This window comes from Methylobacterium sp. AC315 (assembly GCF_979253755.1).
In genome coordinates this window covers 1-54,705 of the sequence record NZ_CEEDEA010000020.1, presented here as the reverse complement: position 1 = coordinate 54,705, position 54,705 = coordinate 1, and the positions used below count along the sequence as shown (strand labels likewise).

The following is a 54,705-nucleotide window of genomic DNA, read 5'->3' as shown; positions in this document are numbered from 1 at the left end:
GTGCCGACACTGAGGGTGAAGCTGCCGAGCAGGGTTGCAGCAGCGAGAGCGAAGGTCGTCTTCCTCATCATGATCTCCTGAGTTCGGCGGGTACGTCGGCTCAGAGCCAGGAAGGCTGGGGAACCGCACGTCCCGGCACGACGCCGAAGCATGGCGTCAGAAGTCCTCTACGATCGTGATCGCGCCAGAGTTTCACCGCTCGAACCGGTAAAGCGATGAATTTCTATCGTATGATCAGATACGATTGGGTCTGCGTCGGGGGCTTCATGATGAGAGGCGCTCAAGCTTACCCACAAGCCTGATCACGTAAGAGTATTAAATTCGATGACAGCCGAAACCGTTGAGCGGCTACATTCGTATGACCGTGAATGTGACCAATCATAGAGGTTGATGGTGAAGCAAAATTTGAAGCAATCGATGACCCGTATTTCCGTGCCGATCCTCGCGATCGCCATCTCAGCGGGCCTTCTCTGTCCGGCTGATGCCGCTGTAAGGAAAGTGAAGATACCGAACCAGTACGACGGCTCGTGGACGATTATTGCCGCGACGGCCCAGGGGCCATGCTCAGCCAGCACGAGCTATCAGGTACAGATCAGGGACAGCGACGCGTCGATCCCCGGCGACGAGATCGACATCGCTGGCGGTGTATCTGCCGGAGGCACGGTGAAGGCCACGATCACCAAGGGGGCGAACAAGGTGCCGATTGCTGGGAGCCTCAGCACGAGGGGCAGCGGCAGCGGTAGCGGTACGTGGCGCACGTCTGGTGGGCTGATCGAGTGTAGCGGCAGTTGGAGCGCCAAGCGGGCTGGATAGAGCCGATCACGCCAGGAGGCTCTCGATTAGCTCCTGATGCATGCGGCTGAGGACGATGGTCCGTTCGATCTCGCTCAGGACGTGCTCGGCATAGGTACGCGCAGGCGAGCCTTGGGCGAGACCTGACAGGATGCGCATCTGCTGCTCGCGCCGCTCTTCCGCCTCGGCAACCTGCCGCCCTGCTTGAAAGAGCGGATCATGCGGCAGCGCATCGGAGCGGGAGAGCATAGCAGTCACAAAAGCATCCATAGCGCTGCCCCGCCGCCCATCGTCTCAGGGCTGGCGGGGCGTCGTGCCGTTCCTCACGGCGATGGGTCCGGGTACGCAACGCGGCCCAAGGTTCACAGTGGTCGAGGACGGTTATCGGATACAGAACGGCTACGCTTGAAGGGGTCCCAGATCGGGATGCCAGGCGGTCCAGCCCGAGATTCGACGGACTGGCACTTGTCATAGTTCTACATCCTAGCTGTTCCACCGGGAGCGGCAGCATGGCGCTTGATCGGCAGATTGCCGTGGCGTTCGGGGGACAGGGGCGGTAGCAGACCATCAGCGCGTTGCGTCGAGGCATGCTTCCGGTGCCAATTCGCGCAGTGAGTTATGCCGCTGACCTCAATCGTTCCAGTCAGGAAGACGAGCGCCCCGGCGCCTACCATGGCGCCGACGAAGCCGAGCCAGAGCGCTTCGTGGAAAGCTTCCTTCCGCGCTGAGGCTCGCTCCCACTGCGCAGGTACGAACGCCTGTTCGGCGACAAGGATCAGGCAGGACCAAAGCATGGCAGTTCGCTAAATGCTCGGCGCGGGGGCCTGTTCCGCAGGTTTGCACGTAGCGGTAAACCGTCTGTGTGCCGTCCGACCTATCGCCCGTGAATGGCGCCACGTGGATTAGATCAGCGTCGAACCCTACCGGCCATGCAGGCTTCCCGGCCGATCCTACCTGAATCGAATACTATCGCCGCTACCATCCGAGCCGCATTGAAGATGCTATCCATCCTCAATGCGGCTATCGGTCGATTCACCTGCCGATTGTCAGATCGCATGCGGCGCGCGACATGGCAATTTCTATCAAGCGGAACGTATTTTCGTCAGCTTGCTCGTATACCGCTCGTTCCGGGGCTGCGGCTTATGCATACCCGGATCGCTTCCGCCGCCTTCAAACTATCTGTTGTAAGCAAATTTAGTACGTTAACTGCACCGTCTGAAAACTCCACTAGTGCGATCCCCTTTGCGCCCTCAACTACCTGAGTTTCATCGGCAGCAATATGATGCTCGTCAATTTGACCGTCACAAGATTCAATCGTGTTCGCAACATATTTTTCGGCCCTTTCGCGCTTGTCAGCCTGCTTCCCCTCACGCTGGGCCTGACCTTCGGGTGTCAAGCTCCACAGATGCTTGGTTTTTCCAATTCCCGTCAGTCCTCGCCCGCCCCTTTCAGTTCTTAGTGGCTCGTTCAACCATTGCGCGACAGTTCCTATTGAAACGTTCTCGCGTTCGAGCACTAAACAAGCCTGGGCGTAATGCGTACAAAGGGAACGTACCTTTCTAGAACCTAAGCGCTCCATTACAGCCCTAACTGTCGAATGATAAGGGTTTTCACTCTTGCTTCTCTTGACGTGTCGATCCTGAAGGAAAGAAGCGTATATTTGTTCGTGATGAAAAATTGTTAGGTGAAGTGAATAGATCGCCTCGATTAAATTCTTAACACAATCGTTCTTCTCACTTGGCTGACTTGTTTGCATCCTCAGCAAATTCGAGCCCAACCGCTCAGCCTCTTGCACTAGATGCTCAAACCGCACGCGATCCACGCCTGTGCCTTCGTCAAATTCTTCTGACATAGTAAGAGTCCTATCCAGCAGACCGCGTGACCTGACCTTTCTTAGGTTTAGGTGCTGATGCGGTACTATGATGGGGTTGGTCTGCTTGAAGCGGCATCTGCCGGGAAGCGTTAACCTTGATCTAGCTTCCATCGCAGGCTACGTCAACAGGCGATTTTGTTAGCCATTTGCGAAATGAGGAATTTTGGGTGGGTGCGTGTGAACGGAAGGATCCGAGAGATTGGATTGCCATCTTTCGTCGGGCCAACGACGTGCTTCGAGAGGAGACCGGCGTTCCCGACCTCTCGGCGAGTTGGGTGCAGATCTTCTTGTTCGTGGCCGAGCAAGGCGGACAGCCATTATCAGCGATCGAACGTGCGGTCGGGATGCGCACCACGAGTGCACAACGTGCCGTTCAGGCGCTCAGTTTTGAAGATAGAAACGGACGAGACGGGCTTGGGCTGATCGAAGACGTGGTAGACCCCCGTCATGGATCGCGAAAGCTCTACTTCCTTAGCCAAGACGGCCAGAGAGTGATGACAAGTGTTCTGAACATATTAACTGGCGAAAAAAATGGAATGTACCCGGCGGAAACGGGAGGTGAATTTCTGCATAGGCTGGCTTTAGAACAGGCAGAAAGGCCGCCGCTGATTGATTTGAAAGCTTTTACTCCGCAAGAAGTAGCCACAGGCAAAAGGTCTTTGGCTAGAAAAAAAGTAGTCCTTGGACCGCACGTCGTCGCCTTCCCGCTTGCACCTGCGGCCTCTATGATCGATGATATGAGAACATGGGTCAAAGAAGTAGGAGGTGAATTGTACTCTTTGACGAACGTGGGGAAGCCTAACGGAATGGTTATCGTCGATTTGCCCAACAAGCAGACCGAAATATTTTTCCGACTGCGGTGGCTCAGATAGTCAATTGCGTGCCTCTGATTCGACGAAGGCAAGCAGCCGTCAGGCTCTTTGGTTCAACGGTTGAACGATCGGACTTTCTAAGCTTCTGCCGCCCCGCCTCGGTTACCCTATCTGGTCCAGATCGGGCTTGTTCACCCTCTCTACCATCGCGTCCCTCTGTCCCTAAAACCTCCTTGGGTTCGGCCCTCGTTTTCCCTCTGTCCGACTGCCCAAATCGGCCTGTTCCGCAATCATCTGGTTCCGGGACGGGGCGGATCAGTGCGGGCTTGACGGTAGGCGGATCCGTGAGAATCTGGAGAGGATGAAGCGGGTCGCCTTTTACGTTCGGGTCTCGACCGCCGATGGCCAAACGACGGAGAACCAGACCCGCGTGCTGCACGAGGTCGCCGCTCGGTCGGGCTGGAACGTCACGGCGATCTTCAGCGACGATGGCATCTCCGGGTCTAAGGGCCGGGATCGCAGGCCAGGGCTGGACGCGCTACTCAAGGCGGTAACCCGGTGCGAGGTCGATCTCGTCGCGGCCTGGAGCGTCGATCGACTCGGCCGGTCCCTGCCGGACCTACTCAACCTACTGGGCGAGCTTCAGGGACGCGGCGTCGATCTCTTCCTGCACCAGCAGGCTCTGGACACGAGCACGCCGGGCGGGCGGATGATGTTCCAGATGCTCGGGGTGTTCGCTGAGTTCGAGCGGTCGCTGATCCGCTCGCGCGTCATGGCCGGACTCGAACGAACTAAGGCCAAGGGCACGAGGCTCGGTCGGCCGCCGTTGGATCCGGACAAGGCCGAGGCGATCCGCGCGCTGCTGGTGGCTGGGATCGGGATCCGGGAGACGGCGCGCCGGACCAGCGTCGGAGCCTCGACCGTGCAGCGCATGCACGCGGCAATGATCGCCTCCCAGGATCGGGAGACGATCACCGCCGCGGCGTGATGACAGTCAGGAGATCAGCCCTGGATCGTTGCCGACCTTCAGCCCACCAGGATCAGTTCCACCAGTAGTTCGACCGGGTGGATCCGTTCGCCAGGGTTCCGCAACGGCTCAGGCTCTTGAGGATGTCCTTGATCTCGGCCCTGCGCTTCCGAGGCGAGTTGCCGTAGGCAGCCTCTTCCCAAAGCCTGTTCTGGATCTCGCCCACGTCGAGACCGGCCCGGTTGAGAGCCGCAGCCAGCCGGAAGAAGGCAGCGTGCCCGGAGCCGCGCGGGGTCATCCGCCAGTCCTGGACCGCCTTCTCGATCAGGGTCGCGCGACGGTCGGCACCGAGATGCGCGTCCCGAGCCGCCATGGCATCGCGCACGGCCTGGAGCTTGGCGCTGACCTGACGCTTCTCGGTGACCGGCTTGGGCACCTGCGCGGAGACGATCGCAGGCACCGGCAGAGCCACAACGTTCTCCGGCCGGACCGGCTCGGGCTCCGGGCGAAGGTCGAGGATGCAGTGCTCGATCCAGTCGTGCAGGTCGAGCGGGCCGCGCGCCGGGTTGCCCTCGCCGTAGTCGATGAAGAACGAGTCCTTCGGATCCTGAGCCTGGACGGGCAGGTAGAACAGCGCGGCACCGTTGAACTTGCCCTCGTCGAAGCCGTGGCAGAGCCGGGCCTTGGCCCCCGAGCGCTTGGCCTGCTTCTCGATCTGGCGCTTGCCCCAATACCCGGCGTTGTTCAGCACCTTCTCGATCTGCCCCATGATCAGCGCCATCACGTCGAGCGAGTAGGCGTAGCTCGTCGGCACGAACGCGCGCCAGCGCGGCGCCGCCGCCGTGGACGAGGCCGTGTTCCAGACCACGATGCGCAGGTACGGGAACAGGTCGGCGAAGGCGGCGTGGGTCAGGTCGCCGCCGTCGTTGTCGAGCCAGATGCCGCGCAGGTGGGTGATGTTGTCCAGCCCGCGGCCCTTGTCGGCCGCCTTCGACGGATCGAAGTGGGCCGGGGAGAACAGGCCCGACTCGTCCTTGAGCACCCGCCGGGTGTGCAGGTCGCGCAGTTCCGTGACGAAGCCGTCGTCGTCGTAGTGGACGAAGTGCTCGAACGGCATCGAGTCGTACTTCGACAGGTAGGCAGTACCGCACGTCATGGCCGAAGCCGCAGGCAACGACGTGACGTAATCCCCTCCCTTAGAAGGGATATCGTCACGCACGAACTCACGCATCTCACCCCGGACCTGCTCGGCAAGGAGCGGGTAGCTCGCACAGATGAACGAGGTCCCGTTGATCAGGTCGAGTTGCGCGAGGTGCCTGCTTTTCTGCTCGGCCCGGTGCGCCCTGTTCTTGGCCGCGTTGTCGGCGTGCTGGCGCGGGCGCCCGGCCTTACCCTTGCTCGGCAGCGCGCCGAGGCCCGGCAGCGGCAACACCGCGGCGCCGGGGAACAGGTCAGCCAACCACTCGGCCGTGTCCCGATCCATGACCACGACCTTCTTGGGCGTGGCATCGTCCGGGTTGCGGATCGAGCAGCGCATCACCGCCTGATAGACCGCCGTCCGGTAGCCACCGGTGCGCAACTCTTCGCCCGAGACCCCCTGGCCGGTCATGAAGTGGAAGTGCGCGGGCGGCGGGTTGAGGGCCGAGAGCACCGCGACGTTGTGGTAGCCCTGGTACGAGTTCAGCCCGTGCGGGGTGTTGGGCAAGCGCTCGGCCTTCGGCAGACCAAAGAAGCCGTCGTCCAGGTCCTTGTTGCCCATCCACACGAAGGGCTCGGCCCCGATCAGGGAGGCGATGGCCTGCCGGATCTTCTCCAGGATCCGCGTCTCCACGCCCGACGCATCCTTCACAGCACGGTCCCGGAAGCGCTTCGACCACGCCTCGTGGCTGGCGTAGTAGATGGTGATGCGATCCCCGTTCTCGTGCTTGGTGTAGCGCAGGTCCTTGCGCAGGGCCTCACTCACCGGCTGCATCTCGACGCCCTGGGCCGACCACAACCGGAACAGGGTCGTCTCCATCATGCAGGCCGAGGCGATCGTGGCCGAGGCGAAGCCCTGCACGATCGAGGGCTTGAGCAACGAGTACGTGATGAGGGAGGCGGTGGTCTTCTGACCGCGGCGCAGGCGCTCGAACTCAGTCTGCTTGGCGTAGACCGTCCAGTCCTCGGACGCGATCCGGTGAGCGAGCGGTCCGAGGACGGCGTAGACCGCGTCGCCGTTCTGGTTGCGGGCGATCTTATCGAGGCTCATCAGGCGACCTCCTCGATCATGGCCCGACCCGCGATGAACGGGTCGAGGCGACCGTAGACCGGCCCCTCAGGCAGGAAGTCCAGGTGAGGCAGGATCAGGTGCCCCGTATCCGGCAGCGGCAGATCCTCGAACACGTCCACCTGCGGGACCTCGTCCATGATGAGGTGCCAGTCGGCCTTCCGATGCAGGTAGGGGACCCGCATCAGCGCGGCGTGGCTGATGAGCAGGACCTCACCCTGGCTCGGTTCGGCATCCTGGAAGTGGGCCACGATCGCCCCAACCGCCGAGGCGCCGCGGAGCACCGTGCCGCTGTGGATAGCGCGGCAGGGATAGGCCGGGTTGAGCGACAGAAGCTCGTCGGAGAGCGTCTTGTCGATGAGGTGCATCGTCGGCTGGACGATGAGGGCCTTGCGGCCACGCCGGGCAAGGCGGTCGGCATGCCGGGCCAACGCCCGCGTCTTACCCGCGCCCGCCAGCGCGTCGAAGTAATAGATGGTCACGTGCAATCCCTTAAATGAAAACCCGCGAGGGGTGGCGGCACCTCGCGGGTCATGGGATTGCGAACGCCTGCGACAGCGCGCCGAACAGAGTATTGCTCGGTCTATGTATTTATCGTCGCAGGCTTACGCCGTCCCCCGCCAGGGGCCTGAACGCCAAACGCGCTCTGGGAGTACTTATCCCAGGCCGACCGGTCCGGAGTCAATTTAATCGACCTCCCGACCTGCTCTACGACGCCTGCCCGACAAACAAAGGCCGCCGCGCAGAGACGAAGCTTGACGGGCGCCAGCACAGTGCTACCCAAGCAGGGGGGAAGCGAGATCATTGGTGCAGAAGAGGAATTGGCCGCTGGCGGCTCATCCCTCCGTCTCCGCCATTTAGCCCTAAGTTATTGTAAAATCAGGGTTTTTCTCGCTTCGTCCGACCAGCTTTGGTGACACAGTGTCACCGTAGCCTTGAGGGGATGAGGCCAGCGGTGCGGCGCGCCGACCATCTGCAATGCCGCCGTGGGCGCTGGTCTGTGCGACTCAGGGTGCCCGCCCACCTCGTCGCCCTGGTCGGACAAACCCACCTCGTCCGGTCTCTCGACACGAGCAATGAGGCTGTTGCGCGAGAGCGACGCTGGATCGCCCTGGCACTGCTCTGGGAATGGATCGGCGAGCAGACCGTTTCGGACGGTTGGGAGCCCGCCTGGGCGGCTGGTCTGACCGCTTCAGGACGGCCCCGTGACGACGGGCGAGAGTGCCCCGACCCTACTCCTCATCTTCTTCCCAAAAGGCGATCCAGAGAGGGTAGCCAGGGTCATGCTCCCCCAGTGGGCTCATCGCGCCAAACCACGATCCTTACGACGATGGAGCGATGGTTGAAGGAGATCGAAGCCTATACCGGCTCAGAGGACGACGCTCGGGTTGAAGGTTGCATCATTCAGCGGCAACAAAAAGCGAACGGCGAACGAGTTGCCATCGATGCGCACGACGGTCGCGTAGCGCTTGCCGACGACAACGAGTGCACCCGTACCGAACGAGACCGGGGCAGTCGGTTGAATCTTGGCACCAGTTCGCGACAGATCGAGGATCGACGCATCGCAGGTGGGTCCGTCTAATAACCGAACCGCGACGGCGCGATGGTGCGGTATCAGGCGTGGGTCCTTACGCTGCTCGAATGTCTGGTCGCCCTGCTCATCAAGCCATGCGATCCGTGCCGCTACGCGTTTCCTGCGGCTGTCGCTCAGGTCAAGGCGCAACTTGAAGCCTGTGGCGGCCACCGTCTCGATTCGACCTGACAGAGCGCCGATGCCGTCGAGATAACAAATCGCCTCTGCACCAGCACGGCCGGTCGCAGTGGTCGTGACCAGGGCCTCGTTCGGCAACGTAATGCTGACAAGACACGGCCGTTCCTCTCCCGCAGCAATCAAGATCCGACCTGCTACAGGCATGGTAGAAGCGCTCGGTTGGACTCCGTCTACGGCTGCTTCCTCATCCATCATCAAGCGTCCCGGTCAAGCGCCGTCGCATTTGCGAGGTCATGGGCGGACGCGTTCATCGAACAGGTGCGGCGGGAACGGTTCGAGGAACTGGACGGCGATGCCGGTCTCGATGAGGCGCATGACGGTCGCGAAACGCCGACCGACACGAACACGAGCACCGACGAACGGTTGCTGGGCCGCGTCCAAGTTGATGGCTGCCCCGGACAGCGAGATGTCGAGGATCGTACCAACCAGAACCATCTGCTCCCCGAGTCGTACCTCGACGCTGCGGTGGAGCGGCACGATCCGGGGTGCTCGATGCAACTGAGAAGCCAGTTTGCGCTCGGCTTCATGCCACTTCAGGCGTGTGGCGATCTTCTCGCGTCGGCCCTCCTTGATCATGAAGGTCGCGCTGAAGCTGGAGATTGAGGTAGCGGTGATCCTACCGACGAGGATGCCGACGTTGTCGAGGGCGCAAATCACGATCTCGCCGGGTGTGGCTTTGGCCTGCACCCGGACTTCGCCCTGCAACGGCAAGTGCATCAGCACCGTGCAAGACAACTCATCGCCGTTAGCGAGGAGGACCCGCCCGTTAATCGGCTCACATTCTGGCGGTGGTTGTGTATCTGCCGAAGGAGCGCGGGCTTTCCATTCGGGTCGTACCTTCCTCATGGTCATGCTGGGCATCGCTGAGCGCCATGTCATCCGATCTTGGGGCTGCGCAGCGACACGTAGCGTGCGCGGTATCTGCGTTCGCAACCCAAGGTATAATCTGAAGTCAAAAAATTAATTGGAGGTAAATTACAAAGCGGACGCTTAATTTGAATTCAATATTCCATAGATGATCTATGTTAATATCGACTATAGTACATAGTAGATCCGTACTGGTATACGAGGTGGCTCGCTTCTGCTTCGTCGGCATCGGTGACGCCGAACTCGATCTGGAGGGATAATGGATGTCCTGAAAAGCGACTCACGAATCCGCTCGGACGAAGTGATATTGGCGCTGACGACCAGTGGGGGGACTATGTCAACATGACGGGCTGGTTCGTGGGCGTGCGCGAAACCGAGGGTCACGAAGTATTGCTACAATCTTTGCGGTGTGCGATGGCCTCGACAGCCGAAGAGGCAATAGAAGGCACGTTACCGACCTTTCAGGCAGTCGCGAAGCGTCAGGATTTAGCTACGAGATGCTTGGCCACTTGAGTTTCGATGACGTGATCAATAGCGTCGATAGCGGCGCGGAGTTGCTCTGGCACGAGCCCTGATGAATAAACGGCAAGAGCGAGCGTCGGTTTGGCATGCCCCATAAGCTCAGCGATAACGCTACTATTGACTGCTGTGGTGTGGGTGGAGGCCCGTTCGAGGTAGGTCGCGAAGCACCGTCTGAAGCTATGAAAATCGACCTGCTTGCTTGGTCCAAGCACCTTCTGGCGGAAGGTCGCAAATCGCTTCACTACGATCCAGCTTCGCTTCCCGTCTGGGCCTGCGGGTGTCAGGCCGGAAAACACCCAGCCATCGGATGAGCTTGCCAATCGACGCTCCATGACGGGCCAAGCCAACGCATGCACTGGCATGATGCGTCGGGCATTCTCTGTTTTCCCATGCGAGATGCGGAACGCCCGTTCCTCAACCATCACATCGGAAACTCTTAGCTGGCAAAGCTCGCTGATGCGGCAGCCAGTCAGCAAGCCCATCCTCATGAGGTCGAACAGCACCGTTCCGTACCGTTGGCCCATGATCGCGGCCGGGTCGGCAGCGAGCAACACGGTAAGCTCATCAGCGCTGTAGGCGCGCTTTGCTGGTTCCTGTTTAGAGCTATTCGCGAAGCTACCTTGGCCCTGCCACGGATTGTCGCTGACAAAGCCACGCTTGATGAGCCACTGCCACATCGATGAGAGCGACGCGATCTTTCGATTGACCGTGGCCTGAGACGCCCCACTCCGCAGGAGCACGCCGCTCACGAACTCACCTGCGACGCGTCGATCCACCCGGTGGACGACATAATTTGACGGCTGAGTTTGTGCAAACTCCCGGACGGCAAGAGTGTGCTGCATCCGAGACTGCTTGGTCTGGACCCCTTCGATCTCCTTCAACCATCGCTCCATCGTCGTAAGGATCGTGGTTTGGCGCGATGAGCCCACTGGGGGAGCATGACCCTGGCTACCCTCTCTGGATCGCCTTTTGGGAAGAAGATGAGGAGTAGGGTCGGGGCACTCTCGCCCGTCGTCACGGGGCCGTCCTGAAGCGGTCAGACCAGCCGCCCAGGCGGGCTCCCAACCGTCCGAAACGGTCTGCTCGCCGATCCATTCCCAGAGCAGTGCCAGGGCGATCCAGCGTCGCTCTCGCGCAACAGCCTCATTGCTCGTGTCGAGAGACCGGACGAGGTGGGTTTGTCCGACCAGGGCGACGAGGTGGGCGGGCACCCTGAGTCGCACAGACCAGCGCCCACGGCGGCATTGCAGATGGTCGGCGCGCCGCACCGCTGGCCTCATCCCCTCAAGGCTACGGTGACACTGTGTCACCAAAGCTGGTCGGACGAAGCGAGAAAAACCCTGATTTTACAATAACTTAGGGCTAAATGGCGGAGACGGAGGGAATGTCCCCGGAGCGCCGTTAGATCACAGAAAACAATGACTTAGTGGATGCCCTCAATACCTTTTGTGTACCACCTCCGTGGACACCCGTCTACAACAAGCGCCGGCGGTAATTCAGGCCGGTGTGGCCGGTCTTCACGACACCCGGATTGATCCATCCTGCTCCCAGATTGCGAATAGTGGAGGCGCGCTTGGCAACGTGGGCAGAGGCAGCCGGGGCCAGTCAAGGCGGACGATAAGGCCGCCTCCAACCGGTCGGTCCGGGCGAGCGCCCGCTCGTGGGCAGCCGTCAGCGCCTCGAACTGCGCAAGCAGCCATGGGATCGGGTCATCGCGCACGAGCGACAGCCAGCCGGCTATGTATACGGCATGGTTCGGGTGTGGCTCGGGGGCGAGGCCAAGTCCGGCGAGGACGAAGGCGCCGCCGAGTTCGGCCACCGGTTCCTCTGCGGCGTAGACGCGGGGGCGAAGCGGGTAGTGACGTGCCGATCGAGGCGGTGGGGCGCCCCAGTCCAATGCACGAGTTCGTGGGTGAGCGTGCCGCAGTAACGCGCGGCCGAGCGGAAGGCCGCGCGCTCAGGCAGGCGGATCTCGTCGTGGGTGGGAAGGTAGCAGGCCAGGGCACCCGTGCGGATCACCGCGCTGGTGGCGGCGACGAACCGATCGAAGACTGGGATGGGGCCGATCGGTATGGCGGGGAGCGCGGGCGGCTCGGGAGCGCCGTCGACCTGGGCGGCGTTGAACACGGTGGAGGCGCGCGCGACGAAGCGGGGCGCATCCGCCTCGTCTGTGCTCGTCTCTCCAACAGCATCGAGGGGCAGGTCGCGGTAGGACAGCGGCCACAACGCACACGATCCAGCGAAGATCTCGCTTGCTTGTTGTTCCCTCAGGACCTTGCACGAGATGAGCACGTTGCGTGTGCCATGTAGGGGCGGGACTATCGCTGTTTGTGGCGGCGCGATGGAGCGGAATCGTGCGATTTAACCATGTCGCCAACCGGGTGAACCCGGATCATTTCCAGACTGTCATGGACATGTTCGTCGGGCAGCTAGGTTTTGTGGAGCTGCGGCGGACCGAACGGGCTGTGTGGTTGCGCCAGCCCGGAGCCAACGTCGACCTGCAGCTCAGCCGTAGCGACACTGGGCACCGAGATGATGACCGGGAGCGCTCGCAGATCTCGTTCCTCAGCGAAACCCCGGAAACCAAACTCAATCGATTGGCTCAGTGGTTTACCGCGAGAGGGTTGCCAGCTCACGTCGGTGCCTATTCCGATCGCGAGTTCTACCTCGACGTGCCGGCGGCGTTCGTCGATTTTGTCGTTGAGGCGATGCTGCCCGAACTCGCCGCATACGACGTCGTGGTGTGACCCTCAACTGATCTTCAGAAGATCCGCTTGCTGGAGGTCTGAGCGAACCAGAATGACCGAAGGTGGCCGATAGCAGAATGACCGCTCCGGGGAGGGCCAGCCGGAAAAGCGGACGGACCTGCACCAACCTATCACGCTCACGCGAATAGCTATCGGCCCTTCTCGAAAGCGGCCACTGGCCAGCCGCCCAATAACATCGGCTTTGGTTGGAAAGCAGACTTTAGCCCCCCATCTCGAAGCGGGTGGGCCGCCCCACCCGCAGAGGATGCTTGCGGTCAGACATGCCAGCGACAGATCCGCTGAAGAGCAGGACTGCGCGCTATGTTAGCAAGAGGTCAAGCAACATGAGGGTTCGGCAATCATCCAGCGAGGCAACTTATTGAGCTACAGGATCGGGCGCGGTGGTACAGGACGGCAGAGGGCAAGCAAATCAACGATTTGTTTGGTCCCGGCATTTGGTGGAGTGGGTTTGACCTGAAGCGGCCGGGCTCGGCGGACCATGCTTTACAGATAGCTTAATAGGGGGTGAGCCCAGGCAAGGTCTTAAGGCCGCGGACAAAGTTGTAGGCGTCAACGAAGTTAGCCAGGTGAACGCAGAGTTGTGCGTGGTTGTCGTAGTGGTAGCGCTTGACCGTCGCGTCCTTGATCGAGCGGTTCATTCGCTCGACCTGACTGTTGGTCCAGGAGTGACGCGGCTTGGTTACCCTGAGTTCGCGCGGCTTCCAGGAAGTTAATCCCGACGGCGTTCGATGTCGACGGCCGGACGAAGCCTGCCTCGCTCGTGAACCGCGTCAACCGTCCGGTCAGCGCTCGCTTCAAGCCTGCCGCGTGACAAGTCGGGGGCAGAGCAGGAGCAGACGTACCATCGCCGCCTGCCGACGTGTCTCCGTCTTCTCGAAGATGCGGCGCAGATGGACGCGTGCAGTATGCAACGTGATCCCGCGGTGGCTCGCGCTCGCCACCAGATCGTTCCCGGCCAGCATTTCTAGGGCGAATGCAGCCTCGGCGGGCGTGAGACCGAATTGCACCTGCAGCATGTCTTTCCCGGGCAGCCGGATGGTAGCGGGATCGATCAGGCGCAGGAGCACGGCTGGCTCGGCAGTCTCATAGGGTGTCGGGGCCAGCGCGCTCGCAGCGATCAGCAATGTCCTGTCCTCGCTCACGAGACGGATCGAACCGCTGCCCGTCACCGCGCAACCCGAGACCATCCTGCGAAGGGCCGCGGTATCGTTCGGCGCCCCGGCGCGGAGATGACCATCCACAAGCCGCAACGGAACACCGAGAACCATGGCGCGGGCGGCGCAATTTAGGAACAGCACGCGGCCGCAGGTGGCGAGGACCGCTACTCCTTCCTCGAAATGCTCGACGAAAGCCTGAAGCGCGGCGGCGACGCCCGTCGGATCGACCCTGGAGCGTTGCGGTCCATCAGCGCCGTCCGACCGGTTTGAGCCGCCTCCCCTCGTGTCGCGGAGGGGTGCCGGCGGGACGCCCGGCATCAACGGGGTCGGGTCTGCGGCAGCCAACATGAGCGATCCCTCGTCCGGTTCAGGTGAAACGACCTCTTGAGAGCGGACACAGTGCAATCCGTCGGAGGCGGAAGGGTGTGAGGTTCGTCACTCCCGCACCACGCGGAAGAACAGGACGACTGCGACGGCGAGGACCATCGATCGCAGCGCGCCTGCTGTTGCCGGATCCTGATGTCAGGTCGCGGCGCGATCGCTGAGACCGCAACGCGCCCCTTCGGCCGGCGGTGACATCACCCGCCCGCCGCGGGATTCAATTTTTATTGACGTTCGACACGGCCGGCTGCGCCGGGCGAGCAGGTATGGGGGTCTTGTACCGCTTTCATATCTAGCTATATTGTACTGCTGCGATTTAGCGATATCTCTGATTTGCGATCGGTCATCGGCATGCCGTGGATACAGTCCAGTATGATTGGTTCGGGGCGAAACGACAGATCTCCATGCACTACGCCGTCGGTTTTCGGGCTCTTCGGCAGACCTGCGCCTCGTCCGCCCCGAACCGGGGAAGGAGCCTGACGCGTGCCGTCCGACAAAGCCGCCGCGGCGTTCGATAAGCGACGCGTGCTGACCCAGCACGAGCTATTTCGGGACGCGCCGCAAACCGTCACCGAGCGCCTCGCCGTGCGCGCGCAGCCCCTCACGTTTCGCTGCGGGCAGCGCATCTTTTGCCGGGGCGATGAGAGTCATGGACTGCTCGCCGTCGTGAGCGGTCACGTTCGAATTTCGACACCGTGCCCGGAGGGCCGGTCCGAGCTAATCATGAATCTGATCGGCCCGAACGAGGTTTTCGGCGAGATTGCTCTACTCGACGACGGGCCGCGGACGGCCGACGCGGTCGCGGCGACGCGCTGCTACCTTCTGTTGTTGGAGCGACGCGATCTCCTTCCCCTCGTCAACGACTTCCCGATGCTGGCCATCCGGCTCCTTGCGATCTTGAGCGGACGGCTGCGGAGGACCAGCCAGCAATTGTCGGATCATGCCTTCGTCTGCGCCGAGCAGCGCTTGGCGAAAACGCTGCTCACGCTGGCCGGCGACCCCGACCGTAACGGCGGTCGCGTGCTGACCACGCAACGCGAACTTGGCCACATGGTCGGTCTTTCCCGAGAGGGGATCAACCGGTATCTTTCAGCGTGGCAACGCAAAGGATATGTCATGTTGGCGCCGGGTGCCTGCACGGTCTTTGATCGTAAAGCCTTGCAAAAAATTGCATCCGGTTTTCTAGAAATCTTTTAATATCGAACTGGCGGCTTAATATCAGTTTGGATGTCCGAATTTTATCCGTCCGGCCCAAATAAACATGGTTTTTTATATTTTAGTTTTTTAATATTTACTGCGATATCACAACTTCTGTGATTTTTCTCTGTGAGGCATCGCACACCCGCGACTTAGAGGATCCGCTAGCGTGTGCTTTACACGTGCTGTGGAGTCCCGCGATGGTGCGCTATCTATTGGAACTGTTGGAGATGCGGCAGCGGATCCTGAGCAGTCGCCGCGTGTTAGTTCATTTCACGGACCGCGAACTCGAGGATGTTGGCTTGATGCGGGGCGACGTAGCGTGTCCAGCTAGCGATGAACCGTGGTGCAGCCGCCCGGACAAGCGCCGATCCAGTCACAGTGCCGGGACGCAGCCCACCGATTGAGAATAACTAATAATAAGTTAGCGGCCGCGATGCGTTCGCCATCCGCTTACTGATGTGGTTTGATTAAATATGATTCAACTATGGTCTCAATTATCAGCACTTGACGCCTGACTTTATATATTGTATCCGTTTACGCTGCGTTTCATATAATATTGACAATATAAACGACATCGTTATTGAAATTATCTGAATATAATGATTTAGGTCTTGGGCGTGTGCGGTTTAAAGACTTGACGCCTAACGGCGAACACGTTCCGGCAATGATGGACCGCGACATGCAGTGATCGGTGCTGGCCCGATCAGGGCAGCCAACCGGCGCGATCGGCGCTCGCGAAACAGCGGCTTCCGTTGGGGACGCCCGCCACGGCGCGGGATCCGGCTCACATGTCGTAGTCGCGTCGGTTGATCGACGTACGCCGGGGTAAAAAATCTTTCTGAAACGCACGCCACGATGGCGGATGCATCCGCCCGGTGCGGGATCGACGGCATCCTGCGCCGATCAGCCCTTGGATACCTGATGCGCACGCGCCGGGCTGGCGTCTGCGGGCGCTTCCCGCCTGCCCCAAAGGCCCGGGCCGAAGGCGCTCGACAATGGCGTGGAAGAGAGAGTCCGGAGTGCGGATCGACAGATCTGCAGAACGAAGCGCAACCCGAAGCTACGGAGCGGCCCGCCGCTCGGCGCCCCCTCACCGGCTGGCGACCGAGCAAGGTCGAGATCGTTCTCGGGAGGAGGAGGCACCGAATGCACCGAGCATTCAAAAAATACGTTGTTCGAATCACGACCACCGATATAGGTTCCAGCGTGCTGCCGCGAACGTGACCATTGTTATGCACAACTCGAAATACAGCGATACAATCTAAGCGATGAAATCGGCGTGCGTTGAATTTGGATCGGCGCAGATGGCATCGTCGGAACGTGACGTATTTTATCGGTTTTTGTCGCATTCGGATTGATGACTCTTTATGCGGCCATCAGTTAAATGGAACGCCAACGCATGCCCGTGATCTCGGATCTAGCCTGGCTGTCGCGAGGGCAAGACATTGTCGCCTCTCCCTGCGATTAGCGTCACTCCGGTCGGCAAGGAGAAGATCCAGCGCCGGCTGGCCGCGATCCTCACGGCAGACATCGTTGGCTACAGCACCCTGATGGGGAGCGCTGAAGAGGACACCCACCGCCGCGTATGCACGGAGATCCGCAGGCTTTGCCGCGATATCGCGCGATCGGGTGGCCAAGTCTTCGGCATCGCGGGCGACGGAGTGATTGCGGAGTTTTCCAGCGCCGTTGAGGCCGTGACCTGCGCGTTGCGCTTTCAAACCAACTGCCAGCGCCGAACGGCCGCGGTTTCGGCCGAGCGGCGACTCCTGTTTAGGGTCGGTATCCATGCCGGTGAAATCATGGTCAAGGGAGACCAGATCGGGGGAACTGCAGTAAACATTGCAGCACGTCTGGAGCCACTTGCGGATCCCGGCGGAATTTTGATCTCGGCGACCGTCTACGATCAGGTCAGCCAACGCTTACCGTCGGCCTTCGCGTGCGTCGGCGTGCGTCGGCTGAAAAACATCCGCGAGCCCGTCATGCTGTATGCCGCTCGCGCCAAGACCGTCCCGACAGGAGCGGATGTGCAGACGCCGCCACCGCGATGGAACCGGTCGTCCGGCGACGATCGTCGCGATTACAGGCCCGTGCTGGCTGTGCTTCCGTTTCGGGCGCTCCACAGGAGCAGATTGGACACGTACTTTGCGGAAGGCATGATCGACGACATCATCCGCGCGCTGAGCGGACTCAAGGATCTCCTGGTCATCTCGCGGAGCTCCACCGCGGGGTTCAAGCTCGTCCCGGTCGATCTGCGCCGCGCTTTTCATGAACTCGATGCGGACTATGTTTTGCACGGCAGCCTGCGACACCACGGGGATGCCTTGCGCCTCACGGTGGAACTGGCAAACCACGGCGGCGTGATCTGGGCAGATCGTTTTGACGGGACGCTCGGCAGTGTCTTCGAAATGCAGGACGCGATCGCGTTGCGGGTCGCGTCGATCGTCGCGCCACACTTGCGATCCCACGAACTTGCGCGCGCACACCGCAAGCGACCCGACAGCCTCACGGCCTATGACCTGACGCTCCAGGCACTCAGTCTCATTCACAGACTGGAGCGAACGTCTTTCATCGAGGCCAGGAGATTGCTCGAACAGGCGTCAGTCTGCGATGCAGCCTACGCGCCGGCCTATTCCCACCTGGCATCGCTCGGCATGCGCTGGATCGGCCAGGGCTGGTCCGAGGACGAGGATGCCGACCGCCTGGCCGCCTCCCATGCGGCGCAGATGGCGATCGAGCGCGATCCAAGCGATGCGGTCGGCCTGGCAATTTACGGACATCTACGGTCCTACCTATTGCGGGACTATGATAGTGCAAATGAGTATTTGAAGCGTGCCCTGGCAGCCGGTCCCAGTTGCGCTTGGGCCTGGGCCTATAGTGGCCTCACTCTCGGCTACATCGGCGAAACTTCCCGCGCCATCGAACACGGAGAACATGCCGTTCGATTATCGCCATTGGGCATCGATGCTTTTTGGTTAGAACACTATTTATCACAGGCTTACTATTTGGCCGGCCGCCATGAAGAGTCGATCGCCTGGGCTCACGCATCTGCAGCCAAGGGCGCAAACAACGCCTCCAATCTTAGGTGCCTGATCGCAGGCCTCGTCGCAGCAGGCCGTCGCGCGGAAGCCGGCATGGTCGCCCGTCAGCTCCTCGAGTTGATTCCTGAATACCGAGTTGCGCTCTTTCGCAGCCGAACTCCATTGCGTGGCCAGGTCCGCGAGCTGTTTGCAAATCAACTGATCGAGGCTGGAATTCCTGATTGAGCGTGTAGCAAAGGAGATGAAGATGCCCGCAAGCTTTGACGGCAATCAAGGGAACGACGGCAACAGCGGCAGCGCCGGGGGCCACGGCAACGCCTCGGGCAATGCCGCGGGCTGGTTCTTCCCCGACCGGGTCGCTCTGCCGTTCGTCTTCGCGCCTGCGGCCCCGCCGCCGGGGGGAGCCGTGGTGCCTGCCGGCGAGACCATCGGGGCGCTCGCCGTTATTGCGCAACCGAAGTTCCCCGATCGCAATTGGTCGGCGGACTGGTACGCGTGGCAGTGCCTAGCGGAGTTCTCCGCCACGAACTGGCGTGCCATGACCCCCGCATGGCCGTCCGGTATACCGCAGCTTCCGCCGGCCACCGCACAACCTCCGGCGTTTCCCGCCGTTACGCCCGTGGACTGGCTCGGCGGCAACAGCGCATTGAACGTGACCGGGGAGATACACGATCTCGTCATCGCGGCCGAGGAGGAACGGGCCGACGCGTTAGGCGAAATTCTGTCCCAGTCGGACGAATTCATCAGCTTTTTTTTGAACGCACTGTCATCCCGACCCGGATCGTATCCGAATACGAACAAGGTTCTGACGATCGCAAGCTTAATTGGCACGTTCGTGGCGATGTATTTCAAGGGCCGCTATGCGCGGCCGCGCCCCTCGCACCTGTGCCCTGCACTGATGCCTCCGGTTCAGGTCCCGGGCCACGCGTCTTTCCCGAGCGGCCACGCGACCCAGGCGCATCTCATGGCGCTGTGCATGCGCGACGTGCTCGCGGGCTCGCAGATGTACGACACCGCCGCGGTGGTTCTTTGGACCTTGGCGAACAGAATAGCGAGAAACAGGGAGATCGCCGGCCTTCACTATAAAAGCGACACGGATGGGGGCGTCGCGCTCGCGATCAGCACCTTACCGCTGCTGCAACAGTCTGCGATCGCGCCAGGCGCCAGCAAGTATCAGATCGCAGTCGATGCTGCGCGGGAGGAGTGGGCATGAAAGATCCATCGTCCGCTTCTGGCGGCGTCGATGAGCGTGTGCTCGATGATCTGTGGCGGCGATTCACGGGCTTCGACGCGCCCGCCCAGCCGATCACGCCGGCTGATATCGGTGCCACTCAGCTTCGTCGATTCGGCCTGCCCCCACGACCTGGGCCTGCGGCGCCTGGTATTTTGCACCGCGTGTGGGAGCGCGGGTTCGGAAAAACCTTGGCCCTCAGAACATTCGCTTTCGACCCGGTGGTCCGTCGGAGGATCGAGACGACCCCGTATCGGATCAGCGCACAGCGCGCCAACCGCGTGAGTGCGACGGCGAGCCCGTTCGACACCAGCCGGAACTGGGCGGGCGCCTATCTAACGGCCAACGGCGGCCGACAGTTCGCCCAGATCTGGGGGGCCTGGAAAACGCCTGAAACGCTGCGCTTCCCGGCCCCGCCGAACGCGGGGACGCCCGGCCTGCCCTATGCGTGCTCCCACTGGATCGGGCTCGACGGGCAGCGCCGGTATCTTGACGCGTCGCTGCCACAGGTCGGCACCGTCTCCCTGTTGCACGCGGATGGAACGGTGACGGTCGAAGCGTGGACGCAATGGTGGACGCGAGACGCCGTGCACAACGCACCGACGTATCTCCCACTTCCCCTCGCCCCAGGCGACGAAGTGCTCTGCGTGCTGACGGCGATCGATGCGCGGCGCGTGGTTGCCGTCGTCGTCAATCTCTCGACTTCGCCGCCAATCGGCATCGCCGTCCAATACGGCCCTCAGACCGTCGACATCGGCGGCCAGACGATAAGTCCCAAAATCACAGGCGCCACCGCGGAATGGATCGTCGAGCGACCGAGTATCGTCGGAAATTCAGACATATACAACTTTCCAAACTACGACAGCGCCGAGTTTGACCTGTGCGTCGCTGTTGGAAGCCCAGCCGCCGATTTCCCGACCCTGTCATCTGCGGTTCCGCAGGTCCTGCACGGGACTCGCTACATCAGGATGCTCGAACGCGAGCCCGACCCGGCCCGCATCGCGGTCCTGTCGCTTGCCAAGCGACGCAGCCCGACCGCGCTAACCGTGACGTACGGAGGTATGCGCTGACGCGCAGCCCTCCTGATCGATCAACTGCGATGGGCTGATCGGCGCCACGGGCGTGTCGGGGGTCGTCCCCGAGTCGGGCCACCCGCGCGACCAGCCCGTGGCGGCGCCCCTAAGGTGAGCCCGCATGAATCGCCCCGCGCTCGACAGGGACCGGCGCCCAACAGCAAGGTCTGGATAGAACAGGTGCCATGCGTGGATCATCCGCGGCCAGATCTGCAGATCCACGGCGAAGTCGGCGGCGCCGGCAACGCGGGCCAACCGCAGGGCGTCTTTGAGAAGCGTCTCGGCAGAACCGACTAGTATAAGAATCGACGGCAAGCCGGCCACATCGGCGTTGAATTGATCCTGTGTGCCTTGAGGCAGCATTAGCTCGCAGCACAGGGGCGGTCAGATAAGTGGACCGGCACACTCCCTGGATCATCGCCCCGGGAAGCGATGTTCAAACGGCACGGACTTCGACACATGACCGGCCCCCGAGATACGGGGCTTACCGTGCCCAGCGCCCGAGACGCCGTTTCCACCGCTCGCCAGGTGCGAGGTTCGGCTCTGGCTTAATGTTGAGGGAGCGAAGCGCTGGTGAGGGAGCCGCCGCAGCGTAATCTTCCACTGGCAGCGGCACAGCGGCTACCGAGAGCGGGTAAGCAGGTGCAGCGTCAGCCAGATCTTCGAATGACGCGCACGAGGCGGGGGCGGTCTTGCGAGGCCGGCCGCGCGGACGCTTCATGCGGATCTCATCAGCGACCGGCATCAGCTCGACCTCGATCTCGACCGCCTCGGATACGATGAGGCTAGGCAGGACGCGACGCTGCTCTGGGACCGATGCTGGCGGTTCGGAAGAGACGATCGTACTGAACCACGGCGAGGTGACTGCTGGCGGGGCCGAGCGCCGAGGGATGACGGTCCCATGTCGACGATCAGTAGACTTGATCTCGACGGTGAACGAGCGCCGTGAATCTCTGCGCATATGGGTCCGAAACTGTCATGCCGATCCAAGTCGGCTGTAGCGGCCAGGCTGACCATACGACGCTTAACGAAGCGATACGGTCGCATATGGAGGCGGCGGCGGATGAGATAGCTCGTTGAGTGCAGCTTGGATTGGAGCGTGGGCAGCATTCGCTCGCCGCCCACATCCTGGATCTGCCTACAGTCTGGATCGATAGGCTGTCGGCGCCGAACACTCTTACTCGGCCGCGACGGCCGATGAAGCCTTCTTGCGGCCCTTGGTGGGCTTCGCTGCCGGCTCCGCAGCCTTCTTCGATCGGCCAGCCTTCTTCGGCGTCTCGGTGATGGTCTCGTCGATCTGGGCAGTCTTTGCCGCCGCCTTCCGCCGCTGCTGACCCAGCCCGAGACTCTTGGCGAGCGCCGAGCGCTGCGCTGAATAGCTCGCGGCCGTCGATGGATAATCCCTCGGCAGACCGAAGCGCTCGCGGTATTGCTCGATCGTCATGCCGTTGCCGCTGAGGTGCCGCTTCAGCGTCTTGTATGGCTTGCCGTCAAGGAAGCTTACCAGCGCGTCGTCTCTTACGGACTTGCGGATCTGTGCAGGCGTAGGCTTCTCGACTGCGGACGTCTCCGGGGCGCCACCCTGGCCGAGCCCGGACAGAGCGGAGTAGACCCCGGAAAGCAGGGCCGGCAGTTCGGCGACCGGAACGCTGTTGTTCGACACGTATGCCGCCACGATATCGGCGCTCAGTTCGATATGGTTATTCTGCGGGGTGGGTGTGTTCTCGGACATTTCGTGATCCTTTCATGCTTAGCAACACGAACAATCCGAACCGCCCCGAAAGTCAAGAGATTGGAGCGCAGCGCCTTATCGAAAACCAGCCTTATTCAGGCATTTTCTCAATTGGCCTCCGGAAGATCCATTTTCCATTCCATTGGCTCGTTCGCTCTGCTGCGTCGGATGCTGAGCTTCTTTTAACCTTGGCGATTTGCAGTGCGCGGCAGGCGCCACAGCTAGCGGCAGCGTCAGATCATTCATCGGCGACGCTGCTCCAACTTCACGCCGGTCGGGTTCTCCGCGGACATCAGGATCAACATCCGGCTGACCTTCAACGGCTCGCGCAAAAACTTCGCCTGATCTGCGCTTTTCTTGAGAAAGCCTGTTGACGGCGAAATCATTCGCAAGTATTACATAGTCATCGGCAGCGAGGATCTCAGCAAATGACCAAGACCTTCGAGATCATCGACACCAAGCTCAACAAGATCTTCCTCACCAAGATCAGCCAGCACGAGACTCACAAACGGGTGGATCTGCTGAACTCCTGCGGGATCGTCCGGTACAAGGCCCGGGCGATCTGATCGGAGGGCCTTCGGGCCCTTCTCCGGGGGAGGGTAGCCAAGTTGATGTTAGTTGGGCAGCGACGAACGCGCACGGCATTCAGATGTGACTGGGTCTGAGACCGTCGCTCGAGCCACGCCATCTCAGCTCGATTAGCAAACCACCCATCTCCGATCGATTGAAGCGCATCCTCACGCCCGCGGCTTCGGAGATATCTCGGGCAATGGCGATACCGAAGCCCGTACCCGGGCGGCTTTCGTCCCAGCGTTGGCCGCGACCGATGCCGGAGATCGCGGCTTCGCTCATGCCAGGGCCGTCGTCCTCGATGGTGAGCTGCAGGCCCCCACCATCTACTGCCCCAGCCACTCGGACGCGGCGGTGCGCCCATTTGCGAGCGTTGTCGAGCAGGTTGCCCAGCACCTCCATCAGCTCGCCCTCTTCGCCCGGATAGGCGAGCCCGTCCGGCACGGCGATGTCCCAGGCAAGCGAATCGCCCTCCGGCAGCCGGCGCATGGTCGCAATCAGGCGCTCGGCCACCGGGGCGACCCGGCAAGTCCGGCGCCGCAGGTCGCCGGCTGCAGCGATCCGCGCTCGGGCGAGCGCGCGCTCGACCTGGCCCGCCATCGCCCGGGCCTGCTCGGCGATCTCCTCCGACAAGCCGGCATTGGTCGGCCCGTTCCGGCGCGCCAAGGCGTCCAGCACGGCAAGCGGCGTCTTGAGGCCGTGGGCCATGTCGGCGGCCGCGGCCCGGGCTCGGATCAGGGCACGCTCCTGAGCGTCGAGCAGCTGGTTGAGGTCGGCTACCAGCGGCAGAACCTCGTCGGGAAAATGATCCGGCAACCGCGTCCGGGTCCCGGCATGGACCGCGCCGAGATCCTGCTGCAGCACGCGGAACGGCGCCAGCGCCCGGTGCACGAACAGCCACAGGGCGAGGGTGAGCACCCCAAACAGGGCCGCCAGCCCAGGGACCAGCAGGCGCAGGAATGTGGCCCGGCTCGCCGCTAGGTCGCGACGGTCCTCCGCCACGACCACCCGCAAGCCGGTCTCGGCACCGCGCGGGCCAATCTCCAGGGGGCGGACGATGGCGATCAGCCGGCCGCCATCTGGCCCGGTGGCCTCCACGGTCGCTGGGGCGTCGCCGGTAGTGTGTCCCAGGTCCAGGCGCTTGTCCCAGAGCGAGCGCGAGCGCAGGACCTGGCTCCCAGCCTCAACCTGCCAGTACAGTCCGCCATAAGGCGTGGCGAAGCGCGGGTCCGGCGGCTCCCGGGAGACGATCGGGCTCCCATCCGCGGCGAGGTTGACCCGGCCGGCGATGAGCTTGGCGGTCCGGTCGAGCTCGTCGGCGGTGCGAACGTCGAGCACCCGGTCGAGGATCACCGTTAGGCCGACGCCGGCGAGCAGCAGGGCAAGCCCGATGAGCGCCGCCGCCGCCAGCCCCAGCCGCAGTTGCAGGGAGTCGCGCCTCACGGTGCATCCGGGATGCGGTAGCCCTGGCCGCGACGGGTCTCGATTACCCCGGACCCGAGCTTGCGACGCAGGCGGGTCAGAAGCGCTTCAAGGGCGTTGGTCTCGCGCTCGGTGCCGACGCCGTGAAGGTGGTCCAGGAGTTCGCCTGCCGGCACGACCTGCCCCTGCCGGTGCAGCAGGAAGGCCAGGAGCCGGTATTCGAGGGCGGTCAGTTCGGTCGGTCGGCCCGCGACGCTCACCGCTCGGGTGCGGGTGTCGAGTTCTACGTCTCCGGCCCGGAGCACCGGCGAGGCGTGGCCGGCCGTGCGCCGGAGGATCGCTCGTAGGCGTGCGTTCAGCTCCTCCATGCGGAACGGCTTGACCAGATAGTCGTCGGCGCCGGCATCGATGCCCTCGACCCGTTCGCGCCAGCCATCCCGGGCCGTGAGGATCAGCACGGGCAGCGCCACCTCGGCCGCCCGCAGCCGCCGCAGCACGCCGAGCCCGTCGAGGCGCGGCAGGCCGAGATCGAGCACCATCGCATCGTAGGGCTCGGTCTCGGCGCGGAACCACGCCGCCTCGCCGTCCGCGACCACGTCGACGACGTAGCCGGCATGCTCGAGCCCGTGCTTCACGTCCGCGGCGATGCGCGGTTCGTCCTCGACCACTAGGACGCGCACGGCCTGCTCCCGCGCTCAATCATCGTCGTTTTCGTCCAGGATCTTGAGCGAGCCAGCATCGACCTTTACGGAGCGGCGCTTTCCGTCGGTGCCGAGAATGCGCAGCTTGTACAGCCACTGCCCATCGTCGCGCTTGAGATCGACCGCCACCACGTCTCCCGGCACCGCCTCGCGGGCGGCGCGCAGGATCTCGTCGAGCGGGCGGATCTCGCCCTTCTCCAGGGCGCGACGGGCGCGATCGGCATCCTCGGAGGCGTGCGCCGGCCAAGCCACGCAAGCGAACAGCATGAGCGCGGCGCGTCGGGACGGGAGCTGCATCATACGGGCTCGGGCTCGGCCATGACGGGGAGAGGTGGGGTCCGGTCGCCCGAAATCATCCCGTGCCGCACAGGCATAGCTCCGGTTGCCTGACGGCAGGCTGACAAGGGCCGTCAGGGTTGCGAGGCGGCTCTCAAGCAGAAGGGGACCAGACCTCTTCCGGAGACGACCCATGTCCCTGATCCTCGGTGCCCTCCTCGCCTGCGCCGCCGGCCTCGCCGGTACCATCCTGTGCCCCGATGAGACCGGCCGCCGCTCGCGGCTGCCTTTGCTGGCGGCGTTACTCGCAGGCGGGCTCGCATGGCATGCCCCCGCCCAAGCAGGCGAGACTCTACGCGGCCCAGCCAGGGTGCTCGACGGCGAGACCGTTGTGGTCGGCGTCAGCCGCATCAGCCTCTACGGCATCGTAGCGCCGGATGCTGACCAAACCTGCTCAGACACGCAGGATCGGCCCTATGCATGCGGTCGAACGGCGGCCCGAGCGCTCAAAGACCATATCGGCGGCGCTATCATCGCCTGTGAACCACGCAGCGGTACGGCCGGGGGTGCGGTCGAAGCGATTTGCCGGGTCGGTGACGAGGATCTTGGCGCCTGGATGGTCGGGCGTGGCTACGCCGTGCCAGATCGGACCCATGGGCTGGACTACACGAAGGCCGCCGAGCGGGCGTGGGGGCAGCATCTGGGTCTGTGGTCCGGGGTGTTCCAGGACCCAGCTGAGAGGCGGATCCGACCGGCCGATGTTGTCCCTGCTACATAGCCCGCGTCGCCTGACGTGGTGCACTGCGGGTGGTCCTGTTGCGCCGCAGCACTACAATTGCCCGGCGCCCGTCTCAACAGCTGGCGCCATCAGAGCCTCGGGCACCGCGGTGACACCTTTGTCCGAGGCTGAAAGCCCGCCCGATTCAGCATCGTGGCGGGCTTTCCTATACCGGTATTTGGGGTATGGTCCGCGCGATTTCCGACTCCCCCGAGTTCGAGGTCACAACCTTCGCCCGCCCGGTTCGCCGGCGCGGGCTTTTTCATGGCCTATGCTCTCCCATAGGCGTTGACGGCAGTGAGCGGCTCGACCTCGGCAACGGCACCATGCGGATGCCGGATGGGTCGATCCGGTCGATCGTCCCGGAAGCCCTGCCGGCGGCGTCGGCAGTGTCGGCGCTCGGGGCGCATCGGGCAGCACGTCGATGCGTTCGGCAACCATGTCGACCGGCTGGGCGACATGGTTTTCCACGGCCAGATCAGCCTCGCGGTCACCGGCGGCGGGCGACGGCGCTTAGGGTGCGGGGCCGCAGCGGCATGACGGACGATCTTGGGATCTCTGAGCCCGGGACCAAGGACGACATGGCCGACTGGCTCTGACCGTGGGTAGCCTCGGGCCGCGCAGACCGGATGGCGGGTGATCGAGGGTGGGAGGAGCATGCCCGGGCCTGCACACCCAAAGCGCCTTGTCGCCCTTCCAGACCCGACGTAGCGTCTGACTGGCGAAGCCTTCGGGTCTGGGCGCCAATGGAGCGATCGGCGATGGCAGCCCACTCGGCGTTGATCGGGAAGGCCGGCGAGATGATGGTGGCGGCCGAACTGATGCGCCGTGGCGTCGAGGTCGCCCAGCCCCATTCCGATGTAGGCGTCGACCTGCTGGCCTATCGCCTGGAGCCGGCCTCGACCGTGCCGAGTCGCATCGTTCCGGTCCAGGTCAAATCAGCCTCGAACGTTGCCTTCAACTTCCACAAGAGCTGGCTCAGGAAGTCGACCAACCTTGTGCTCGTGTGGCGGCTCGAAGCCACGCCCAAGTTCTACGTCTTCGACTCGTTGGCGAGGATTGAGGAGGCGCTCGGCGCCACGTTCAGCGCGTCCAAGTCCTGGGCCGAGAACGGGGCTACGCGGTAACGAACCCCGGCGCTGCGGTCTTGGAGCGGATGACCCTATATCGTAATCGGTGGGATCGCATAATCGGGCAGTTGTGAGCGCGGCTGGAAGTCCGATCACCCGCGTGCCGCCCGCCAGCCGGCCGCCTTCGCCTCGTCCTCGCTGCAGAACATCCTCTCACCGGAGCCGGCGTTGATCACGGTGCGCTCGTAGTCCCGGGTCCCGGGCAGGTGATAGATCTTATCGCCCTTCCGCGAGATGTTGCCCTTGATCGCGCAGGTGACCGGCGCTGGCGCCGGCGCGGCTGCCGGGGGCTTCTCCATCTCCGGCCTGGTCTCGACGCCACCCGCACGCTTGGCGCGCCGCCAGTCCGACGGTGGGTCGAAGGTGCCAGCCCAGAGCCCGCGCTTCGCAGCTCTCGCAGTCGTCTCGGCCAGGACGTAATCGCGGGAATACCGCTGGTAGGCTGTGGCGAGGCCCTGCTGGACCATCCAGGCGTTCAGATCCTCCGTGCCCTTCCTGCACACCGCAACGGTGCGCCCGTAGCGGTCCGTGTCGCGCGGCTCGCAGGAGATGGGAGCCTCGCCGATCCGGTCGGCCAGCGCCAGCGCCGCCCGCTGGCCGCAGCGATAGTCCTTGCCCGCCGCGTCCTGGCAGAGTTGAGCGCTCTCCGGCGCGTCAATGCCGAACAAGCGAATACGGGTTCCGTGGATCACCACGGTGTCGCCGTCCGTGACGGAGGCGCGACCGGTGATGGGCTCGGCAGCCAGAGCGGGGCCGCTCAGCAGCAGGAGAGCGAGGAGGGTGTGGCGCATCCCGAAGCGATAGCCGATCCGCGGCTTCCGGCAACCGGTTCGAGAGCGCGATGCCGAGCCAAGGACGGACGATCGAATGGCGGTGCGGATACTATGCTTCCGCAACGGGTTGCTCGTTATCGGCTGAATCGGAGAACCGTTTTGAAGCAGCTCCTTCTTGGCGCATGCGCCCTAGCCTTGTCATCTTTCGTACTCTCACAGACGACAGCGCCGGCTGATGCGCGCTCACGTCACATGAAGTCGGCCAAGCGGACGGGCATCCCCATCACGAACAACACCGGCGGGCGTGGCTCGTCGAGCTCGGCCGCTGGTGGCAATGCAGGTCAGCCTTCTCGCGGGTCACGTTCGACGGGTGGCAGCGGCGGTGGTGCCGGCAACGGTGGCGGCGGTTAAACGGCACAGGCTGCGCAGTTTAGCCACCGCAGGCTTTCATCGTGGTGGCCCGCCACATGGTACGTGAACGCCAGCGTCGAACTCCGCGGTGACACCTTTGTCCGAGGCTGAGAGCCCGCCCGATCTGTCATCGCAGCGGGCTCTCCTGCGCCTGCAATGCTGATACGGTCGACTCGTTGCCTGGCGTAACGCACCGGGGGACTCCTTGACCTTCGCCCGCCCGGTTCGCCGGCGCGGGCTTTTTCGTGCCGTGCCGTTCGATCAGTGCCGGGCCTTTGGGCGATCGCCGACGAAGTACCTTGTGCCCACGGCCTCGATCATCGTGAGGAAAGCGGCGTGCGCTTCTGCTTCGGTCGCAAACGTGGTCTCCCACCGAACGCAGCCGGAGAGATGGACCACCTCCATGCGCCACCGGCCTGTCTCCCCTTCGAACCGGTAGATCTCGACCTCGACCGTCTCGCCGTCGCGGGCGAACGCGCCCAACAGCGAGGAATGCTCGAATTCGCGATCGTCATCGTCCATGCGGCCCGATCCTGTTCCCTGACCCGCCGCTAACGCAGGGTATCGTCGTGGGACAACAACATATTGGCTGGCGACAAGAGCTGGTAACCACCCGGCGCCATCCTGTCTCACGAGCCGCGTTGCGTATCGGCTCACTTAGGTGAGGCAATCGAGACCCATGCCGCCACATAGCAAGCCGCTAGCTCCCACCGCTAGAGGCGAAAAAGCTGGCCGGCTTGCAGCGAGCGAGATGATCAAGACGCTGAGCCCGGAGACAGGCAGCGTCGAGGGCGTCGTGCGCCGGCTTGAGCAGGTCGGGGTCATCGTGGCCCAGGGGCATCAGGAAGCCGGCATGCTAACTTCCGAAGTCCGGGCGTGGCACATCGGCTTCGAAGCGGGGATGCGCCTCGAACTCGGAGAGCACATGCGCCGCTTTTGATCGGCCGAGTTCCGCCCCGCCCCATGAGCAGATCGGGGCAGGGCCGAGCGTAAAGGCCCATGGCCCGGTGACGTGGAAAGGAGCGGGGTTCAGCTGAGGACCTGAATCACTCAGCAGTCGGCGGCGGAGACGCAGGGCCGTAGCGTTCCGCCAATTCAGCTCGCCCAGCGTCGGTGATTTGATACTCGATGCTGCCTAGGGCCATGTCGGTTCGTCCGGTCGCGTCGATCAGCTGGAGCACCTCCAGCCGCCGCAGGTAGGCGGTCACTTTGTAGAAGCGCGGCCCGTCTGCGGACAGTAGGCGGAGCTGGTACAAGCTCATGGGCGGAAGCTTGTGCATCGGCCCCTGAATGCCTGCGAATTGCCAGCCGACGGCACGGCTGGCGAACAAGCTGAACTGCCCCCTTGGAGCGTCGTTCCCAGACCGCACTCGGTTAGGGTCGAGAGAGCGGACCTATCCGCGGGACTCGGCTCAATTCAGGTTGCCGGCAATGGCGCTGAACTTGGCGCCAAGCCGCGAACCCACGAGCCTGAGCGAGCCGATGATGACGACGGCGATCAGGGCGGCGATCATGCCGTACTCGATAGCGGTGGCGCCGGTCTCGTCGCGGGCGAACCGCTGCAGCAGCCGAGGCATCACGGGGATCCTGCGCCGGTCAGGGCTCACAACCCCGTGATACCGATGGCGCGTTTACGGCTTGTGAAGAACTGCTACCAGGTCCCCACCAATCCCCTGTTGAGTGCGTTTCGCCATCATCGACGATGAAGGCGACGTCTTTTCGTGTCTGGGGCGCTCGAAGCGCCTGACAGGGCTGGCGTTCTCCGACGCGATCCACAGTCCTCCACCGGGACGCTGCCAGCCCAGGGCGTGGCCTGCTGAACCGCGCGGCCGGATCTGGCATGTTCCACCTTCGTTCCAGAATGGAGGCGATGGCGTTGGGGTCTCTGCGGGATGTTCTGCCCGGGCGGGTCTACGTGGACTGCTCGTCCTGCAAGCGGTCCGGTCGGTACTCGGTCGCCAGCCTCCGCGAGCGGTTCGGGCCGGACATGTCGACGCTCGACATCCTGCGCACCCTGACGGCCTCGTGCCGCTACCAGCGGCCGCCCGGCTCGCCGCCGGCCCGGAAGTACGAGCACCTGTGCCTGGCCGCGATCACGCTTCCGCCGCCGGCCAGACCCACGACGCCGGTCTCGCCGGGCGTGCCGTTCACGATCGAGGTGTGGAAGGAGACGGGCGGCTGCGTCGAGGCGCAGCTCGCGGTGATCTACCCCATCGCCATGGCACGAGTCGCGTTCGAGGCCGCTTGCGAGCTGTGGCCGAAGCACGAGGTCACGCTTCGGGATCGGTGCCGGATCGTAGCGCGGCGGGAACGGCCGGAGGAGACCGTCGCGGTCCCCGCCATTACCGCGGGTTCGGCGGCCACACGCTGACGATGGTGCCGCCGCCGTCCCGACGGAAGGACTGGCATTCGACGTGGATAGCCTTGGAGTCCGCCTGGCTCAACTCGTCCCTGTCTGCAGGCGCGGTCTTATGGCAGCACATCGCCAGGCGCCCGGCTTCGGCCGCGGGGACCTTGAGGGAGGATGAGGCTGCCTTGCCAATCAGGTCGAAGAAATCGTTTGGGGGGTAGGCCGTCTCGACGTTCAGGCTGATGTGGCCAGGCCCGACGCCAATGCGGTCGCGACAGCTCAACATGAAGCTCTCAGCAAGGGGGTGCCGCAGGAACACATTGTCCCCGCTGGGCGACCGACGCACGAAGGTTGCACCGGTCGCCTCGACCATCTCGGCGGTCTGCACGTCGCATGGATCGGCGAGCGCAGCGGTCGGAAGGCAGCCGCAAAGGATAGCCAGGATCAGAGTGCGATGCATAAAGTCGTCGTGCGGTCCGCTTCGATGAGGTGCGTCTATGCAAAGTAGCCACCGGAATGGCGGTGTTGAGGGCAGCTGACCCCCTCGCCTTACCCAAGGTTGCAGGTATCATGCCTCAGCTGATCCATTCCGAGACGCTCATCATGAAGCCTGCCGACGCGGATCTCGGCGTGACGATCGATTTCGCCAAAGGCACCGCCAGCCCGCGCCGCGTGTTCGGCGGTCTTGTGACGATCCTCGAAGGGCTGGAGGGGCTTGACCGCGTCGTCATCTCGGCACTCGACCCACGCATCGTGCCGCTGATGGTGCTGGAGGACGTCGAGGCGGCCTCAATCACCGCTTGGGTGCGCACACGGCTGCGCCAGTCCGACGACGAGGTTCTGAAGTCCGGCGACCGGAAGAAGGCGGTTGGCTCGATACTGGTCAAAGGTAAGCATCGAACCCTGGAATACCTCGACGCCAAGCACGCGGTGAACGAGGGCCAGCGGCTCGTACAGCTCAGAGACGACCTCCAGGCGCTGGCCGAATCGTCCCCGATCCGGCATCTGCCGCAGCCGGCGCAAATTGAGTTGCACGACCTCGTGAGGCCGCTCGATCAGATCCAGGCCGGCAAGGCGGCACTATCTCCGGGCGACCGGTTGCTACTGACGACGGATGCCGGTGTCTACGAGGCCAACGTCGCGGAGACCAAGCGCCCGAGCGAATTCGTCACCGAAGCCGAAGGCAGCATGTCGAGCGGTGTCCTGCCGATGCAGTTGCTGGTCAGGCGGCCGGACTACCTCGGCGAGGCTAAGTGGGAGTTCAAGCACGGGCGGGACACCGTGACGGCTGCGATCCTCGACGAGGTGTGGCTGCAACGGTTTCGGGCGGGTGCGGTACCAATCGTGCCAGGCTCTGCACTCGCCTGCATGGTCCGCTATGCCTACGCCTACGATAAGGGCGGTCGGTTGACGTCGGTCCAGCACGATGTGGTCGAGGTCCAGCGTGTCATTCCGCCGACGCACGGGCCCGACGAGTCGATTGATTTCGTCTTGCCCTGAGACGCCCCGTATCCCGCCTATCAGCCGCTGACTTCTGCAGCGGGTGTCACGAGCGGAGGCGTCTGCTGGTGCTGCACAACGCGCCAGACCTCGTGCTCCAGCCGTCGGTAGGTCGAGGTGCAGCGCGCCTCGTACGTCTCGCCGTCGCGGCTCGCCTTGGCACGGTAGGCGATCACGATGAGGCCTTCCTGCGGACGGCTGATCCGCTCATCCGAGATCTCGATCTCAGCCCACCGCGGTGTGGACGCGACCGCCTCGATGGCCTGGGTCCCGCTGAGGACGAATGGCGGCTGTGGCAGGACCATGAGGCATTCCTCGTCCACGAGCTCACGGTAGTGCTCGGCGTCGCAGGTCCACAGGCTCTTCTCGAACGACCACACGCGATCATCGTCCACAGCGCTCTCCCTGATTCTTCGGATTGTAGAGGAAAGCGGACCGCCGACACGTTCGTTCCGCCTGCGACCTGGAGCAGACGCGCTGGACACCCGCCCGGACCTACGCGGCAAAGCTGAACGATGTCGACCGCCTCCTACCTCTCCCGTTGCACGCTCGCCGCCGAGCTCATGATCAGCGAGCGGCGTTGACGAGCTCGTTCGCAGCGGTCTCGCGCTGCCCGGGAAGACGTGATGCTTTTCGCGGGCAGGTAGCTGCAGCCCTCCTTCGCCAGGACGGCGGTAGTGATCGAATCCGGCTGGAAAGGGCCTGAGAAATGGTGACGGACTGATCGGGACTACCCTCCGGACCCATCAAAACCCAGGCCGGACCGATCTCGTGTAAGTTCTGCCTTGCCGCAAACCCAAGGTAGGCCACGATGGATGACGATCAGGACCGGGTCGTTGACCCAAACGGACCGCCGCCTTGGATTCACCTGCTCTCGCCGCAGCAACGCGACTGGCGGGCAAGGCAGCACATGATGGGCCGCAATCCCGACTCATACATTCTGGAACAGTTGGATGATGCCGGCGCTTGGCCGCCGAGAACCAAGCATCGCACCCGTCGCAAGCCTGCGGCCCCTGGCCGTTCTGTTGGATGAAGATGACGCTGGCGGCTTCAAGGGCGGTCACTTCAGGAAGGCGACGACGACACCCGCAAAAAGCTCGGCTGCTAAAACCATGAGCTGAGGATGCTCATAGCCGATGCCATTGAGGATATTCACGGCTCCCGCCGACAGGACCGCGACACCCAGGATTATCGCGACCCGGATGACTTCACTTCAGATAGCCCTTCGCCTTCAGGTGTTCGGTGAGGAGCGTCAGTTCATGCTCTCAGGATCCGACACTCTCACGCGCCAGCCTCATTGCTCTCAGGCGCGCTGTCCGCTCCTCAACGACCTGACGCTTCTCCTCGATTTCAACCCAGACCTCCGTGGAGTTCGTCTCGCGCGTCTCAGCCTTCAGGTGCAGACTTATGTGATCGTTGGAGCGTATAATCGGGAAGTGAGACATTGACCCTCCGCGATGATTGAGAGTGGTTGAGATGCAAGCACTGTGTGTCAGAGCTTCTTCAGCTCGCCCGTGGACCCATCCCGTTCCAAACGTGCAGCCTTCAGCCGAGCCGTGTTCTGATCCGCATCGCTGATACCCGGCGCGACGGAGGTTTTGTCGTCAGGATGATCTTGTATCTTGGCGAACGCGGCGTCGGCCTGCTTCCGCTCTTTGCTATGATTTTCAGGCAAACTGGATTCCTTAGTTTGCGCCCTCAGGATCCTCGCGGTGCCGCACGTAGCCCTGACCGGTGAGCCAAACTGTGAGCGCGTAGCGATCAGTCTACCACAGGCGCAGCAGGTACCCACCTGCCAGCACGACGACGATGAGGGTCACGGCCGAGATCCCGATTTTCTTTGCCGCCTCGGACCCCTGAAAAACGCCGCGCCGGCGGTTCCGGGGCCGAAAGGCTACGATCTTCGGATCCGACAGGTGCTGGGTCAGGCTGTCGGGCAGCCTGCGCTTCGATCGTCCCATGCGCATGTTCGCTTTCCTACGGCCGCCGTATCGCATGGAGAACTTGCGTCAGGTGCCCCACGACGTCGTCACCCTTCGTCGCAGCCGGGCCAACCTGGGGAGCTACCTCAGCTGGCTCGGCACGCTTGGCCACTTCCATTAGCACGTGCTCCACGGAAGGCGGCCACGGGGCGCCGTTGTCTTGGAGCATTCTGGCGGCCCGGACGAGCATGATGAACTGCTCTGGCGGGATCGTCGTGCCCGCCTCGTTCTGTTCGAGAATGCGGTTAGCGATTGCCGTCGCGAGCCTGGCGACCTCGACCAGCTTGTCGGGCTCAGCGTGGGAGCCCGTCACTTCAGGTAGCCCTTCGCTTTCAGATGCTCGGAAAATGAGGCCATCAAAGCGTGTCCCATATCCAAGCCGCCCCCATCATGGCTCCTCCCCCGCACAGCAGGACGATCACGAGGTAACGATGAAAACGGTCGGAGAGGTCAGCGGGCATGACGGGGGCCTACTAGAGCGTCACCCTTGATGGCCGGAGACTGAGGGCCGCCACTAGGTCCAAAACTAAACAGTTCGCCAATTCAGTTTTCGCGTGATCTTCAGGCCACAGCATCCTGCGCCAGCGCCACGGCCAGTTGGTCCGCAGGCCTTCCGCAGTCGCACACCCGGCCCTTCGCCGTTCTCCTCGATGAAGATGACGCCGGCGGTTTCGAGGGCTGCTTGGAGCCTTGCCCCCGTGTCGACGCGGCCGCCGATCGGTCCGTCTTCCGCTTCCAGGCGCTTTACGGCTGGGATCGACACGCCAGACTCGCGAGCGAGATCCTCCTGTGACCATGCCAGGAGAGCACGGGCTGCCTTCGCCTGACGGGTCGATATGGGCATTTGATACTTTCGGTATTCACGCCGCCCGGCATCATCGTTTAATACGAATAGCATCAGAACTGGCCAGCGACAGCAACGCGGCCGAGGCCTGACGCCTGCGTAAAAGCGCGGCCCCACGCACATCCCGAAGCCTTCAGCCCCGGGGATCTCCGGTTATGGCAACGCCCCCGCTCGCCCCAAAATCGGCCGCACGCCGGTTCACCGCCGCCCTCTAGACCACCCCCCGCCCCGTCATCGAACCCGACGAGGTTATTCCTGGCACTGTTGAGGCCTGGGAGGCGATCGCCCCTGTCCGCCCGGACACCGCCCACGTCCGCGCTCTGCGCTACCTCGACTTGGCTGGCTAGCTGATCTCCGCCGCCCTCATCATCGCCGGCGGCGTGTTCGCCTATGGCTATTTGCCGATCGCGTGAAGGAGGCTGTGATGACGTACGGACACAGCACCGCCGCCGACGCGGCGATCAAGGCAATGAGCGAAGGCCTGGAATGCTTTTTTCAGGATCAAGGCATCGCATCGGATCCGGTCCTCTCGGTCGAAACGGATCGAGGGTGTCTCGACCACCTGTTTCTGCGCCGTAGCGCCTGGGCGGCCTACAGCATCACCGGCACGTGCGTCGGCATCTTTGACGCCGCCCGCGAGGCTTCTGCTGCTCTGGGAGGCCGCTCATGACCAAGTCGACCACCAGGAAGACGCCCGCCGCCTCGCGCCCCTCTCTCTGGGCCCGGGCGGCTGATGTAGGTGCCTCGGCCGCCCGGGTTCTGGGACGGAAAGCCGAGGAGCCGGCTGCGCCTCAACCCATGCCGTTGGCCAAGACGTAGGCTGACGCGGTGGAGCTGAGCGGACTCAACATCTCCCAGCTCAGCAATCTCTTCGACGTGTTCAAGGCGATCCACCACCAGTGGCTCGCGGTAGGCTGTCAGCCGTTCGCAGAGAGCCATGACCCAATCGTCGGCGTGCGTCCGAATGCAGCTGGCGATCTTGCTGAGCAGGAAGCCTCGCGTGCGGCCCTGATCCGTGACCGCATCGCCGATGAGGCGCGTCTGCGAAGGCCGCAGGACGACTGGCAGCGCGACGAAGCCCTAAGCCTGCGCATCAAGGACGAGATCTTATGCGAGGGGGCGATCCGGGATCGCGATCTCCTCATGGAAGCCGTGAAGGCCTGGGGCTGATCATGAGCAATGTCGTTCCATTTCCCACCAGCCGTCGGGTGATGGCCAAAGCCATTCCGCGGGAGGAGTTCGAGCAGCTCGCGCTCGATGTCGTAGAGCGGATCGTCGCGCTGTTAGATGATCAAGATCGAGGGCCTGCCGCCCAAGCCGGCGACTGGGTTTTCCAGCCCAAAAATCTCCACAGCATGCAAATCCAGGCCGGTTATGTTGGAATTGAAATGGAGCGATAAGCCGGACACCGACGACGTTTAGACGTTTCAATCCGGCTGAAGGCGGCAAAATGCTCTACGATTGATGTTAGGCAAGGGATGAACATGACGGACTCGGTGCGCAACAACGTCGACCAAAGCCGTTTCGAGCTGGGGGCCGGCGATGCAGTTGTGTTCGCAGATTATCGGCGCGAAGCAGGCTGCCTCATCATCAGCTACGTCTACTCACCACCTGCCTTGCGAGGCACCGGAGCTGCTGGACGGCTCATGGAAGGCGTGGTGGCACAGGCCCGGGCAAGCGGCGAGCGGATTGTACCTCTGTGCGGCTACGCCAGGACTTGGCTGCACAGGCACCACGCGCACCGCGATCTGATCGCGTGAGGTAGCCAACACAGGCTATTCAGATCAATTGAGATCGTCGGCCTTGGCATAGCAAGGTGCGTGGCCGCTCCTTTGAGTCCAGGGACTTCTTAGAAGCGGCAGGTTTATTAGGCGGCGGCACCACCGGCCACGTAGCTGCGCCAGCCGCCGAACTGGGTGATGTCGTCCGCACCTGCGACGCCAGCCGCCTCGACGAGAAAGCCCTTTGGCGCCGTCCCGTCGGCGAGCCGCAGGGTGCCGATGCCAAGGGGCGTCGGGATGGCAGCCACGAAGTCGCCGAAGGCGGCGGGCGGCAGCGCCCAGACCTCCGTCTCGATGTGGCTGCCTTCGCCCGCGGCCACCCGGAGTAGACCCGGGCGCTGCGGCGGCCCGCCCGGCAGGGCGTAGAGGCGGTAATCCGGCCGGGTCGTCACCGCGCGCAGGTAGCGGGCGCCGCGCTCAGTCAGCTCGCGGTTCAGGGGCAGGCCGGAGAGATGCGCGCCGACGACCGCCAGCTCGATCTCGCGCGGGCCGGCCCGGACCGGGCCCGGCTCCACCGCTGGAACAGCCATCGTGCTGGCGCCGATCCGCTCAGCGGAGGCCGCATGCAGGCGCGCGCCGAGAGCGGCGAGGAGGCCGTCCGACCCGCGCGGCGCGAGCAGAGTGATCCCTGCAGGAAAGCCGTCTTCCCGTTTCCGCCCCGGGACCGCAAGGGCGCACCAGTCGAGCAGATTGACGAAGTTGGTGTAGGTCCCGAGCTCGCTGTTCGGGCCGATCGGGTCGGCCACCAAGGCCGCGCAGGTCTGTGGGCGCGGATAGGTCGGCACCGCCAGCACGTCGACGTGCTCCCAGACGGCATCCGCATCCCGGCGCAGATCTGCCAGGCGGTAGAGGCCCGCGAAAGCGTCCGCGGCGCTGTAGCGTTCGGCGGCGCCGATCACCGCCCGCGTGGTCGGGTGCAGGATCCCAGGGCGCGTCTCCATCACCGGGCGGATCGCCGCGTAACGCTCTGCGACCCACGGTCCGTCGTAGAGCAGCGCCGCCACGGCGAACATCGGGCTCAGGTCGACCGGCGCCGCCGCACCGGCAAGTGTTTCAAGGTCGGCGACGGAAGCAGCGAAGGCCGCCTCCGATAGGCCGTCGCCACCGAAGCGCAGGCTTGCCGCGTCCGGGAGCCCGAGGCGCAGGCCCGGCGGGAGCCCCACGGGGACGGGAGCTACGGGCAGCGCCCGCGACCAGGGATCAAGCCCGTCGGGACCCAACATGACGCGGAAGGCCGTATCGGCGTCGGCGACGGTACCAGCGAAGACCGAGAGCGTGTCGAGGCTGCGGCAGGCTGGGAGCATCCCGCGGCTCGAGATCGCGCCGAGGGACGGCTTCAGCCCTACGACGTTGTTGAGCGCAGCCGGCACCCGACCAGAACCCGCCGTGTCGGTCCCAAGGGCGAACGACACGATCCCATGGGCGACCGCCACCGCCGAGCCACTGCTGGAGCCTCCGGGCACATAGGCTGGGTCGATGGCATTGCGCGGGGCAGGATGGGGCGTGCGCAGGCCGACGAGCCCGGTGGCGAACTGGTCGAGGTTAGTCTTGCCGATCAGGATCGCCCCGGCAGCGCGGAGCCGTACAACAGCGTGCGCGGTCTCGGTGGGGGTGTAGGCGAAATCCGGGCAGGCCGCGGTGGTCGGCAGGCCAGCCACGTCGATGTTGTCCTTCACGGCGAAGGGCACGCCCCAGAGCGGCATTACCGCGAGGTCGAAGGGTGGGAGCGCGGCCGCTTCGGCTTGAGCCTCCGCCTCTGGTACCAGCGCGAGGAAGATACCGGGATCATCGACTGTCACGAATCGCCGGTAGCACTCGGCTACGACTTCGCGCGGGTCGAGGCCCGCCGCATAAGCTGCGTGCAGAAGCGGAATCATCGGGAAGGGGGGCACTGAGGCTCTCCTCGTCTTTGGCCGGCTCGCAGGTTCAGGATTCGTCACCAGATCCGAGATACCAGTCGAGGATCTCGGTCCCCTGCATGAAGACCGCGTCGCTGCGCGCGACCAGGGCGTCCAGCAGCCGTTCCAGCAGGCCGATGCGGTGTGGAACGCCGGTGATGTAGGGATGGATCGCGAAGCTCATCACCTTGGCGCCGCCGAGCGGACCGGGACCTGCGGCCTCGGCTGCGAGGCGGTCGAAATTGGCGACCGCCCGCTCGACGAACTCGTCGGCCCGGTGGTGCTGGATGGCCAGCAGCGGAATGTCGTTCAACTCGACGGAGTACGGCAGCGCTACGAGAGACCCGGTGCGTGTCGCCACCCGGCAGGGGCGATCGTCGACCACGAAATCGCCGACGTATTCGATACCTGCCTCGTGCAGATGATCGGGCGTGTCGAGGGTCTCGGTGAGGCCCGGGCCGAGCCAGCCACGCGGCGGACGCCCGGTGACCTCTGCGATCGCCGCGACCGTGCGCGCGATCATCTTGGGCTGGTCCTCGACCCGGTGGGTCGGGACCTGATGGAAGCCGTGAGCCATGAACTCCCAGCCGGCCGCGTGGGCCGCCTCGGCGATGCGTGGATAGGCGGCGCAGACCGAGCCGTTGATAGACAAGGTCGGGCAGATGCCCCGGCTGGTGAACGCCTCGAGGAAGCGCCAGAAGCCGACCCGCATGCCGTACTCGTGCCACGCCCAGTTCGGCAGATCGGGCAGCAGACTCGCGGCGGTCGGCGGCACCAGGATCTGGCGCGGCATTGGGTGGTCGATCAGCCAGTGCTCAACATTGACCACCGGCCAGACGGCGACGTGTTGGCCCCCGGGCAGCGCCAGGCGCGGCCGGTCGACGGCGGCGCGGTAGGCGAGGCGGTTCTCGGGCCTGCGAAGGTCGTCGAACGTGATGTCCATCAGGCAGCCGCCCGCGGCGCGTGGTGACTATGAAGCTGCGCGGCCAGCATTCGGCGCAGGTCGTTGAAGGCCGGGCTCGACACATCGCGCCGCCGCTTCAGGTCGATCGCGTGCACCGCCTCGATCCGGCCGGGACCGGGCGACATCATCACGATGCGGTCGGCCAGGAAGATGGCCTCCTCGATGGCATGAGTGACGAACAGGATCGTCAGCCCGGTGCGAGACCAGAGATCGAGCAGCTCGTCCTGCAACCGCTCGCGGGTCATGGCATCCAGCGCCCCGAAGGGCTCGTCCATCAGCACGACCTCGGCCTCGTTGGCGAGCACCCGGGCGATGGCGACCCGCTGCTTCATCCCACCCGAGAGCTGGTGCGGATAGGCGTCGGCGAAGGCCTGGAGACCGACGAGCGAGATGTACCGCTCAGCGGCGTCGCGCACCTCGGCTGCGGGCCGCCCGCGCGCCTTCGGGCCGAAGCCGATGTTGTCGCGCACGGTGAGCCACGGAAACAGGCCATAATCCTGGAAGACCATGCCGCGGCTCGGCCCCGGCCCCGCGATCGGCTTGCTCCACATTAGGGCATGCCCGGAACTCGGCGCCTCGAAGCCGGCGGCGACCCGCAGCAGCGTCGACTTCCCACAGCCCGAGGCACCGAGCAGGCAGACGAACTCGCCCCGAGCGACGGTGAGGTTCGCCTCGCGAAGGGCCTCGGTCCGGCGGCCGCCCGCCGTGTAAGTCTTCGATACCGCGCGCAGGTCGAGGATCGGGATCGAGGGATCAGCCATGGTTGGGGCTCCAGGCGAGCAGCCGACGGCCGAGCTGCATGACCAGCCAATCGGAGACGAACCCCGCGACCCCGATCACCGCCATGCCGCAGATTACGATCTCGGTGCGCGACAGCTGGCGCGCCTCCATGATGATCGCGCCGAGGCCGGTCTGAACGCCGGTCATCTCGCCGACCACGATTACCACCCACGCGAAGCCCAGGCCCAGCCGGAGACCGGTGAAGATCGACGGCAGGGCGGCCGGCAGAACGACCCGGGCGAACTGCGCCGGCCCGGTGCAGCCCAGCATTGCGGCCGCCTCGAACAGGCGCGGCTCCACCGAGCGCACCCCGAACACAGTGTTGACCAGGATCGGGTAGAACGCTCCGAGGAAGACGAGAAAGAAGGCGGAGCGCGGACCAAGGCCAAACAGGATCATCGCCAGCGGCAGCCACGCGGTGACCGGGACGGGCCGCAGGACCTGCAGGACTGGATCGAGGAGCGCCCGGACAAGCGGGACGCGCCCGATCAGCAGGCCGAGCGGTAGGGCTGCGGCGGCGGCCAGCGCGAAGCCGCCGTAGACGCGGCCGAGCGACGCCGCGAGGTGCGTCCACAGTGTGCCGCTGAAGGCGTCGTCGTTGACGCCGCCGATCGCGAGATCCTGCATCTCCGCCCAGACATCGGCGGGCGGCGGGATAAGGCTATAGGGCCGGCCTGCGGTGGCCACCTGCCAGACGGCGACGAGCAAAGCCGGCACCACGCTGGCCAGTCCCAACCGGCGCAGGCGTGCGAGCCCGGCCCCGGTCCTAGCCGCGGGCCTGGATGTCGATCCGACCGGCGACGCCGGCAGGGCGCCGGCCTCGATCCCGGTGCTCACGCTCGCCCCATCGCGTCAACGAAGCGGGTGTCGATGAAGCCGGGCTCCGGCAGGCGCTTGATCTGCTTGAGCGCCAACATGTGCTGGGCGTAGGCCCCAGCCTGTCTCACCTCGTCCGGCCCAAGGCGCCAAGTCAGCTCCACGTTCGGGGCCGAGAGTTCCAGCGCCTCGCGCTTTTGCCCGAGCTTGGCCACCGCCATGGCGATCATCGCGTTGCGGTCGCCGGCGGCGAAATCCGTGGCCTTGCGGTGAATCTCCAGCATGGTCCGGACGAGGTCCGGACGTTCGGCCAACGTGTCTCGGTGTGCGCCGAACACCATGTTCAGCGCCCCCATTTCGGTGCCGTAAGGATACTCGACGAGCTGGCCGATGCCCGAGGCGAGACTGACGCCCGGCCCTGGCTCTGCGCCGACATAGGCGTCGATATCGCCGCGGGCCAGCGCGATGTGCATCTCCGAGAAGGAGATCCGGACGGGCGTGATGTCCTTTACGGACAGTCCCTCCATGCGCATCCGCTCGAGGACGAAGACCTCCTGGGTGCTACCGGGCCAGATCGCGACCCGCTTGCCCCGCAGGTCCTTGATGGCGCGGATGTCCGAATCCTTCTTGGCGATCACCGCCATCCCGCGATTGCAGGTGGAGGCGATCACCACGAGCGGCTCGCCCGCGGCCGCCCCCAGCGTCGCGGCTGCGATGCCGAAGGTGCCGAAATCCACCGACTTGGTGACGACGGCGTTCTTGCATTCCGTCGGGCTCTCGAAGGGCACCACCTCCACCGTCACGCCCGCGGGAGTGAAGCGCTCGTAGAAACTCGGCGCGATCGAGTGGATCAGCTTCAGCGATCCCATTCGGATCGTGACGGGCGTGCCCTGGGCGCGCGCGCCAGACAGGGGGCCAAGGGCGAGGCCGGCCCCGAGACCGGCCAGAAGGGTGCGGCGGCGGATCATCGAATGGCTCCTTCAGAGTCCCGATGGTGCAAACGCTAGGAGTCTAACCTGTTGCAAGGAAGTGCTATTTGATGATCGTGCCGTTGCTTCGCAGGCAACGGCACGCATGATGAAGGCATGAAGCACCTGCGCACGGTCACCTATGTCGCCGAAGTCGCCCGGGCCGGCTCGATCCGGCGCGCGGCGGAACGTCTGAATCTCACGCCCTCGGCCCTGACGCGGCAGATCCAGGACCTGGAATACGAGCTCGGCACGCCGATCTTCGAGCGCCTGCCACAGGGAATGCGGCTCAACGCGGCCGGCGAGCTCTTCGTCCGCCACATCCGCGACCAGGCCGCGGATCTTGAGCGGGTGCGCTCACAGATCGCCGACCTGTCGGGGGTGCGGCGAGGGCACGTGGCCCTGGCCTGCAGCCAGGCCTTCGTTACGCAGGTGGTACCGGAAGAAGTGGAGGCCTATCGTGCGCGCTTCCCGCAGGTCGGCTTCACGGTGCAAGTCCGCGACCACGCGCAGGGGGTGAGCGCCCTGGCAGCCTTTGAGGCGGATCTTGCCCTGATCCTGCAGCCGCCGCCCTCGGCAGAGCTTCATCCACTCTATTCCGGCCAGCAGACGCTCTGCGCGTTGATGCGCAAGGGCCACGCGCTGGCGGCGGAGACCGGGCCTGTGCGGCTGCGCGACTGCCTGACCCATGCCCTGGCGCTGCCCGACCACTCGCTGGCCATCCGCCACCACATGGAGCACGCGCTGGCCCGACGCGGCGTCGAGCTACGGCCGGCTGTCGAATCAGGGTCGCTGGAATTCTTACGCAATCTTACGCTGCGAGAGAACGTGATCAGCCTGCAGATCCCCAGTGGCATCCCCCAGGATCCGCGCCTGCACAGTCGTCCTATCGACACACGCGATTTGACGCCGATGACATTGATTCTTGCGCAACTGCGCGGGCGATCACTTTCCGTAGCCGCGGCAAAGTTCGCCGATCAGCTCGTCCTTCGACTCAACCGAGAAGCAGCTTGACGTATTTTTTTAGCGGAAATTGTCAGCTGCGCTCGATGAAGTAACGTCTTCTCTCAGGCTGAACACGCTGGGTGCCGTGCCTCAGACGAATGGTTCAGGGGATTGGCCACGGCGGCGACGATGCCGGCGGCCCACTCGGTTCAGACGATGAATCAGGCGCGCCGGTTATGCTCGGCGATATAGGGTTTAATCGCAGCCTGCAGGTCGACGAGGCTGGCAAGTGAACCGCGCCGCAACCGGAGAGGTGATCGCCGATAAGATGCTCCCGACAGCATTCAGGCCGAAGGCGCAGGTCAGTGTGAAGTGGAAGGTCAAGTGCGGATGGTGGGCGAGCTAGACGCACAACTTTGTGCGCGTGCGCGCCGCCACACGTCGTCGCGCGAGCCGGTGGTCGCATCGAGTGTGTCCGCGGGTCGGGTCCATGTACACCGACGACGCGGGAATTTCATCGAGCCTGTCAGAGGTGTACCTGTCTTTAACGGCCCACGCCCTGCATTCGAAGCGCCATGCCGGACTTGAAAAGCCTCGATGTCTATTACTGGGCCGCCACCCTCGGCAGCTTCAGCCGCGCGGCCGAGCGATTGAACATGACGCAGCCTGGGGTCTCACAGCGGATCGCCGCGCTGGAACGGGAGTTCGGCCTGCCGTTGTTCGAGCGCGGCGCCCGAGCCGTCGTTCTCACGCCGAAGGGCCGTGAACTCCTGAGCTATGCCGAGCGCTTTCTGCGCCTGCGCACCGAAATGATGGGAGCCGTCGCCAATCCCGCGGCGACGACTGGTGTGCTGCGACTCGGCGCGTCGGAGACCCTGGTCCACACATGGCTCATGCGGTTCATCGAGGCGATGAGCCGGACCTATCCCGGAGTGGCCTTGGACCTCTCGGTCGATGTCTCGCCGAACATGCGTGATGCACTCGTGCGCCACGAACTCGATCTCGCCTTCCTCGTAGGGCCCATCACGGCGCCGGACCTGATCAACCTTCCTCTCTGCCGGTTCTCGATAGCCTGGATCGCCGCGCCTGGCCTTGATTTCGGTAATGGCGAGATCGGCTTGGCAGAACTCGTCAGGCACCCCGTAATCACCTATCCACGCAATACCAATCCCTATGCCCAGCTACGCGAACTGCTGGCGCGCTCGAATCTGCCGCCGCCGCGGCTCTACAGTAGCGCCTCGCTCTCGACGATCGTACGCATGGCGGTGGAGGGTATCGGCGTCGGAGTGATCCCTGCCGAGACCGTGCGCGCCGAGTTGGCGGACGGGCGTCTGCGCGTCGTTGAGACGACAGTGTGTCTTCCGGACATCAATTTTACCGCGACCTACGAGAACGTACCGGATAACCGGCTCGCTGCGGCGGCCGCCAAGATCGCCCGCAGCATCGCCGTTGAATGGTGTCGCAGCGCATAAGCCAGCCTTATGGATTTCTATGAGAAAAGATAATTAGACGCCCGATGCCCATCAGATAGGCTTGCCGTATTCGAAGGCAGAGCAGGTCGGTGATGACCTCCACGGTGACTCAGTCCGCAAACGATCCGACGGTTCGGGCGATGTGGACCGGCCTCGAGGGCCGGCTCGCCTGCCGCGATGGGACGATCCCCGGTAGCACTGCGGGCGTTGCCGACGGCTACGTCCAGGGAAATCTTGCAGTCTTCCCCGAGAGGCTAGCCGATGATTTCCGCCTCTTCGCCGAGCGCAACCCGAAATCCTGCCCTGTGATCGGCGAGTCGCGGCCGGGTCACCGCACGATCCCAGAACTCGGCCTCGACCTCGACCTTGCCACCGACGTGCCCGGCTACCGCGTCTGGCGCGACGGCGCGGTGGTCGAGGAAAGGACAGACGTCGCCGATCTCTGGCGCGACGACCTCGTGGCCTTCGTCATCGGATGCTCGTTTTCGTTTGAAGCAGCCCTCGTCGAGGGCGGACTTCCCCTGCGCCATGTCGAGATGGGCGTGCGCGTTCCCATGTACCGGACAAGCATTCCTTGTGCGCCGGCCGGGCCGTTCGCCGGGCCGATGGTCGTGTCCATGCGCCCGCTCACCCCCGCACAGGCGATCCGCGCAGTCGAGATCACCGCGCGCTATCCCCGGGTGCACGGCGCGCCTGTCCACCTCGCCCGGCCCGACTTAATTGGCATCAGTGACCTCGGCGCTCCCGATTACGGTGACCCGGTGCAGATCGGTGCGGACGAGATCCCGGTGTTCTGGGCTTGCGGCGTTACCCCCCAGTCGGTGATCGCCGCGGCCCGCCCGAATTTTGCGATCACCCACGCGCCCGGCTGCATGCTCATTACGGACCGGCTCAACGCTGAATTCGCGATGGCGTGAATCCCGCATTCGGGCTCTCGTCCCCTCGGAGAACTCCCCATGCTGCGTCGTCGCGAAATTCTGGCTGGTGGCGCCCTGGCACTCGCGGGGCTCGGGTCCCACCGCGCGGTGGCTGCCGACGAAGTTGTCGTAGGTGTGCTCTACGCCCTATCCGGCGCCAGCGCACAGAACGGCGTCGATGCTCGGCGTGCCTTCGAGACGGCGCTCGACGTGATCAACGAGAGTCACGACCTCGACCTTCCGGCCGCCAGCGGTATCGGCCTCGAAGGTCTTGGCGGCGCCAAGATCCGCCTCGTCATCGCCGACCACCAGGGCGACCCCCAGAAGGGCCGTGCCGAGGCGGAACGCCTGATCACACAAGACAAGGTCATCGCGATCGTCGGCGCCTACCAGTCCAGCGTCTCGGCCACGGTGAGCGCCGTATGCGAGCGCTACGGCGTACCCTTCGTCTGCGCCGACTCGTCCTCGCCGAGCTTGAGTCGCCGGAACCTCAAATACTTCTTCCGTCCGGCCGCCAACGACGAGATGTTCTCCGCGGCGATGTTCGATTTCATGGACAGCCTGCGTAAGCAGGGCAAGACGATCGACTCGGTCGCGCTGTTCTACGAGGACACGATCTACGGCATCGACTCGTCCAATGTGCAGCGCAAGCTCGCGAGCGAGCGCGGCTACAAGGTCGCCGCGGACGTGAAGTACAAGAGCAACTCGCCTTCGCTGACCGCCGAAGTGCAGGCGCTCAAGTCCGCCGGCGCCGACGTGCTGCTGCCGACCTGCTACACCAACGACGCCATCCTGCTCACGAAGACGATGAGCGAACTGGGCTACAAGCCGAAAGCGATCATCGCCCAAGCAGCGGGCTTCTCAGAGAAATCAGTGTTCGATGCGGTGGGCGAGCGGTTGCAGGGGCTGATCTCGCGGGCGAGCTTCTCCCTGGATCTGGCCGCCAAGCGCCCGTCGGTTGGCATCGTCAACGACATGTTCCGTAAGAGGGCCGACCGAGATCTCAACGACAACACCTCGCGCCAATTCACAGCAATGCTCGTCCTGGCCGACGCCCTCAACCGGGCAGGCTCCACGGAGGGCGCGAAACTGCGTGCAGCGCTTGCCGCCACGGACATACCCGGCACGCGCACGATCATGCCGTGGAAGAAGGTGGCCTTCGATTCCGGCGGCCAGAACCCCGACGCGACGCCAGTTCTGATCCAGTACGTCGGCACCAAGTTCGTGACGGTGTTCCCAGAATCGGCCGCCGTCGCCCCGGCAATCTGGCCGATGAACGCCTGAGCTGACGAACTGGTCGTGTTCATCGCACTCCCGTCGTCCCGCGATCAGGGGCGAGGGTGAAAGCGTGAGGCCCGTCGGTTCTCGATCACGACATCCTCGGACCTGCGCGGGATCACACCGATGACGATGCAAGCCCTCGTGCAGGTGCTGGCGAGCGGATTGCTCACCGGACTGATCTACGGCCTCGTTGCAGTCGGCCTGTCGCTGATCTTCGGTTTGATGGACGTGGTCAACTTCGCCCACGGCGAATTCCTGATGTTGGCGATGTACGCGACCTTCGGGCTCGTCTTCATCTCCGGGCTGGATCCGATCGTCCTGATGCCGCTCGTCGCCGCGCTCATGTTCGTGCTCGGCGGCACCGTGTATCTCGGCGTGGTCCGCTTCGCGATGCGGGCCAAAGCCAACCAGGGCATGGTGCAGATCTTCGCGACCTTCGGTCTGGCGATCCTGCTCCAGGGCGTGGCGCAGTATCTGTTCACCCCGGATTACCGCAGCCTTCAGGTCTCCTGGCTCGGGGGGAAGACCCTCGACCTTGGCGGCGTCTTCCTGCCCTGGCCGCAGATCTTTGGGGGCCTGGTCTCGCTGGCGGCCTTCGGCGGCCTATTCCTCTTGATGACGCGGACCGATTTCGGCCGGGCGCTGGAGGCGACCCGCGAGGACCAAGGCGCCGTTGCCCTGGTCGGCATCGACCGAAACCGAGTCTTCGCGCTCGGTTGGGGGCTCGGAGCCGCGCTCGTCGGGCTCGCGGGCGCCGTGCTCACCGTGTTCTACTACATCCATCCCGGAGTAGGCGGCGCCTTCGCGCTGATCGCCTACGTCACGGTGGCGCTCGGCGGCTTCGGCAGCGTGTTTGGGGCGCTCGCCGCCGGCCTGATCGTCGGGCTTGTCGAGGCGGCCACCGCACTGGTGCTGCCACCTTCGCTGAAATCGGTGGGCGTCTACGCCCTCTACCTCCTCGTCGTTCTGGTGCGGCCCCAGGGCCTGTTCGGGAGGCTCTGAGATGACCGGCATGACGCTCACCACCGCGCCTGCGGCCTCCCCGGGCCTGGACGAGGCTGCCCGACGCTTCGCGGCCAAGCGCCGACGCAGCCTCTATGTCGGCGCGGTCGTGTTCGCTGGGCTCGCAGCTCTGCCTTACGCGATCCGGGACGTGTACCTCCAGAACGTGCTGGTCCTGACCTTGCTCTACGCGGCCCTGTCGCAGAGCTGGAACATCCTCGGCGGCTATTGTGGGCAGATCTCGCTCGGCCACGCGCTCTATTTCGGCATTGGCGCCTACGCCACCAGCATCCTGTTCGTAAACTACGGAGTCTCCCCTTGGCTGGGGCTCGGGCTCGGCGGACTACTCGCGGCCCTGGTGGCACTCGCCATCGGCTGGCCCTGCTTCCGCCTCGGCGGCCATTATTTCTCGATTGCCACCATCGTCATCGCCGAAGCCGGGCTGCTGCTCGTGCAGAACTGGGATTTTGTCGGCGGGGCGATGGGCGTGCAGTGGCCGTTCAACCCAGATTCCTGGACGACGCTCCAGTTCGCCCGGGACAAGATCCCGTACGCCCATCTCGCTCTCGGCCTGTTCGTCGCGACGTGGCTCGTCACCTTCGGCGTCGCTGAATCGCGCTGGGGCTATGGTTGGCGCGCGGTCAAGGACGACCCAGCCGCCGCCCAGAGCCTCGGCGTAGAGGTGTTCCGCTCCAAGATGGCGGCGGCGGCGATCTCGGCTTTCTTCACCGCGATCGGCGGGGGACTCTACGCCTCCTACGTCTCCTACATCGATCCCGAGAGCGTGATGAGCTTTCGCTTCTCGCTGCTGTTCGCACTGCCTGCTGTGCTCGGAGGCGTCGGGACCCTCTGGGGGGCACTGGTCGGCGCGGCGATCCTCATCCCGATCACCGAGATCAGCCGCTCCTACCTCGGCGGCACCGGTAGCGGCATCGACCTGATTTTCTATGGCGGCCTCGTGATGGTCGTGGCGATTGCCCGGCCCGAGGGCGTGCTCAGCCTGTTCAAGCGGACGCGCGCCGCGCGCAACGAGGAGGTGTGATCCCGTGAGCGAGGACCCGAGTGGCCCGATCCTCCGCATCGACGACGTGACGCTGGCATTCGGCGGCTTGGTCGCCAACCGCGACGTGACCCTCGACGTGCGTAGAGGCGAGATCCTGGGGCTGATAGGCCCGAACGGAGCCGGCAAGTCGACCCTGTTCAACCTGATCTCAGGCGTCTACCGACCCAACAAGGGGCGTATCCTGTTCGAGGGGGCCGACGTCACGCGGCTGCCGCCGGCCGAACGCTGCCGCCGAGGGATCGCCCGCACCTTCCAAGTGCCGCGCTCGTTCGACTCGATGAACGTCCTGGAGAACGTCACCGTTGGCGCCCTCGCGCGACACCCGACCGCCGCCTCGGCTCGGCGTGCGGCCCTGGACATCCTTGAGCGCATCGAACTGACCCACCGGGCCGAGGCGGTGGCGGGCGAACTGACGCCGCCTGAGAAGCGCCGCTTGGAGGTGGCGCGCGCGCTCGCCACCGGCCCAAGCCTGCTGCTGCTGGACGAGGTGCTGACTGGCCTAACCCCATCAGAGGCCAAGGCCGGCGTCGCGCTGATCCGGCGCGTGGCGGCTACGGGCGTCACCGTGATCATGGTCGAGCATGTCATGGAGGTGGTGATGCCGCTGGTTGACCGCGCCGTAGTGCTCCACCTCGGCAGCGTCCTGGCTCAGGGCCTGCCGGCCGATGTGGTCCGGGATGACGGCGTCATCACCGCCTATCTTGGGGAGCGCCACCGTGCTGCTTGAGGTCAATGAACTCTCCACGGCCTACCAGGGCCTGCTGGCGATCCAGGGAGTTTCGCTCAGCGTGGCCGAAGGCGAGATTGTCGTCGTGGCCGGCGCCAACGGCGCGGGCAAGTCGACCTTGCTCAAGTCGATCTCCGGGCTCGAGCGACCGCGCGACGGCACCGTGAGCTTCGATGGTGTCCGCCTCGATGGGCTTCCAGGGCACCTAATTACAGCCCGCGGCGTCGCCTACGTGCCCGAGAACAAGCGGCTGTTTCCGCGTCTCTCGGTAGCTGACAACCTTCGACTCGGCAGCTATCTGCACCGGGGCAAGGCGGACCGCGACGCGCCACTGGAGCAGGTCTTCGCGCTGTTCCCGCGGCTCAAGGAGCGGCTGCCGCAGCGAGCGGCGACTCTGTCCGGTGGCGAGCAGCAGATGCTGGCCATCGGCCGGGCGCTGATGACGCGCCCCCGGCTGCTGATGCTCGACGAGCCCTCGCAGGGCATCATGCCCAAGCTCGTTGACGAAATCTTCTCGGCTATCACGGCGATCCGCGACACCGGGGTGACCGTACTCCTCGTCGAGCAGCGGCTCGCCGAAAGCCTCGCCATCGCCGACCGCGCCTACGTTCTCCAGACTGGCCGCGTCATCCTCTCCGGGCCGGCAGAGCAGGTGCGTGACGATCCGGAGGTGCGGCGGGCCTATTTGGGGATTTGATAGCGTTCCCGTGTCGGCAGCGCCGACGCACGGCATAACGGGAGCACGTCCGATGACCAGTGTGGATCTGAACTCCGACCTTGCAGAAGGCTACGGCACTTATGCTTGCGGTGACGACGCGGCGATGCTCGACGTGGTCACCTCGGCCAACGTCGCCTGCGGCCTGCATGCAGGTGATCCAGAAATCATGTCCCGTACTTTCCAACTCGCGAAGGATAAGGGCGTTGCGGTCGGCGCCCATCCGGGCTTCCCCGACGTCTGGGGCTTCGGCCGCCGCCACATTCCGTTTAGCCCCGGCGAAATTGAGCGGCTGGTGGCGTATCAGGTCGGCGCCGCTCAGGCGCTGGCAACCTATGCCGGACACCGCCTGACCTACGTCAAGACGCACGGAGCCTTGGGCAATATCGCGGCGGAGGAGCGTCCGGTCGCCGACGCCGTCGCTCGCGCAGTCAGGGCGGTCGATCCGAACCTCGCGCTGCTCGCCATCGCTCTAAGCGCGCAGGTAGCGGCGGGGGAGACTGCGGGCCTTGAGGTCCACCAGGAGATCTTCGCCGATCGCGGATATACTGAAGCTGGTCTGCTGATCCCGCGCAGCCAGCCCGGCGCCCTGATCACCGAGGCCGATGCCGCCGCCGAACGGGTGCTGCGCATGGTCGAGGGCGGGGCGATCCTCACCGCCTCGGGCAAGGCGCTGCCGACGCCGATCCGCTCGATCTGCGTCCATGGGGATTCCGCCCACGCCGTCGCCACGGCCCGGGCGGTGCGGGCCCGCCTGGAGGGTGCCGGCGTGACGCTGGCGCCGTTCCGGCCATGAGTGAGAACGAGCTCCGGCTGCTCGATTCCGGCGAGGCGGCCCTGGTGGTGGAGTTCGGCAGCACCGTCGATCCGGCGATCAGCGACCGGGTTCTGGCGCTCGACGACGCCCTCGGCCTCGATCCGCTGGACGGCCTGCGCGAGCGCGTGCCGACCTACCGCTCGCTGATGCTCCACTACGATCCGCTGGTGCTCGACCGGAAGGCACTGGCCGAGCGGGTCCGGGCGCTGGTCGCCGGGGCCGTGGCGCGCGCCGGCACGCCGACCCTATGGACGCTGCCCTGCTGCTACGACCAGCCCCACGGCGAAGACATAGCCCAAGTCGCCGAGCGCACCGGCCTGTCGCCCGACGCCGTGGTGGCGACCCATGCCGGGGCGATCTACCGGGTCTACATGTACGGGTTCGCGCCGGGCTTCGCCTATCTCGGCGGCCTGCCCAGGACCCTGGCGGTGCCGCGACGCACGAGCCCGCGGCCGCCGCATCCGCGCAACGCCGTGGTGATCGGCGGCGGCCTCGCGGCGGTGGCGACGGTGCCGATGCCGACCGGCTGGTACGTGATCGGCGCGACGCCGGCCCGGCTCTACGCCCCGGAGCGCGACGAGAGCTTCTTCATCGGCGCCGGCGACCTGATCCGCTTCGAGCCGGTGGACGCCGCGACCTTCGACGCCCTCGACGCCCGTGAAGCGGCCGGCGAGCGCGTGGCCCGCCGCGAGGAAGCCGGCCGATGACCGCCCTAGTCGTGCAAGCCGCCGGCCCCGGCATCACCCTCCAGGATGGCGGCCGGCACGGCTACCTGCGCTACGGCATCACCGCCGCGGGCCCGATGGACCCGCTGATGCACGCCACCGCTAACCGGGCCGCGGGCAATGCCCTCGACGCCACAGCCATCGAGGTCTCCACCGGCGGCCTGACGGTGACGGCCGAGGGTGGAACGCTCGGGATCGCGTTGGTCTCGCGCAGCTTCCGGATCGCCCTCGACGGCGCGGCTTTGCCCGACGCGGTTGCGATGACCCTGGAGCCGGGCCGGACGCTGACGGTCCGCGCCGGCGCCTCTGGTGCCTGGGGCTACCTGGCCGTGCAGGGGCGCATCGACGTGGCACCGGTGCTCGGATCGAGAGCGACCCATACCCGCTCCGGCCTCGGTGGCCTGAACGGGCGCGGGCTCGCGGTCGGCGACCGCCTGCCGGTGGCCGAAGCCCGCCCCGGCGAAGTCGCGCCGCACCAGCTGATCGCTCCCTGGCTCGACAGGAGTCCCGAAACAATCCGGGTCGTGCTCGGTCCGCAGGACGATTATTTCGCCGCCGACCAGATCGACGCCTTCCTGGCCGGTCCCTGGACCGTCTCGCCGCGCGGCGACCGCATGGCCTGCTTCCTGGACGGGGTGCCGCTGAAGCACGCCAAGGGCCATGACATCGTCTCCGACGGGGTGGCGATGGGCGCGATCCAGGTGCCGGGCAACGGCCTGCCGATCATTCTGATGGCGGACCGGCAATCCACCGGCGGCTATCCGAAGATCGCCACCGTGATCGGGCCGGATCTCGGGCGCCTCGCCCAGGCGCAGGGCGGGAGGTGCCTGGCGTTCCGCAGCGTCACCGTGGCGGAGGCGGTGGCGGCCCGCCGGGCCGAGCGCGACGCCCTGCGCGAGCCGGTGCCGCGCGATCCCATGCTTCGTACCGACTTTCCGTCCGAACTCCTGCTCGGCCTCAATCTCGTCGGCGGTGTCACCGATGGGCGAGCTTGAGGGCTCATTGGGGCAAAAGCGTTTGCCCGCACAGTTTGTATGGGCCCGGCACGGCGCGATCGCCCCCAGTCGCTGCACCGCGTCGCCAGGTTATCCGCTGCTCCTGAGGGCCGGCGGCCTCTCTGCCGCAGGAACACGACCATCCCGTTTTGGTTCGCTGATCGAATGCGATGAACGGGAGGGCGATACATGGCGCAGGTGCGCGGATCTACGGTCGTGATCACCGGCGCGTCGAGCGGCATCGGCCGTGCTGCGGCTTATGCCTTTGCTGCCAGGGGTGCCCGCGTCGTTCTCGCTGCCCGTCGTGCCGATGTTCTCGACGATGTCGTACGCGAGATCCGGGACGGTGGTGGCGCGGCGATCGCGATCCCAACCGACGTGACCGACACCGACGCTGTCTTCGCGCTGGCGGAAGGCGCGGCGAGGGCGTTCGGTGGCATCGATGTCTGGATCAACAATGCAGGTGCGGGGGTATTTGGGCCGCTCCTCGACGCTCCGCTCGACCTGCACAGGCAGACGATCGAGATCAACCTGATGGGTGCGATTCACGGTGCCTATGCCGTGCTGCCACACTTCCTTCGCCAGGGGCACGGCACGCTGATCAACACGGTCTCGATGGGCGGCTGGGCCCCGACGCCGTTCGCGGCAGCGTACACCGCGAGCAAGTTCGGCTTGCGTGGCTTCTCAGCCAGCCTGCGCCAGGAGCTTGCCCGGCATAAGCACATCCACGTCTGTGGCGTGTTCCCGGCAATTGTCGACACCCCCGGTCTGGAGCACGGGGCCAACGTCACGGGCAAGACGCTTAACCCAGGTCACCTCTACTACGCGCCCGAGAATGTGGCCGAGGCCTACCTGCGCTTGGTTCGGCATCCCCGACACGAGACGGCGGTCGGCTGGCCGGCCCGCCTCGCCCAAGCTGGCTACGCGCTCGCGCCCTCGCTGACCGAGCGTGTGATGGGCGCAGGATTTCGCTTCGCACTGGACCGGGCCGATCCAGGACCACGGACCCATGGGGCGCTGCGGAAACCGATCTCACAAGGAACGAGCGCTGACGGCGGCTGGCGGGCGCGCAAGGGTGTACCGTCGGCGGGGACGATAAGCGCCGGGATCGTTTGGGCCGGTGTCGGCGCCGCCGTTTTGCTTGGCGTCGCCCTGAGCACGCGGAAGGCCCGATAGAGGATTGTATTCTCGTCTGCTTGGGCGGCGATCCGTGAACCGTCAACCGCGCCGAGCGTCGATCTTGGAACGATGTCGCCCCGCGACCGTGGAGGACGTGCGGGCAAACCTGGCGTTCGACTACGAACCGAGCGCTCCGACATGCGTTGCAGCGTGCGCGGGCGGATGTCCGCCGCGCCGAGGATCCAGCGGGTCCCGACAACAATCCGCCAAGACCGCCTGCCGCTCGCTACCGTTCGCCCGGCTTAAACGGGGGTTCCTTGCCTAGCGGCACGCCTTCCTCGGCCATGCTCAGTAGCATGGCCACCGTCACGTAGGTGCCGGTGAGTGTCGTCAGGTCCACTACGCCCTGCTCACCCAGCACTTCCTTGGCCCGAGCGTGTCAAACAGCGTTGAACATTGGTTCTTCCGCACTTTCGGTGCTGAAGGTTTGGCATCCGATCAAGCTTTGCCGATCCCGGCTCATGCAGGATGCA

At 64.6% G+C, this 54,705-nt stretch carries 57 protein-coding genes and 5 pseudogenes (1 of these 62 only partly in view); 32 read left to right on the top strand and 30 right to left on the bottom strand.

Annotated elements, in window-relative coordinates; all coding sequences use genetic code 11:
* A protein-coding gene (locus AC0IY0_RS23705) for a hypothetical protein (protein WP_471765761.1) crosses the window boundary here: on the bottom strand, positions 1 to 68 show its start. It extends 166 nt beyond the left edge of the window; the window shows 68 of its 234 coding nt (coding positions 1-68); its start codon is at positions 66 to 68; its stop codon lies beyond the left edge, outside the window.
* Positions 69 to 417: 349 nt separating this feature from the next.
* On the opposite strand from AC0IY0_RS23705, the gene AC0IY0_RS23700 reads away from it, so the two are divergent.
* Positions 418 to 813: a heme utilization protein gene (locus tag AC0IY0_RS23700; RefSeq protein WP_471765760.1), complete on the top strand. Its 396-nt coding sequence runs from the start codon at positions 418 to 420 to the stop codon at positions 811 to 813.
* 6 nt (positions 814 to 819) lie between these two features.
* On the opposite strand, the gene AC0IY0_RS23695 is transcribed toward AC0IY0_RS23700, so the two are convergent.
* Positions 820 to 1,041, bottom strand: a complete 222-nt coding sequence (locus AC0IY0_RS23695) for a hypothetical protein (protein ID WP_471765759.1) — start codon at positions 1,039 to 1,041, stop codon at positions 820 to 822.
* Between the two features lie 853 nt (positions 1,042 to 1,894).
* Positions 1,895 to 2,644, bottom strand: coding sequence for a hypothetical protein (locus AC0IY0_RS23690; protein ID WP_471765758.1), 750 nt, complete (start codon positions 2,642 to 2,644; stop codon positions 1,895 to 1,897).
* A 296-nt stretch (positions 2,645 to 2,940) separates the two neighbouring features.
* On the opposite strand from AC0IY0_RS23690, the gene AC0IY0_RS23685 reads away from it, so the two are divergent.
* A complete protein-coding gene (locus tag AC0IY0_RS23685) occupies positions 2,941 to 3,537 on the top strand; it encodes a hypothetical protein (protein WP_471765757.1) in 597 nt (198 codons plus the stop codon).
* Positions 3,538 to 3,838: 301 nt separating this feature from the next.
* Positions 3,839 to 4,465, top strand: coding sequence for a recombinase family protein (locus AC0IY0_RS23680; protein ID WP_471765756.1), 627 nt, complete (start codon positions 3,839 to 3,841; stop codon positions 4,463 to 4,465).
* Between the two features lie 52 nt (positions 4,466 to 4,517).
* Here the strand turns inward: AC0IY0_RS23680 and AC0IY0_RS23675 are convergent, their stop codons facing one another.
* Both AC0IY0_RS23675 and AC0IY0_RS23670 read right to left on the bottom strand, forming a co-directional pair.
* Entirely contained in the window at positions 4,518 to 6,692 is a 2,175-nt protein-coding gene (locus AC0IY0_RS23675; RefSeq protein WP_471765755.1) for a hypothetical protein, read from the bottom strand.
* Entirely contained in the window at positions 6,692 to 7,192 is a 501-nt protein-coding gene (locus tag AC0IY0_RS23670) for a hypothetical protein (RefSeq protein WP_471765754.1), read from the bottom strand. The genes AC0IY0_RS23675 and AC0IY0_RS23670 overlap by 1 nt, the downstream gene beginning before the upstream one ends.
* A 461-nt stretch (positions 7,193 to 7,653) precedes the next feature.
* Between AC0IY0_RS23670 and AC0IY0_RS23665 the strand changes: the two are divergent.
* Positions 7,654 to 7,812 (top strand): annotated as a pseudogene (locus AC0IY0_RS23665) (DUF6538 domain-containing protein); the annotation flags it as partial.
* Between the two features lie 267 nt (positions 7,813 to 8,079).
* Here the strand turns inward: AC0IY0_RS23665 and AC0IY0_RS23660 are convergent.
* From AC0IY0_RS23660 to AC0IY0_RS23640, 5 genes and pseudogenes are all read right to left on the bottom strand, one after another.
* Positions 8,080 to 8,676 (bottom strand): PilZ domain-containing protein, encoded by a 597-nt coding sequence (locus AC0IY0_RS23660; protein ID WP_471765820.1) that lies wholly within the window; start codon positions 8,674 to 8,676, stop codon positions 8,080 to 8,082.
* 36 nt (positions 8,677 to 8,712) lie between these two features.
* Entirely contained in the window at positions 8,713 to 9,198 is a 486-nt protein-coding gene (locus tag AC0IY0_RS23655) for a PilZ domain-containing protein (RefSeq protein ID WP_471765818.1), read from the bottom strand.
* Positions 9,199 to 9,827: 629 nt separating this feature from the next.
* The gene (locus AC0IY0_RS23650) at positions 9,828 to 10,751 is read right to left on the bottom strand and encodes a tyrosine-type recombinase/integrase (protein ID WP_471765816.1); all 924 of its coding nucleotides are present in this window, start codon (positions 10,749 to 10,751) and stop codon (positions 9,828 to 9,830) included.
* 240 nt (positions 10,752 to 10,991) lie between these two features.
* Positions 10,992 to 11,150, bottom strand: a pseudogene (locus AC0IY0_RS23645) (DUF6538 domain-containing protein); the annotation flags it as partial.
* 143 nt (positions 11,151 to 11,293) lie between these two features.
* Positions 11,294 to 11,889: pseudogene (locus tag AC0IY0_RS23640) on the bottom strand (zincin-like metallopeptidase domain-containing protein).
* 389 nt (positions 11,890 to 12,278) lie between these two features.
* Between AC0IY0_RS23640 and AC0IY0_RS23635 the strand changes: the two are divergent.
* On the top strand, positions 12,279 to 12,617 hold the full coding sequence (locus AC0IY0_RS23635; protein ID WP_471765753.1) for a hypothetical protein: 339 nt from the start codon (positions 12,279 to 12,281) through the stop codon (positions 12,615 to 12,617).
* A gap of 359 nt (positions 12,618 to 12,976) precedes the next feature.
* Here AC0IY0_RS23635 and AC0IY0_RS23630 read toward each other — a convergent pair.
* Positions 12,977 to 13,330: pseudogene (locus AC0IY0_RS23630) on the bottom strand (integrase core domain-containing protein); the annotation flags it as partial.
* Positions 13,331 to 13,432: 102 nt separating this feature from the next.
* Complete coding sequence (locus AC0IY0_RS23625; protein WP_471765752.1) at positions 13,433 to 14,143, bottom strand: helix-turn-helix transcriptional regulator; 711 nt, start codon at positions 14,141 to 14,143, stop codon at positions 13,433 to 13,435.
* A gap of 516 nt (positions 14,144 to 14,659) precedes the next feature.
* Here AC0IY0_RS23625 and AC0IY0_RS23620 point away from each other — a divergent pair.
* From AC0IY0_RS23620 to AC0IY0_RS23605, 4 genes are all read left to right on the top strand, one after another.
* Complete coding sequence (locus AC0IY0_RS23620; RefSeq protein WP_471765751.1) at positions 14,660 to 15,373, top strand: Crp/Fnr family transcriptional regulator; 714 nt, start codon at positions 14,660 to 14,662, stop codon at positions 15,371 to 15,373.
* 1,448 nt (positions 15,374 to 16,821) lie between these two features.
* Positions 16,822 to 18,639, top strand: a complete 1,818-nt coding sequence (locus tag AC0IY0_RS23615; protein ID WP_471765750.1) for an adenylate/guanylate cyclase domain-containing protein — start codon at positions 16,822 to 16,824, stop codon at positions 18,637 to 18,639.
* A gap of 22 nt (positions 18,640 to 18,661) precedes the next feature.
* Positions 18,662 to 19,627, top strand: coding sequence for a phosphatase PAP2 family protein (locus tag AC0IY0_RS23610; RefSeq protein WP_471765749.1), 966 nt, complete (start codon positions 18,662 to 18,664; stop codon positions 19,625 to 19,627).
* Entirely contained in the window at positions 19,624 to 20,715 is a 1,092-nt protein-coding gene (locus AC0IY0_RS23605) for a G1 family glutamic endopeptidase (RefSeq protein WP_471765748.1), read from the top strand. Before AC0IY0_RS23610 ends, AC0IY0_RS23605 begins: the two co-directional genes overlap by 4 nt.
* 105 nt (positions 20,716 to 20,820) lie before the next feature.
* On the opposite strand, the pseudogene AC0IY0_RS23600 reads toward AC0IY0_RS23605, so the two are convergent.
* Positions 20,821 to 21,051 (bottom strand): annotated as a pseudogene (locus tag AC0IY0_RS23600) (alpha/beta hydrolase); the annotation flags it as partial.
* An 844-nt stretch (positions 21,052 to 21,895) separates the two neighbouring features.
* A complete protein-coding gene (locus tag AC0IY0_RS23595) occupies positions 21,896 to 22,450 on the bottom strand; it encodes a Ros/MucR family transcriptional regulator (protein WP_471765747.1) in 555 nt (184 codons plus the stop codon).
* Positions 22,451 to 22,464: 14 nt separating this feature from the next.
* Between AC0IY0_RS23595 and AC0IY0_RS23590 the strand changes: the two genes are divergently transcribed.
* Both AC0IY0_RS23590 and AC0IY0_RS23585 read left to right on the top strand, forming a co-directional pair.
* A complete protein-coding gene (locus tag AC0IY0_RS23590) occupies positions 22,465 to 22,824 on the top strand; it encodes a hypothetical protein (RefSeq protein ID WP_471765746.1) in 360 nt (119 codons plus the stop codon).
* Positions 22,825 to 22,878: 54 nt separating this feature from the next.
* The gene (locus tag AC0IY0_RS23585; RefSeq protein WP_471765745.1) at positions 22,879 to 23,016 is read left to right on the top strand and encodes a hypothetical protein; all 138 of its coding nucleotides are present in this window, start codon (positions 22,879 to 22,881) and stop codon (positions 23,014 to 23,016) included.
* A gap of 79 nt (positions 23,017 to 23,095) precedes the next feature.
* Here AC0IY0_RS23585 and AC0IY0_RS23580 read toward each other — a convergent pair whose 3' ends face one another.
* Genes AC0IY0_RS23580 through AC0IY0_RS23570 form a run of 3 tightly spaced genes read right to left on the bottom strand, consistent with a single transcriptional unit; the run spans position 23,096 to position 25,443 of the window.
* Positions 23,096 to 24,463, bottom strand: coding sequence for an ATP-binding protein (locus tag AC0IY0_RS23580; protein ID WP_471765743.1), 1,368 nt, complete (start codon positions 24,461 to 24,463; stop codon positions 23,096 to 23,098).
* Positions 24,460 to 25,122, bottom strand: coding sequence for a response regulator transcription factor (locus AC0IY0_RS23575; protein ID WP_471765742.1), 663 nt, complete (start codon positions 25,120 to 25,122; stop codon positions 24,460 to 24,462). Before AC0IY0_RS23575 ends, AC0IY0_RS23580 begins: the two co-directional genes overlap by 4 nt.
* A gap of 15 nt (positions 25,123 to 25,137) precedes the next feature.
* Positions 25,138 to 25,443 carry a PepSY domain-containing protein gene (locus AC0IY0_RS23570; RefSeq protein ID WP_471765740.1) on the bottom strand — a complete coding sequence of 102 codons (306 nt, stop codon included), beginning with the start codon at positions 25,441 to 25,443 and terminating at the stop codon, positions 25,138 to 25,140.
* 169 nt (positions 25,444 to 25,612) lie between these two features.
* Between AC0IY0_RS23570 and AC0IY0_RS23565 the strand changes: the two genes are divergently transcribed.
* Together AC0IY0_RS23565 and AC0IY0_RS23560 are read left to right on the top strand one after the other, a co-directional pair.
* Entirely contained in the window at positions 25,613 to 26,197 is a 585-nt protein-coding gene (locus tag AC0IY0_RS23565) for a thermonuclease family protein (RefSeq protein WP_461230346.1), read from the top strand.
* Between the two features lie 761 nt (positions 26,198 to 26,958).
* Positions 26,959 to 27,324 (top strand): hypothetical protein, encoded by a 366-nt coding sequence (locus tag AC0IY0_RS23560; protein WP_471765738.1) that lies wholly within the window; start codon positions 26,959 to 26,961, stop codon positions 27,322 to 27,324.
* 95 nt (positions 27,325 to 27,419) lie between these two features.
* On the opposite strand, the gene AC0IY0_RS23555 is transcribed toward AC0IY0_RS23560, so the two are convergent.
* Positions 27,420 to 28,118 (bottom strand): thermonuclease family protein, encoded by a 699-nt coding sequence (locus AC0IY0_RS23555; protein WP_471765737.1) that lies wholly within the window; start codon positions 28,116 to 28,118, stop codon positions 27,420 to 27,422.
* Positions 28,119 to 28,772: 654 nt separating this feature from the next.
* Entirely contained in the window at positions 28,773 to 29,033 is a 261-nt protein-coding gene (locus AC0IY0_RS23550) for a hypothetical protein (protein ID WP_147939083.1), read from the bottom strand.
* Between the two features lie 229 nt (positions 29,034 to 29,262).
* Here AC0IY0_RS23550 and AC0IY0_RS23545 point away from each other — a divergent pair, with 229 nt between their 5' ends.
* Positions 29,263 to 29,451 carry a hypothetical protein gene (locus AC0IY0_RS23545; protein ID WP_147907891.1) on the top strand — a complete coding sequence of 63 codons (189 nt, stop codon included), beginning with the start codon at positions 29,263 to 29,265 and terminating at the stop codon, positions 29,449 to 29,451.
* 106 nt (positions 29,452 to 29,557) lie between these two features.
* Here AC0IY0_RS23545 and AC0IY0_RS23540 read toward each other — a convergent pair whose 3' ends face one another.
* Both AC0IY0_RS23540 and AC0IY0_RS23535 read right to left on the bottom strand, forming a co-directional pair.
* On the bottom strand, positions 29,558 to 29,842 hold the full coding sequence (locus AC0IY0_RS23540) for a hypothetical protein (RefSeq protein ID WP_246692680.1): 285 nt from the start codon (positions 29,840 to 29,842) through the stop codon (positions 29,558 to 29,560).
* 81 nt (positions 29,843 to 29,923) lie between these two features.
* Complete coding sequence (locus tag AC0IY0_RS23535) at positions 29,924 to 30,088, bottom strand: Flp family type IVb pilin (RefSeq protein WP_147907892.1); 165 nt, start codon at positions 30,086 to 30,088, stop codon at positions 29,924 to 29,926.
* Between the two features lie 293 nt (positions 30,089 to 30,381).
* On the opposite strand from AC0IY0_RS23535, the gene AC0IY0_RS23530 reads away from it, so the two are divergent.
* On the top strand, positions 30,382 to 30,882 hold the full coding sequence (locus AC0IY0_RS23530) for a hypothetical protein (protein WP_471765736.1): 501 nt from the start codon (positions 30,382 to 30,384) through the stop codon (positions 30,880 to 30,882).
* Here AC0IY0_RS23530 and AC0IY0_RS23525 read toward each other — a convergent pair.
* Positions 30,854 to 31,321, bottom strand: coding sequence for a hypothetical protein (locus AC0IY0_RS23525; RefSeq protein WP_471765734.1), 468 nt, complete (start codon positions 31,319 to 31,321; stop codon positions 30,854 to 30,856). The two genes, AC0IY0_RS23530 and AC0IY0_RS23525, sit on opposite strands and share 29 nt — an antisense overlap.
* 110 nt (positions 31,322 to 31,431) lie before the next feature.
* On the opposite strand from AC0IY0_RS23525, the gene AC0IY0_RS23520 reads away from it, so the two are divergent.
* Positions 31,432 to 32,361 carry a hypothetical protein gene (locus AC0IY0_RS23520; RefSeq protein WP_471765732.1) on the top strand — a complete coding sequence of 310 codons (930 nt, stop codon included), beginning with the start codon at positions 31,432 to 31,434 and terminating at the stop codon, positions 32,359 to 32,361.
* A gap of 20 nt (positions 32,362 to 32,381) precedes the next feature.
* Here AC0IY0_RS23520 and AC0IY0_RS23515 read toward each other — a convergent pair whose 3' ends face one another.
* The 3 genes from AC0IY0_RS23515 to AC0IY0_RS23505 all read right to left on the bottom strand — a co-directional run bounded on the left by AC0IY0_RS23515 (position 32,382) and on the right by AC0IY0_RS23505 (position 34,328).
* Positions 32,382 to 32,756: a DUF4440 domain-containing protein gene (locus AC0IY0_RS23515; protein WP_147939079.1), complete on the bottom strand. Its 375-nt coding sequence runs from the start codon at positions 32,754 to 32,756 to the stop codon at positions 32,382 to 32,384.
* A gap of 1,097 nt (positions 32,757 to 33,853) precedes the next feature.
* Complete coding sequence (locus AC0IY0_RS23510; protein WP_471765731.1) at positions 33,854 to 34,036, bottom strand: hypothetical protein; 183 nt, start codon at positions 34,034 to 34,036, stop codon at positions 33,854 to 33,856.
* A gap of 91 nt (positions 34,037 to 34,127) precedes the next feature.
* The gene (locus AC0IY0_RS23505) at positions 34,128 to 34,328 is read right to left on the bottom strand and encodes a hypothetical protein (RefSeq protein ID WP_471765730.1); all 201 of its coding nucleotides are present in this window, start codon (positions 34,326 to 34,328) and stop codon (positions 34,128 to 34,130) included.
* A 1,283-nt stretch (positions 34,329 to 35,611) separates the two neighbouring features.
* Here AC0IY0_RS23505 and AC0IY0_RS23500 point away from each other — a divergent pair.
* The 4 genes from AC0IY0_RS23500 (at position 35,612) to AC0IY0_RS23485 (ending at position 36,947) form a co-directional block, all read left to right on the top strand.
* Positions 35,612 to 35,857 carry a hypothetical protein gene (locus AC0IY0_RS23500; RefSeq protein ID WP_471765729.1) on the top strand — a complete coding sequence of 82 codons (246 nt, stop codon included), beginning with the start codon at positions 35,612 to 35,614 and terminating at the stop codon, positions 35,855 to 35,857.
* Positions 35,858 to 36,015: 158 nt separating this feature from the next.
* Entirely contained in the window at positions 36,016 to 36,357 is a 342-nt protein-coding gene (locus AC0IY0_RS23495) for a hypothetical protein (protein ID WP_471765727.1), read from the top strand.
* A 2-nt stretch (positions 36,358 to 36,359) separates the two neighbouring features.
* Positions 36,360 to 36,587 (top strand): hypothetical protein, encoded by a 228-nt coding sequence (locus AC0IY0_RS23490; RefSeq protein ID WP_471765725.1) that lies wholly within the window; start codon positions 36,360 to 36,362, stop codon positions 36,585 to 36,587.
* A 78-nt stretch (positions 36,588 to 36,665) separates the two neighbouring features.
* The gene (locus AC0IY0_RS23485) at positions 36,666 to 36,947 is read left to right on the top strand and encodes a GNAT family N-acetyltransferase (RefSeq protein ID WP_471765723.1); all 282 of its coding nucleotides are present in this window, start codon (positions 36,666 to 36,668) and stop codon (positions 36,945 to 36,947) included.
* A 107-nt stretch (positions 36,948 to 37,054) separates the two neighbouring features.
* Here the strand turns inward: AC0IY0_RS23485 and atzF are convergent, their stop codons facing one another.
* The 5 genes from atzF to AC0IY0_RS23460 are packed head-to-tail and all read right to left on the bottom strand — an operon-like array spanning position 37,055 to position 42,394.
* Positions 37,055 to 38,845, bottom strand: coding sequence for an allophanate hydrolase (gene atzF, locus AC0IY0_RS23480; protein WP_471765814.1), 1,791 nt, complete (start codon positions 38,843 to 38,845; stop codon positions 37,055 to 37,057).
* A 49-nt stretch (positions 38,846 to 38,894) separates the two neighbouring features.
* Positions 38,895 to 39,809 carry a polysaccharide deacetylase family protein gene (locus AC0IY0_RS23475; RefSeq protein ID WP_471765721.1) on the bottom strand — a complete coding sequence of 305 codons (915 nt, stop codon included), beginning with the start codon at positions 39,807 to 39,809 and terminating at the stop codon, positions 38,895 to 38,897.
* Positions 39,809 to 40,591 (bottom strand): ABC transporter ATP-binding protein, encoded by a 783-nt coding sequence (locus AC0IY0_RS23470; RefSeq protein WP_471765719.1) that lies wholly within the window; start codon positions 40,589 to 40,591, stop codon positions 39,809 to 39,811. Before AC0IY0_RS23470 ends, AC0IY0_RS23475 begins: the two co-directional genes overlap by 1 nt.
* Entirely contained in the window at positions 40,584 to 41,447 is an 864-nt protein-coding gene (locus AC0IY0_RS23465; RefSeq protein WP_447672514.1) for an ABC transporter permease, read from the bottom strand. Before AC0IY0_RS23465 ends, AC0IY0_RS23470 begins: the two co-directional genes overlap by 8 nt.
* On the bottom strand, positions 41,444 to 42,394 hold the full coding sequence (locus AC0IY0_RS23460) for an ABC transporter substrate-binding protein (RefSeq protein WP_471765717.1): 951 nt from the start codon (positions 42,392 to 42,394) through the stop codon (positions 41,444 to 41,446). Before AC0IY0_RS23460 ends, AC0IY0_RS23465 begins: the two co-directional genes overlap by 4 nt.
* Before the next feature lie 117 nt (positions 42,395 to 42,511).
* Between AC0IY0_RS23460 and AC0IY0_RS23455 the strand changes: the two genes are divergently transcribed.
* The 12 genes from AC0IY0_RS23455 (at position 42,512) to AC0IY0_RS23400 (ending at position 54,229) form a co-directional block, all read left to right on the top strand.
* Positions 42,512 to 43,408: a LysR family transcriptional regulator gene (locus AC0IY0_RS23455; protein ID WP_471765715.1), complete on the top strand. Its 897-nt coding sequence runs from the start codon at positions 42,512 to 42,514 to the stop codon at positions 43,406 to 43,408.
* A gap of 506 nt (positions 43,409 to 43,914) precedes the next feature.
* Positions 43,915 to 44,811: a LysR family transcriptional regulator gene (locus AC0IY0_RS23450; RefSeq protein WP_471765713.1), complete on the top strand. Its 897-nt coding sequence runs from the start codon at positions 43,915 to 43,917 to the stop codon at positions 44,809 to 44,811.
* Between the two features lie 140 nt (positions 44,812 to 44,951).
* A complete protein-coding gene (locus AC0IY0_RS23445; RefSeq protein WP_471765812.1) occupies positions 44,952 to 45,728 on the top strand; it encodes a putative hydro-lyase in 777 nt (258 codons plus the stop codon).
* Positions 45,729 to 45,767: 39 nt separating this feature from the next.
* The gene (locus AC0IY0_RS23440) at positions 45,768 to 47,012 is read left to right on the top strand and encodes an ABC transporter substrate-binding protein (RefSeq protein WP_471765711.1); all 1,245 of its coding nucleotides are present in this window, start codon (positions 45,768 to 45,770) and stop codon (positions 47,010 to 47,012) included.
* 120 nt (positions 47,013 to 47,132) lie between these two features.
* Positions 47,133 to 48,011: a branched-chain amino acid ABC transporter permease gene (locus tag AC0IY0_RS23435; protein WP_471765710.1), complete on the top strand. Its 879-nt coding sequence runs from the start codon at positions 47,133 to 47,135 to the stop codon at positions 48,009 to 48,011.
* Between the two features lie 10 nt (positions 48,012 to 48,021).
* Entirely contained in the window at positions 48,022 to 49,053 is a 1,032-nt protein-coding gene (locus AC0IY0_RS23430; RefSeq protein WP_471765811.1) for a branched-chain amino acid ABC transporter permease, read from the top strand.
* 4 nt (positions 49,054 to 49,057) lie between these two features.
* Positions 49,058 to 49,801 carry an ABC transporter ATP-binding protein gene (locus tag AC0IY0_RS23425; RefSeq protein ID WP_471765708.1) on the top strand — a complete coding sequence of 248 codons (744 nt, stop codon included), beginning with the start codon at positions 49,058 to 49,060 and terminating at the stop codon, positions 49,799 to 49,801.
* Positions 49,752 to 50,498, top strand: coding sequence for an ABC transporter ATP-binding protein (locus AC0IY0_RS23420; RefSeq protein ID WP_471765707.1), 747 nt, complete (start codon positions 49,752 to 49,754; stop codon positions 50,496 to 50,498). The genes AC0IY0_RS23425 and AC0IY0_RS23420 overlap by 50 nt, the downstream gene beginning before the upstream one ends.
* Before the next feature lie 52 nt (positions 50,499 to 50,550).
* On the top strand, positions 50,551 to 51,312 hold the full coding sequence (locus tag AC0IY0_RS23415) for a 5-oxoprolinase subunit PxpA (protein ID WP_471765809.1): 762 nt from the start codon (positions 50,551 to 50,553) through the stop codon (positions 51,310 to 51,312).
* Positions 51,309 to 52,040: a 5-oxoprolinase subunit B family protein gene (locus tag AC0IY0_RS23410; RefSeq protein WP_471765706.1), complete on the top strand. Its 732-nt coding sequence runs from the start codon at positions 51,309 to 51,311 to the stop codon at positions 52,038 to 52,040. The genes AC0IY0_RS23415 and AC0IY0_RS23410 overlap by 4 nt, the downstream gene beginning before the upstream one ends.
* A complete protein-coding gene (locus AC0IY0_RS23405) occupies positions 52,037 to 53,053 on the top strand; it encodes a 5-oxoprolinase subunit C family protein (RefSeq protein WP_471765704.1) in 1,017 nt (338 codons plus the stop codon). The genes AC0IY0_RS23410 and AC0IY0_RS23405 overlap by 4 nt, the downstream gene beginning before the upstream one ends.
* Before the next feature lie 189 nt (positions 53,054 to 53,242).
* On the top strand, positions 53,243 to 54,229 hold the full coding sequence (locus AC0IY0_RS23400) for an SDR family oxidoreductase (RefSeq protein ID WP_471765703.1): 987 nt from the start codon (positions 53,243 to 53,245) through the stop codon (positions 54,227 to 54,229).
* Positions 54,230 to 54,705: the final 476 nt, after the last annotated feature.

Bases quoted from the DNA above. Each gene is read 5' to 3' on its own strand.
- AC0IY0_RS23450 (WP_471765713.1), top strand. From the start codon at position 43,915: ATGCCGGACTTGAAAAGCCTCGATGTCTATTACTGGGCCGCCACCCTC.
- AC0IY0_RS23680 (WP_471765756.1), top strand. From the start codon at position 3,839: ATGAAGCGGGTCGCCTTTTACGTTCGGGTCTCGACCGCCGATGGCCAA.
- AC0IY0_RS23520 (WP_471765732.1), top strand. From the start codon at position 31,432: ATGCCTCAGCTGATCCATTCCGAGACGCTCATCATGAAGCCTGCCGAC.
- AC0IY0_RS23550 (WP_147939083.1), bottom strand. From the start codon at position 29,033: ATGGACGATGACGATCGCGAATTCGAGCATTCCTCGCTGTTGGGCGCG.
- AC0IY0_RS23475 (WP_471765721.1), bottom strand. From the start codon at position 39,809: ATGGACATCACGTTCGACGACCTTCGCAGGCCCGAGAACCGCCTCGCC.
- AC0IY0_RS23445 (WP_471765812.1), top strand. From the start codon at position 44,952: ATGTGGACCGGCCTCGAGGGCCGGCTCGCCTGCCGCGATGGGACGATC.
- AC0IY0_RS23565 (WP_461230346.1), top strand. From the start codon at position 25,613: ATGTCCCTGATCCTCGGTGCCCTCCTCGCCTGCGCCGCCGGCCTCGCC.
- AC0IY0_RS23535 (WP_147907892.1), bottom strand. From the start codon at position 30,088: ATGCCTCGGCTGCTGCAGCGGTTCGCCCGCGACGAGACCGGCGCCACC.
- AC0IY0_RS23405 (WP_471765704.1), top strand. From the start codon at position 52,037: ATGACCGCCCTAGTCGTGCAAGCCGCCGGCCCCGGCATCACCCTCCAG.
- AC0IY0_RS23440 (WP_471765711.1), top strand. From the start codon at position 45,768: ATGCTGCGTCGTCGCGAAATTCTGGCTGGTGGCGCCCTGGCACTCGCG.
- AC0IY0_RS23500 (WP_471765729.1), top strand. From the start codon at position 35,612: ATGACGTACGGACACAGCACCGCCGCCGACGCGGCGATCAAGGCAATG.
- AC0IY0_RS23570 (WP_471765740.1), bottom strand. From the start codon at position 25,443: ATGATGCAGCTCCCGTCCCGACGCGCCGCGCTCATGCTGTTCGCTTGC.
- AC0IY0_RS23435 (WP_471765710.1), top strand. From the start codon at position 47,133: ATGACGATGCAAGCCCTCGTGCAGGTGCTGGCGAGCGGATTGCTCACC.
- AC0IY0_RS23455 (WP_471765715.1), top strand. From the start codon at position 42,512: ATGAAGCACCTGCGCACGGTCACCTATGTCGCCGAAGTCGCCCGGGCC.
- AC0IY0_RS23585 (WP_471765745.1), top strand. From the start codon at position 22,879: ATGACCAAGACCTTCGAGATCATCGACACCAAGCTCAACAAGATCTTC.
- AC0IY0_RS23690 (WP_471765758.1), bottom strand. From the start codon at position 2,644: ATGTCAGAAGAATTTGACGAAGGCACAGGCGTGGATCGCGTGCGGTTT.
- AC0IY0_RS23410 (WP_471765706.1), top strand. From the start codon at position 51,309: ATGAGTGAGAACGAGCTCCGGCTGCTCGATTCCGGCGAGGCGGCCCTG.
- AC0IY0_RS23505 (WP_471765730.1), bottom strand. From the start codon at position 34,328: ATGCGCATGGGACGATCGAAGCGCAGGCTGCCCGACAGCCTGACCCAG.
- AC0IY0_RS23460 (WP_471765717.1), bottom strand. From the start codon at position 42,394: ATGATCCGCCGCCGCACCCTTCTGGCCGGTCTCGGGGCCGGCCTCGCC.
- AC0IY0_RS23415 (WP_471765809.1), top strand. From the start codon at position 50,551: ATGACCAGTGTGGATCTGAACTCCGACCTTGCAGAAGGCTACGGCACT.
- AC0IY0_RS23635 (WP_471765753.1), top strand. From the start codon at position 12,279: ATGGACATGTTCGTCGGGCAGCTAGGTTTTGTGGAGCTGCGGCGGACC.
- AC0IY0_RS23470 (WP_471765719.1), bottom strand. From the start codon at position 40,591: ATGGCTGATCCCTCGATCCCGATCCTCGACCTGCGCGCGGTATCGAAG.
- AC0IY0_RS23430 (WP_471765811.1), top strand. From the start codon at position 48,022: ATGACGCTCACCACCGCGCCTGCGGCCTCCCCGGGCCTGGACGAGGCT.
- AC0IY0_RS23485 (WP_471765723.1), top strand. From the start codon at position 36,666: ATGAACATGACGGACTCGGTGCGCAACAACGTCGACCAAAGCCGTTTC.
- AC0IY0_RS23610 (WP_471765749.1), top strand. From the start codon at position 18,662: ATGCCCGCAAGCTTTGACGGCAATCAAGGGAACGACGGCAACAGCGGC.
- AC0IY0_RS23525 (WP_471765734.1), bottom strand. From the start codon at position 31,321: ATGCATCGCACTCTGATCCTGGCTATCCTTTGCGGCTGCCTTCCGACC.
- AC0IY0_RS23660 (WP_471765820.1), bottom strand. From the start codon at position 8,676: ATGATGGATGAGGAAGCAGCCGTAGACGGAGTCCAACCGAGCGCTTCT.
- AC0IY0_RS23555 (WP_471765737.1), bottom strand. From the start codon at position 28,118: ATGCGCCACACCCTCCTCGCTCTCCTGCTGCTGAGCGGCCCCGCTCTG.
- AC0IY0_RS23625 (WP_471765752.1), bottom strand. From the start codon at position 14,143: ATGTTGGCTGCCGCAGACCCGACCCCGTTGATGCCGGGCGTCCCGCCG.
- AC0IY0_RS23545 (WP_147907891.1), top strand. From the start codon at position 29,263: ATGATCAAGACGCTGAGCCCGGAGACAGGCAGCGTCGAGGGCGTCGTG.
- atzF (WP_471765814.1), bottom strand. From the start codon at position 38,845: ATGATTCCGCTTCTGCACGCAGCTTATGCGGCGGGCCTCGACCCGCGC.
- AC0IY0_RS23605 (WP_471765748.1), top strand. From the start codon at position 19,624: ATGAAAGATCCATCGTCCGCTTCTGGCGGCGTCGATGAGCGTGTGCTC.
- AC0IY0_RS23420 (WP_471765707.1), top strand. From the start codon at position 49,752: ATGACGGCGTCATCACCGCCTATCTTGGGGAGCGCCACCGTGCTGCTT.
- AC0IY0_RS23675 (WP_471765755.1), bottom strand. From the start codon at position 6,692: ATGAGCCTCGATAAGATCGCCCGCAACCAGAACGGCGACGCGGTCTAC.
- AC0IY0_RS23695 (WP_471765759.1), bottom strand. From the start codon at position 1,041: ATGCTCTCCCGCTCCGATGCGCTGCCGCATGATCCGCTCTTTCAAGCA.
- AC0IY0_RS23700 (WP_471765760.1), top strand. From the start codon at position 418: ATGACCCGTATTTCCGTGCCGATCCTCGCGATCGCCATCTCAGCGGGC.
- AC0IY0_RS23530 (WP_471765736.1), top strand. From the start codon at position 30,382: ATGGCGTTGGGGTCTCTGCGGGATGTTCTGCCCGGGCGGGTCTACGTG.
- AC0IY0_RS23595 (WP_471765747.1), bottom strand. From the start codon at position 22,450: ATGTCCGAGAACACACCCACCCCGCAGAATAACCATATCGAACTGAGC.
- AC0IY0_RS23490 (WP_471765725.1), top strand. From the start codon at position 36,360: ATGAGCAATGTCGTTCCATTTCCCACCAGCCGTCGGGTGATGGCCAAA.
- AC0IY0_RS23655 (WP_471765818.1), bottom strand. From the start codon at position 9,198: ATGCACTTGCCGTTGCAGGGCGAAGTCCGGGTGCAGGCCAAAGCCACA.
- AC0IY0_RS23590 (WP_471765746.1), top strand. From the start codon at position 22,465: ATGCTTAGCAACACGAACAATCCGAACCGCCCCGAAAGTCAAGAGATT.
- AC0IY0_RS23400 (WP_471765703.1), top strand. From the start codon at position 53,243: ATGGCGCAGGTGCGCGGATCTACGGTCGTGATCACCGGCGCGTCGAGC.
- AC0IY0_RS23560 (WP_471765738.1), top strand. From the start codon at position 26,959: ATGGCAGCCCACTCGGCGTTGATCGGGAAGGCCGGCGAGATGATGGTG.